Origin of the sequence: Sulfuricurvum sp., assembly GCF_028710345.1 — a bacterium.
Lineage (GTDB): Bacteria > Campylobacterota > Campylobacteria > Campylobacterales > Sulfurimonadaceae > Sulfuricurvum.
Genome location: NZ_JAQTUH010000001.1, coordinates 230,687 through 288,357, shown reverse-complemented (window position 1 = coordinate 288,357; position 57,671 = coordinate 230,687). Strand labels below are relative to the sequence as shown.

Sequence of the window (57,671 nt, the reverse complement as noted above, 5' to 3'; positions counted from 1 at the left end):
TCGTAACACCTTCTTCTATAAACACCATAATTTTTTCCCCTTTTAGCTACCTTTAAAATTCTTCTGTTATAGTTTCCTATATTTATAATTTAGGAGAACCTATGGCAGTAGTTATTAACGACACCTGTATTAACTGTGGCGCTTGTATCGATGAGTGTCCAGTAGAAGCGATCGTAGACGAGGATGATAACCCAACGGGTGAAGAGACTTACTACGTTTATGGTGATAAATGTGTTGAATGTGTTGGTCACCATGATGTTCCTGCGTGTGCAACTGCATGTCCTACAGAGGGTTGTATCACTTGGGATGAAGTGGGTGAAAGTCCAGCTCACCGTGATGATATCAGTGCTGAAATGCGCTCATCCAAAGCAAACGTCGTCGATTAATTTCACAAATTTTTGGAGGATTTCTCCTCCAAATTTCCTCTTATTTACATTTCCTCTTCTCTTTAATATTACTTAAATTATTATTTCGATATAATTCCACTCTATTTTTTACACACAAAACAGGAGCATTGATGGAACAAACATTGTCAATCATCAAGCCTGACGCCGTAGCAAAAGGTGTCATTGGAAAAATTTTGGATCGTTTTGAGACTGCTGGTCTTAAAATCGCCGCTACTAAAAAAGTACAACTCAGCCGTCAAGACGCTGAAGCGTTCTATGCAGTACACGCAGCTCGCCCTTTCTTCAACGATCTTGTTGATTTCATGGTTAGCGGTCCAGTTGTTATCACTGTTCTTGAGGGCGAAAACGCTGTCCTTAAAAACCGTGATTTGATGGGTGCTACTAACCCTAAAGAAGCTGCAGCGGGTACAATTCGTGCAGATTTCGCAGAAAATATCGATGCAAATGCGGTTCATGGAAGCGATTCTGCTGAAAATGCTGCAATTGAAATCGCATTTTTCTTTTCAGGTCGCGAGATCTCTTAAGTGAATCTCATTCCGTTTAAACACTTAAACTCTATCCCCTTAGAGTTTGAAGTTAAAGTAGATAATGCACTTTTTACAGGGACAATTGTTCTCAAAAAGTATAATATTGCCCAATTAAACGGTACAATATCAGGAACCATTATAATTCCTTGTGACATATGTGCTGAAATGGTGGAACGAAACCTTGACGAAGAGGTCTCTTTTTATCTTTCGGATGGTATTATCACAACCAACGAGGAAGAACTTGATATCGTTGAGATAACAAGCGCAATGATTAATATGGAAGAGCTTTTCACTTCTGAAATTGAACTTCTAAAAAGTGACTATTTTTGCTGTAGCCAATGTGAAGGCAAAACATTAGATCAAGAATTTTAAAACACAAAAGAAAGGACTATAACAATGGCAGTACCTAAAAGAAGAGTGAGTCACACTCGCTCCGCAAAACGCAGAACTCACTATAAAGTTTCTCTTGCTCGTCCTGTAAAAGACAAAGACGGCACGTATAAATTGTCTCATTTTGCTAACCCAGTTACCGGTGAGTATAAATAATCGATGATCAAAATTGCAATTGATGCAATGGGAGGGGACTTTGGTCCCGAACCGATTGTTAAAGGAACCATTGAAGCTCTAAAAGAGAGAGAGTTTGAAGCAATTTTGGTTGGCAAAAGAGATGAGATTTTATCTTTGCTACCCAAGGGCTATAAAGATAAGATTTCGATTATTGATGCAGATGACGTCATCGATATGGGTGATGCCGCAACCGACGCGCTGAAGCGCCAAGAGAGTTCTATCTATAAAGCAGTAGAACTAGTCCGTAATGGTGAAGCAGATGGTGTTGTCAGTGCCGGACACAGCGGTGCGACAATGACACTTGCAACGTTGCGTTTAGGACGACTTAAAAACGTTTTACGCCCAGCTCTTGTTACCTCCATGCCTACTAAAAGCGGTAAACGCAGTATATTAATGGATGCGGGTGCAAACGTTGATTGTAAAGCTGAACACCTTTTCCAATTTGGGATTATGGGTTATTATTATGCGCAAGATATGCTCAAAATTCCAGCGCCTCGCGTAGGACTACTTGCCAATGGTGAAGAAGATTCTAAGGGAAATGAAGTGACCAAAGAGACCTTCAAACTACTCGAAGGGCAACGAGGGTTTATCGGTAATGTTGAAGGGAACAATATTTTTGACGGTTCTTGTGATGTCATTATTTGTGATGGATTTATCGGAAATTTGGTGCTCAAAGCCTCTGAAGGTGTAGCATCTACTATTAGCTTTTTTATCAAAGAGTACATCCGTAAATCACCGATTGCTATTACGGGTGCTTTACTGATGCGGAAAGTATTTCATCTTCTCAAAAAAGAGATTGATTATGCTGAAATTGGCGGTGCTCCTTTGGTCGGAATCAAAGGGTGCGCTATCGTCAGTCACGGGAAAAGCAACCCTAAAGCAATTAAAAATGCTATTTTTCAAGCCATTCGCTATGTTGATACCGGTGTAAATATACATATTGAGAATCGTCTCGAAGAACTAAAAAACTAAAAATTCGGCACACAAAGGCGAATCATGTATGCAGCGTTCCGTTCTATAGGCTCTTATGTCCCCTCTAAAATACTCTCTAATGCTGATTTAGAAAAAATGGTCGATACCAGTGATGAGTGGATTTTCAAGCGCACAGGGATAAAAGAGCGCCGTATCGCTGCAATAGATGAAACCACTAGTGATATGGGTGTTAATGCCGCCAAACAAGCAATTGAGCGTTCAGGAATCAACCCGAGTGATATCGATATGGTTGTTTGTGCCACCATTTCACCTGATTACTTTTGTATGCCCTCAACCGCAGCTATCATTGCTACCAAACTTGGACTTGAAAAAGTAACTGCCTTTGATTTATCGGCTGCCTGTACCGGATTTGTCTATGCACTCGGTGTTGCTAAAGCATTTATCGAATCGGGGATGAAAAAAAATGTTCTCATCATTGGTGCTGAAAAGCTTAGCGCCATTACTGATTACACTGATCGCGGAACCTGTATCTTGTTTGGTGATGGTGCCGGTGCTGCACTCATAAGTGCTACTACTGATAAGTCAGAAGCTATTATCGATATTCATACCGGTTCAGATGGTTCCTATGCTGATCTTCTCATGTCACCTAACGGTGGAAGCGGTTCCGTTCACGATGATTTGGAAGCTTCTGCGTGTTTTATGAAAATGAAAGGGAATGAAACCTTTAAAGTTGCGGTTCGTACCCTCACCAGCGATGTTGTTGCTATATTAGAAGAGAATAAAATTGATGCATCAGCCGTTAAACATTTTGTTCCGCATCAAGCAAATTATCGTATTATCAAAGCTGTAGGAGATGCTCTTAACATGAAAGAAGAACAAGTTGTTCTCACCGTTGAGAAATACGGTAACACCTCAGGAGCTTCCATTCCGATGGCAATCAATGATATCTATGAATCAGGTCGCTTGCAAAATGGCGAATTGATGCTTCTCGATGCATTTGGCGGCGGATTAACATGGGGCAGTGCCCTCGTTCCTTTTGCAGGTAAAGGAATTTAGTTCGTCATGCCGTACTTGATACGGTATCCATCTTTTTTAATTAAACTTCTGGATTCCCAATCAAGTTGGGAATGACAAACAAGGTCATCCATGATTTACTCAAACTCTCTTATTTACATCGAACTTCACGAATCACAAATCCCTTGGCTCAAAATCTTTACTCATACACCCCACAAAGAGTTCTCAGAGTGTAGTGCTGAAGAAAAAAAAGCGATATGGGATGCCCTAGACATTATCGAAAAAGAGATGATTGCCTATTTTAATCCTGCTAAAATCAATATCGCTTCCTTTGGTAATATGCTTCCACGTGTCCATTGGCATATTATGGCACGCTTTGAAAACGATGAGTATTTTCCTGAACCGATGTGGGGGATAAAACAAAGAGAGGGATTTAATTTAGAGGTATCAATGGAGCCGTTTATAGAAAAGATTAAAGAAAGTCTAGCGAAGAATTTCGGCTAAGCCGAAATCTTATTAACTACGTGAGCGGTTTTGTCCGCTGAAACTGCGTGAACGATCGCCTCGTTCTCCACCGCCACTGCGCTCTCCACCACCGCTATTACGGTCATTATTTCCACGGTATCCACCGCCTGAAGAACTACGCTCACCACCACCGTTACGGTCGTTATTACCACGGTATCCACCGCCTCCGCCGCTACGATTGTTATTACCACGGTATCCGCCACCGCGACGGTTACCACCGCCACCGTGTCCACCACGGCTCTCAAGATTATGGAGAATTTTTTCCATACGTTCTGCTGAGATACCGATTTGATTTGGTCCTTGGACAGTATTACGTTCCATCAATAAAGAGATCAATTTATAGGCAATTTGATCTTGATCGAAATCTTCTTTCAATGCATCGAGAACTTTATGCGCTTCATCATACACGTGTTGTTTTTCAATTTCAGCCAAAAGACGGTTAACTTGAGAGTTTTTAACGTCCATTTTGCTTGGAATATAAGCGTGCTCCATCGTCGTACCCACTTTTGAGCGGATACGTTGAAGTTCTTTGAACTCCAACGGAGTAACCAAAGTAATCGCAACACCTTTATGACCTGCACGTCCTGTACGTCCGATACGGTGAACATAACTTTCAGGATCAAATGGGATATGGTAGTTAAATACATGGGTAATCCCATCGATATGCAATCCACGAGCGGCAACGTCAGTAGCAATCAATACATCAAATGCATCCGATTTTACCCCTTTGATAACACTTTCACGTTGACGTTGTTCCATATCACCATGAAGACCTTTTGCAGAATATCCAGCAGCCGATAGAACGTTTGAGAGGCGATCTACCTCTTTTTTGGTACGACAAAATACGACCGTTTTTTGAGCATCTTCAGCATCCATCAAACGGATAATTGCATCATCACGCTCAGACTCTTCGATTACGTAATATTGTTGCGTAATATCGGTATTGGTCGTCTCTGATTTGGTAATAGAAGCAAAAAATGGGTTCACCAAAATACGCTCTGCAAGATTTTTAATCGGCTGAGGCATTGTAGCTGAGAACAATAATGTTTGACGCTCAGTCGGAAGATAGGTGAAAATTTCGTTAATATCATCCAAAAAGCCCATATCAAGCATCTCATCTGCTTCATCCAAAATAACGGTTGAAGGGGCAAAACCTTTAAGCATATCACGACTCAACATATCGAGCAAACGTCCTGGAGTAGCGATAATAACCTGTGCACCGCGATCAATAAGATCAAGCTGACGATTGTATGAGCTTCCTCCATAAATGGTTACAGTTCGTGCACCCAAATGTTTTCCGTATTTAAACATCTCATCGCTTACTTGATTAGCAAGTTCACGTGTAGGGGTGATAATAAGGATTTCGATCCCACCCTTCATGTTCATTTTATTCAATGATGGCAAACCGAATGCTGCTGTTTTACCTGTACCGGTATGGGCTTGACCTACAACGTCACGTCCCTCCATAATAACCGGTATAACCATTTGTTGGATTGGACTCGGTGTTTTAAATCCAGCAAAATCAATACTTTGCATAATCTCTTTACGAAGACCGAAATCGGCAAAGGTTGCACTATTTGTGTCGGCTACGACTACTTCTGTTTCTACGTTATTCATATTTCTACCTTTTTTATAAACGCCACCCGCGCAAAATAAGGAATCCGTTTTTCACATAGTTATGTAAAAATATTTCCTAAAAAGCCCATGTTGCTATGCGTGCGAGCGTGACGTGATGTTAAGCCCTCGTGGGCAATAAATTTTCGAAAGAGTAATCTCTCTACCATGGAAGGTACCTTAGTAAAGTTTTAGATTTTTTAAAGCTTTACGAAGGCACCCAAAAATTTCGAGCGAATTATAGCTTAGTAAAGCATAATTACTCCTGATAAGCTAAGAGTAATAAAAGATAAAGTGAATCTTTAGTTTCAAATTGTTTATATTTCGTCACATATTTTTAACTTTCAATGATTATACTTGCAAAATTATTACCAAGGAGTATGAGTTATGTATAATGTAAAAATCGAAAAAGAGTGTGGATGTTTTAAACGCAGCGGAATGGCATCCGTCAAAACATTTGAAAACAAAGATGATGCACTCATCGAAGCAAATGGATGGGCTGAAGAGATGAATGAAACTTTCTGTCGTAAACACAATTTTATTGTAGTCGAAGAGGGGAATGATCTACTGATTAAAGTAGAGATGAATTAAGGGATAAACCCCTTAATTTAAAGTTTGATGGTTACTTTTTGAATCACCATTTTTTTCGACCAAATCGGATCTGTAAGCTCTAGCAATCCTCTCACTTCATCATTAACCAATCGATACGAAACCACAACCACAACTTGATTGCTATTAGGGGCCAATGGAAGGATAAATGATTTAGAACCCTGTGCCGGTATCGATACGCTTTCAACTGTTTTATCCGCTAAATGAGGGACTGTCGGTGTACCACGTTTACTTAAAAATTTAGAGGTTAACGAAAGAACTTCACTTTTAACAAGTTGAGAATTATTCATATAGTTAGCTTCAATCAAAATTTCTCGTGATCCAAAACCATTTGGAAGTGCATGTGGCTGAGAATTATTCAATGTCACTTCCAAACCTTTAGAGGTTTTACGTCCACTTACACTCAATGCGCCCTGCCACATACTCTCAGTGTGTGCGCCCACAAATCCATGGGTTCGAATTTGACGTTTTTTCTGATCACCTTTTGAATCACGTAAGGTTGCGGCTACTCCCTCTTTGCGAGGGCTCATATGGCAATCGACGCACGTTTTAGCACCACTTTTAAAATCAGCTTTCATATTGATAAAACGATGCCCTTCCTCAGAGGTATCGTTTGCATGACAAACAAAACAAAGCTGATTAGGGTTGGTATCCATAAAGTCGCGATGTTCAACTTGATGATACGGCGATTTAGCATCATCAAATGGACCGCTCATTACCCCTGATTTCATCCAAGTTACACGATTCATCCCCCGCTCACTATCTGGTAACCCATCGTGAATTTGATCGATGTTATGACATACTACGCAATTTATCCCTTCAGCAATAGTATCACTGCCTAGTGCTTTATCAACTTTTGTGTTACCGGCCGCATTAATCGAAGCAAGTGCTTCATACTCCGCACTTGTTTTTGTTACTGAGATACGAGGATTATGACACGTTGCACATTCAACTTTGAGAGTACCTACCGATTTATGAGTTTTACGAGACATATAGTCGATTGTTTTTTGAAAGTACTCATCATTACCATAATGAGATTTACTGTGCCACGACGTATCCCATTGATTGACAATATGATTATGACACGCTCGGCATTTATCCGAATTTTTGTATTTATCACCAACTGCCACTACTTCAGCAGCATTTATCCACACACCAAGTAAACTTATTATCAGTAACCAACGCATTTATACCCCTTTTCGATGTTTATCTAGCCAAACCATTAACCCTTTTTGTCCATGAAGACGATTTTCAGCCTCTTGGAAAATAACACTTTGCGCTCCTTCTAAAACACTCTCACTCACCTCTACTTCACGGTATGCCGGCAAACAATGTAAAAATATAGCATACGGATCAGCTATTGCCATCAAAGAATCATCCACGATGTATCCTGAAAAATCACGAAGTCGCTGAGCTTTTTCTTCCTCTTGTCCCATGGATATCCATGTATCGGTAGTCACTACCGTTGCACCTTGTACTGCAATTTTCGGATCATTGGTAAAGATGAGTTTTGCACCGCTCACTTGGGCAAACTGCATTGCCTCTGCCACAATCACAGGATCGCATTCGTACCCTTTCGGGGTTGCGACTCGAAGTTCAAAACCTAGCTTACTCGCTAGCATCAACCATGAATGGGTCATATTATTTCCATCTCCGATATAGGCTACTATCGGATGTATATGACGACCGCACTCTACCATTGTCATATAATCGGCAATTAACTGTACGGGATGATAACTATCACTCAGTCCATTAATAACGGGTACTTGGGAGTAAGTAGAGAACTCTTCGAGTTTTGAGTGCTCATAGGTACGGATCATTACCATATCACACATGGAGGAGATCACACGCGCCGTATCTTTTACAGGCTCACCCCGCCCTAAATGGATATCACGGTTAGAGAGAAATAAGGCATGTCCTCCCAACTGAAACATCCCCGTCTCAAAACTGACACGAGTACGTGTTGAGCTTTTTTCAAAAATCATAGCTAAAGTCTGACCCGCTAAATAAGGGTGAGGGGTCCGAGCTTTTTGCTCTTGCTTAATCGCTAACGCCAAATCGACAATCTCAAGGATCTCTTCTTTGGTGTAATCTTTTAATGTTAAAAAGTGTCTCACATCATTCCTTCGATACAAAAAACAATCATATCATAAAAATATTTTATTAATTTAAAAGTCGCGCTACTTCTTTAGCATGATAACTAATAATGATATCTGCACCTGCACGTTTGAAACCAATCATCGTCTCCATCATAACACGATTGTAATCAATCAAACCTGCCGCACCGGCATGTTTGAGCATCGCATATTCACCACTAACATTGTAAACGGCTAAAGGTAGATTTGATGCTTCTCGAATATCACGGATAATATCAAGATACGCCAATGCCGGCTTCACCATTAATATATCTGCCCCCTGAGCCTCATCGGCCAAACTTTCACGTAAAGCTTCGCGTCGATTTGCAGGATCCATTTGGTAGGTAGAGCGATCACCGAAACTCGGAACCGATTCAGCTACATCACGAAACGGTCCATAGTATCCACTTGCAAACTTGGTCGAATAACTCATAATAGGGAGATTTTCATACCCTCCCCCATCAAGTGCATCACGCAATGTTGTAATAATACCGTCCATCATCCCTGATGGGGCAATCATATCTACACCTGCCCTAGCATGGACAAGAGCTTGCTGTGCTGAAATTCCAAGAGTCAAATCATTATCCACTGTTTCATGAACATGATCTAAAATACCGCAATGACCATGATCGGTATATTCACAAAAACACAAATCCGTCACGACAAACATTTTCGGATACGCATGTTTAATAGCACGAACGGCTGTTGCAATAATTCCGTGGTCACACAATGCATCGCTCCCAACCGAATCTTTAACTTCCGGAATACCAAATAAAATAATCGAATAAAGTCCTAAGGATTGGAGAAGTTCACACTCTTTCAAAATCTCATCGAGAGACATTTGATAGACACCCGGCATCGAAGAGACCTCTGTTTTAATCCCCTCTCCCGGTCTCACAAATAGTGGATAAATAAAATCATTCACACCAACATGGGTTTCACGCACCAAAGAACGTAGATGTGTATTTAAACGTGTACGACGAAAGCGATCCATAAAATGTGCTCCAAAATAAAATGTTATGCAAGTGTAGCGCGTGTTAGATTAAGAAAAGCGAATTATAATTTCCACATGAAGAATCACATAACCTTTGAAAAATCATCCATTGCCAACCTCCCTAGCAAATACGGTCACTTTAAAATACGTGCCTATAAAGAAGGATGTCAAGAACATCTAGCTATCTTTACAGAAAATTTTAACACTGTAGAAGCCCCCCTTGTCCGTATCCATTCACAATGTTTAACAGGAGACACTTTCGGCAGTATTAAATGCGACTGCAATAATCAACTTCATAAAGCACTCAAGCTGATTGCTGATCAAGGAGGATTGATTATTTATCATGCTCAAGAGGGGCGAAATATCGGTTTATTGAACAAGCTCAATGCCTATGCATTGCAAGATCTAGGACGTAATACCATAGAGGCTAATGTAGAACTTGGTTTTGCACCCGATCAACGTACTTACGATGTTGTACGGGAAGTATTTAACGATTTCGGACTCAAAAAAATTCGTCTTCTGACCAATAATCCCGCGAAAGTTCTCGTAGTCGAAGATTTGGATGTCGAGATTGTAGAGCGAATCCCTGTTGTTATTGACCCGAACCCTTATAATGAAGGATATCTTAGAACCAAAAAAGAGTGTATGGGACATATCATCTAGTAATTTATAACATTTCTTTTACTTTTTTAAGGTAGAATCAACACTTGCAAAAAGCAAACTGAGGAAATTATGCGTTTACTATTAATACTTTTTACTTTTTCTTTCTCTCTTTTCGCTCTAAGCGACAACTACAAAGTTGTTTTAGAACGTTTTAATTCTAAACGTGACGCACGACAAGCATATGAAACTTATCAAAATAATCCCACCAGTGCTGTCTCACAATACGCCCATACCAAAGAGTTTATTATTCAATATCGAAAATCTGGTGATGGGTACATTATTGCTGCTGAACCTTTTAACAAACGGGAAGATGCCGAGCTTTTCCTCCAAACAGTTCATAAAAACCATCCCAAAGCAACCGTTAGTCGTGGCGTAGCGGATGACTACCTCTTTTTATTGGCACAGCATAACAAAGAACTTACACAGCAGCCTACTAAAGTTCAACCATCCAACAAAAACCATCCTGCTGCTTTGACTATCGCATCAACCCTTACCCCTGAAAAAATTCCTGCTGTTTCCCACGGACATTCAACAACGATTCCCCTATCTATTTGGATCTTATTGGGAAGTATAGTTAGCCTAGGGGCCGGATGGATTGGTTGGAGAGAAAAAACATTTCGGCATCTTCAGAGTGAATATACACAACTTCGTGAGAAAAAAGAGGCATTACAACAATCAATCCAAGCTAAAAATGATTTTATCGCTATGATGAGTCATGAAGTTCGCGCCCCTATCAATGCAATCACCGGCATAAGTCATCTAGTTTTAGAATCACGTCTTACAGTAACGCAACGAACCCAAATTACCAAACTCAAAGACTCAGCACATGTACTACTTAGTCTTATTAATGATATTTTGGATCACTCTAAAATTGAAGCGGGCAAAGTCAGTATTGAGCAAATACCTTTTGATCTCAATACACTCCTCGATGATATATCTAATATTGTTGCTCATAAAGCGCAAGAAAAAGGGATTGAAGTCATTTTTGATATTGATCAAAGTGTCCCTCATAAACTGATTGGTGATCCATTAAGACTATTACAAGTACTGGTAAATTTACTCAATAATGCCGTTAAATTTACCGAACAAGGCTCAGTCATCTTGCGTGCACGGGGACAACAAATCTCACGTGTCAATCTAAAAATTAATTTTGAGGTTATTGATACCGGTATTGGTATTGATGAGCATGAGGTAAAAAATTTATTTACCCCTTATACCCAAGCCGATGATACAATCTCACGAAAATATGGTGGCAGTGGACTAGGGCTCTCCATTTGTAAAAATCTTGTATCACTCATGGGGGGAAGTATTTACGTTCACAGCATCCTTGGAAAAGGGAGCACTTTCTCATTTGACATCAAACTTCATTCTGATTTTGAGTATGAGAAACGACGCTATCGCCTTCCAAGCACCGATTTGATGAACAAAAATGCCCTGATAGTTGATCCTAATCCTGATAATATTTCTGTTCTTCAGCGTGGGCTGGAATACTACCATTATGAAGTCAAAACACTCCCTGATGCGAGTGAACTATTAGCGTCCATGAAATATTATTCTATTGATATTCTCTTTCTTGATTCTAAAATAACCCTAAATCCAGTCATAAAAAAAGAGCTACAAGAGCAAATTAAAAATGATACCCTTAAACTCGTATGGATCGGAGAAGATACTAAAAAACAGCGCGAATTTGTCCTCCAAAAGCCGTATAATCAACAAGCCTTATTTAAAATTATTTTATCAGTATACGGGTATGCGACCAATGAAGAAAAACATCTTGATAATACCAAAAAACTCAAAGAGGGATTAAAACGTTTCGCAGGTCGTTCCTTACTACTCGCGGAAGACAATGAGATCAACCGTTCTATTATCTCTGGCTTACTCTCAGGTACATCTATCAATATTATCACCGCAAAAACAGGAAAAGAGGCAGTTGAAATTGTGGAAATGAACCCTGATATTTGCGTTATATTAATGGATATTCAAATGCCGATTATGGATGGATATGAAGCGGCGCAAATTATCCGAAAAGAACCTGAAAAAGATTTCATACCCATTATTGCTATTACCGGCAATACACTAGAAGGTGAAATTGAAAAAATTTCGCAAGCCGGTATGAATGGGCACATAGCCAAACCTATTGACGTTAATGTTTTTTATACCACCCTCTATCACGCATTTGAAAAATCAAGAAATCAGATTAAAAAGCCGATTACACCATTCGCCTCCCCTAAAGAAACTTTAGATACAATAACCGTCTAATTTATACAATACGGGACGGTTTTTTTTGAGCACACTTGCTAACATGCTTTCTTCTCAAAATATTTCGGTAGTAGAAACTTTTTTACCGCAAGTTCTCCGCTACAGAGAGCTACTACTGCAATGGAATAAAGTACACAATCTCACCGGTGCTAAAACTTCTGCCCAAATCGATGAATTTATTATCGATGCGGTTCAACCAATCACTTTTTTACCTCCTATTACCAAAGCGATGGATATAGGTTCCGGTGCCGGATTTCCAGGGATGATTTTAGCGCTTGCATTGCCTCAAACCCATTTTACCCTTGTCGAACCCCTTTCAAAACGTGCTAGCTTTCTCCAATTTGTCAAAGCAAATTTGGGGCTTAAAAACGTTGATGTAAAAGCCTTGCGCGTCGAGAACCTCCCTCATGAGCCTTACGATTTTATCACTTCACGTGCCGTAACCGACACCAAAATGCTTTTAAAACTCTCTGAGCCGTTTCGGACTACCGGAACTCTTTTACTTTTTTACAAAGGGGAAAAGGTGTATGATGAAGTGGATGAGTCGTTAAACTATAAAATCATCGAAAAACAGAATCGTCACTATCTTTTAATCGAGTCGTAAATTATGTTGAAATTTTTACTTTTTATTGCCCTTATTACTACCGTCTATTATATGTTTTTTGCAAAAACAAAATCTATATCCTCACCAAAAAATGACGCTTCCACAGATGAAGCGATGATACCCTGTACACAATGTGGGACTTATGTTCAAACCAAGGAGGCATTAATGCGTAGCGGAAAATGTTACTGTTCAGTCGAATGTCTCAAGGATGCTTCATGATATTGTTTGGTCATCCACTCATCCCCTCAGAGCAGTTTTACCATATCAGCTCTATCGATGCAATACTCAAAACCCCTTCAAACTCTATCATTGCCCTTCTCTTTGAAGAGCAAAATATCGATATTATTACCCACCTACGTGATAATAAAATCCGTTTTGCACTCTATATCAGTTCAGAATTAGAAGCAGTATTAGGAGAAAATTTAGGTGCCACCTACCTAATTGTCACCACAAAAAATGGTTCTGAGATTCAGCGTATTGCCGAACACTATCTTTTTGATGCGAAAATACTCGGATATTGTGAAGAGATGGACGATTTAGAAACTCTCATCGAAATGCGCCTCGATGGAGCAATATTTGGGGATGCACTTGTAAAAATAACGACCTAAATCCATTCCCTCTTTAAATCTTTATCCAAACACGCCAATATCTCATACCCGATAGTACCGACCACTTTAGCATAATCGTTGGCATTGTCAAAAATAAGCAATTCATCTTTATCGCTCGAAAAAATTGCATTATCCATCGAAATACGCCCTCGCAACGCAATCCCCTCAGGAGTGCTATATCGATTCGATGCCAAACGATCTAAACCGTTAGCATACCCCAAATCATAGGTCGATACTACCTCATCCTCTAATGCCTCGTAAATACCGTTATAACCAACCCTCTCCCCTTTTTTGAGGATACGTGTAGCTACTCGATTACCCCACAATGAAAGGACGCTCTTAAGATTAGGTTGTGGAAGGGTTCTCTCCATTTCCAAACATCCATAAAGGGCAATACCGGCACGTACCATATCATCACTACAGCTAGAAGAGCGGAATATCCCCCCCGAATTGGAGAGGTGAAAACGGAGTTTCCACCCATATTTTTCTCCCAATTTTAATACTTTATCTTTTACATCATCAAAATTTCGTCGTTGCCAAAACCATTCACTGCTCAGAGTATCCGAAGCTCGTAAATGGCTCATTACACCGATACAGTTTAAACCTCTCTCGCTCATTTGCAAAAAAGCCTCTTCAATCTCCCCAAGTGCCACACCGTTACGGTGCATCCCTGTATCGAGTTTCAGCTCAACTCGACACCCTTTTGGAAAATGCTCTATCTCTTCAAGAGAATTGATAACGTAGCTAAAATTGGCTTTTGGAGTGTGTGGCTGGTCCCCTAAAATAAGGATATTTTCGAAAAATTCACTAATCTCATCTGCTTCACGCTCCAACCGCACTACCGCTTGATTTATGCCGTAATTCGATACCGCTTCAGCAATCATAATTGCCCCATGCCCATAGGCATTATCTTTTAAAACCACCGCAATTTTATCTTTTCCACCGACTTGATGTGCGATAATGTCAATATTATGTTCTAATGCCTCACGGCTCAATTTAATAGTTCCCATAAGGGTATTATATTCCAAGGATAATTAATGCGTTATTTCCCCGCCGAATTTGAACCTCAAAGTTTCGTTCAACTCATCTTCCCCCATCCCCAAAGCGACTGGGTACCCTATCTCGAAGAGGCACGTCACTGTTTTGTTAACATTGCCAATGCGGTAGCGCAATACCAACCGTGTCTTATTATCTGCGATGATGTTGATTTTGTCAAAACATATTTTGAACCCAATGAAAATTTAATCTTTATCCCCTACCAAACCAATGACACATGGGCACGCGATTGCAGTGTTCTCAGTGTTATCGATGAAGAAGAGGGTGAGCCGCTACTGCTCGATTTTACCTTTACCGGATGGGGCGGGAAATTTGATGCCTCGCGTGATAATGCCATGAGCAGTGCAATTGGAAACGTGTATGGCGAATCGATGGAGAAAATCGATCTTATTTTGGAAGGTGGCGGGGTAGAAACCAACGCTAACGGCTCACTCCTCACCACAGCAGAGTGTCTGCTTAATCCAAACCGTAACCCCCATTTATCCAAAACTCAAACCGAAGCCATTCTAAAAAAAGAGTTTGGGGTGGAGCAGATATTGTGGCTCAACCACGGTTATTTAGCCGGTGATGATACTGATAGCCATATCGATACCCTTGCCCGCTTTATCGAGTCCGATACGATTATGTACGTCAAATGTGACAATCAAATAGATGAGCATTACGATGCCCTCAAAAAAATGGAGGAGGAGCTAAAAGCACTTCGTGATGTTGAGGGCGAACCGTTTAACCTCATTGCCCTGCCAATGACTAATCCGATTTTTTATGATGAAGAACGCCTCCCTGCAACCTATGCTAACTTTCTCATTATTAATGATGCTGTCTTGTTACCGATTTATAATGATTCACATGATGCAGAAGCTATCGCCATATGTGAAAAAGCATTTAGGGGACGCGATATCATCCCTATCGATTGTTCAGTCCTCATTCGTCAACACGGTTCACTTCACTGCGTAACGATGCAATTTCCCGAAGAAGTGGGTTTACATCTTCCGTCTTAACACTAATGTAACACTTTTTTTCTATAATAAAATGGTAAATAGTCTTTAAGGAAAAACATGAAAAAAATTACCCTCCTTTCGCTTGCCGCGATTGCTGCACTTGCCAGTGATTCGGTAACGATTCAAAAAATTACGGTTGATGCCGTTGCACCTCAAGCGGATTTGAGTGCTAAAGAGATTTCAACATCCAAATCCACAAAAATGACAGGAGATACAGCCGCAACCTTAGCCGATATTCCTGGTGTCAGTATTTACAATATGGGTAGCAGTGCCTCATTACCAGCTATTCACGGGATGGCAGATGATCGTGTCAAAATCGATATCGACGGTATGACCATCACATCAGCATGTCCAAACCATATGAATCCGGCACTTTCGTATATCGATACCTCAAAAATCGAATCAATCGAAGTAATGGCAGGGATAACTCCTGTTAGTGCAGGCGGTGATAGTATCGGTGGAACCATTATGGTCAAATCCAAAGATCCGATTTTCGCTCAAAATAATGGCGAAGTTCTCATCAGTGGCGATGTATCAGCTTTTTATCGTAGCAATAATCAAGCACGAGGAGCTTCTGTAAGTGCAACTGCCGCAAATAATAAAATCAGTGTAAACTATTCAGGATACGCTGAACAAGCTGATGATTATAAAAATGGAAAGGGTGTACTCGTCAAAGACACTCTTTATAAACAAGAAAACCATTCTGCAACCATCGCCTATAAAATTGACCCAGATGATGTCATAGCATTGAAAATAGCTCAAAGCAATGTTGATTATATTGGTTTTCCAAACGAATACATGGATATGCTTAGCAATAAATCGACTTCAGGTAATCTAAGCTATAAAGGGAAAGTGGGTGCTTTATTAATCGATGCGAATGCATTTCGACAAGATACTGATCACTATATGAATAAAATTCTTTCGGAACACTCTGGAAATATGCCTATGAATACTGAAGCCCAAGAAAGTGGCCTCAATATTAAAGCAACTATGCCTTTAAGCTCTACTCAAACCATTAAATTTGGTGCTGACTATGATCGATACCGCCTTGATGATTATTGGCCAGCGGCTGGTGGTATGATGGCTGGAATGAATCCCAATACCTTTTGGAATATAAATAATGGAAAACGGGATCGATTAGGAGTATTTGCAGAAGCCAATTCTCAATGGAGTGAACAACTCTCTTCTATTCTCGGTGTACGTTTTGATCGAATCAGTATGGATACAGATAATGTAGTGGGATATAATGACGGAACAGGTATGTATGCAATGGGTGCAAACGATCCAGTAAATGCAGCTTACTTTAATGCACTTGAACACAAAAAGACTGATAGCAATTATGATGTAACAGCTACAACAAAATATGAATACAGCACGTCTACCGATATAGAACTCGGCTTTGCGCGAAAAACACGTTCACCCAATATGTATGAACGCTATGCATGGGCAGGAAGTAAACCTGGTATCACACTTACCAATCCAATGCTAATGGATATGCGTATGATCAACTGGTTTGGTGATGGAAATGGATACGTCGGGAATCTTGATTTAAAACCTGAAGTAGCTAATACTATTAGTACAACCATTTCTTTTCATGACAGCGCAGACAAAGAATGGGGGCTAAAACTAACCCCTTACTACACCAAAGTAAGTGATTATGTTGATATTAAACTTCTTACATCGACTGGTTCAGGTGTCACGAAACGTAGTTATTTTCAATTCGTAAATACCGATGCACACTTGTTTGGTACTGATCTTTCAGGATACACAACATTATGGGATAACAGCAACAATGGAAAAGGAACCCTTAAAGGAAACCTTAGCTATACACGAGGTTTTCGTGATAATGGTGGATCACTTTACCACATGATGCCACTCCATGCTAAAGTTTCACTGGATCGTGTTTCCGGTGCATGGAACAATGGAATTGACATCGAAAGCGTAGCAAAAAAAGATTCAGTTGATACCCTTCGCAATGAGCCGATGACCCCAGGATATGCAGTGGTTGATCTCCGTACTGGTTATGCTTGGACTAAAGAGCTAAATATGGATTTATCGGTTACTAACTTATTTAATCAAGCATATGCTCTTCCACTCGGCGGAGTCGATTTAGTTAATAACGGAACAAACTACACCACCCCTTTACAAGGTATTGGACGCTCATTTAATATCGCTATGAGTTACAAATTCTAATCTCTTCCCCCTCTTGGGGAATCCTTATGTTTCGTCAAAATTTCAGGATTCTCTTTCCCGATTTCATCGGGAGTTTCTCCCTTAAAATGCTTTTACCCTAAACGTATCTTTATCGACATAATAGATATTTTGGAAATCAACAAAAGGGACTTTTTTCGGTTTTGTTCTCAATTTTTCATTAAAAACACTATCCAATTTGGAACGAATAGCTGCAAATACCTTTTGCTCTTTACCGCTAAACCCTTCGGTGGTTTTCTTCATAACGCCTAGAGGATTAATAGCTGTACTTCCATCATACATTCCAAAATGGAGATGTGGCCCTGAAGAGAGACCTGAAGAACCTACATAACCGATTACTTCACCTTGTTTAACACTACTGCCATTGTGAATACCACTGCAAAACGATTTTTGATGGGCATACAAACTAACCAAACCATTAGAATGGCGAATTTTAATTGTTTTTCCATATCCGTTATAGGATCCTTCGAAACAAACACGGCCATCTCCCGTTGCCAAAATCGGTGTCCCTGGGCGAGCTCCAAAGTCAACCCCCAAATGGGCACGATAACGATGCAGTATTGGGTGGTAACGACTTTTGGAAAAATTCGAAGTGATTCGGGGATTTTTGATCGGAATTTTAAATAGTAATTTCTCGATTTGTGCCCCTTTAGCATCGTAAAAATGTCCATCATTGTGCTTATACAAAGCATATTTTACCCCACCGATTTCTACCATAGCCCCTGCTACCTCAGGCATCGAAAACGGTTTAGAGAGTCTGTATTTTTGTTCGTATACAATCACTATTGGGTCACCGGGTTTAACATTTTTTTTAAAATCAACCCGCCCTTTAAATATTTTTACAAACTTTGATGCCAATTTTGCCGATCCGGATGCCTTTAAAATCGCATCATAAGGAACCGTACTGATTTCGGTATACAAAATCTCTTTATAGGTTTCACTAATAATCGGAATCACATCCATAGCATAACGTTTCTTGGGGGTTAAATAGATATGAAGTTGCAACTCATCATTAACAGGGATTAAAATTTGATCCATAGTATGTTTTGAGCTGACAAGCATTTGGCAGTTAGCGGTATAGGGGATATCTTCGGTGAGTTTTTTATCATCGTTATCAAGATTATAAAAAAGTGAGAGAGGGAGCTTTTTACGCTCTAAAAACGTAAGAAAACTCTCTCCGTTATTCCATTTAAAAAGTTCTACGTGGGATGCAAAGAGGAAAATGGGGAACAATAAAAGTAAAACTATTCGACCCATTATTATCCTTGAAAACTATTTTTTTGCAAAAAGAGTCTTAAATGATAGCAAAAAATCTGTTTACAAAGAGACTATAAGCTATAATCCACCATATTTTCTCAAATAAAGGTTACCCATATGCGCATTTGGTTTTTATTACTTCTAGCCCTAGTGACGCTTGAAGCTTCCTCGATTTCAACACCGTTACTGGATGTACAAGGAGATCACGGAACTATTGAATCAGCAGAACTAAAAGTAGGTATGAGCGGTTTTGTCGTGCGTCATTTCGATACAACTCATAGTGCTATTATTGCAAATGCACGTGTAACACAAACAACACCTCCTTCCAATCGTGCCCTTATAATATTTTCAGAGTATGACGGGATTCGGCAAAACTCCCTTCCAAATGGTAAATGGAGTCCAAAAGCTCAAGATGAAGTGATTATAGCCTCTGATTATGGGCGCGGCCTTTTGATCGCACCCAATGATGATACTTACAATGCAGTGAGTAAAAGTATCCCCAATATCGAATGGACTCATCCCGATTTATACGCAACGTACCTTTCCCATGAAGGACATCCTACTCCACTTGTCTCCGATTTTCACCGTTTTTGCAGTGCTGGATCAGTAGGGCTACTCTATATTCAAACTACTGAGACCCTCTTTACTCTCGATTGCAAAAACTTTTCTCTCCTTCAAACTCTCTCTTCTAACTCTATCGGCAAAGAATCAAAAACCCCTTTTTATTCACGAGTCCCTACAATACGTTCAGCGTGGTGGGGAGAGGGAAGTTCTAAACTCGAATCGTATGAGCCTTATTATCTCGAACAAATTGCTTTAAATAACCCAAAAAATAAAGAATTATATGAACTCTACAAAGCAAAATTTGGCGAAAAAAGTGCACTATTACGCCATTTTGATTTTAAGGAGTAAACCATGTTTCCGAAAGAAGCACTTGAATATTTTAAAACATTAATCGGAAACGAAAACGTTTACAGTGATAAAGCGCACCTCATCGCGTATAGCTATGATGCTACACGTGAAAAATTTGAACCTGATGCCGTCTTGTTCCCCCGCCATGAACAAGATGTCAGCGACATATTAAAATACTGTAATGAACATCGTATCGTTATTGTTCCTCGTGGTGCAGGAAGCGGATTTACAGGAGGGGCACTCCCCTCATCAGGCGGTATCGTTCTCGCTTTTGAAAAACATATGAACAAAATCTTAGAAATTGATATGCAAAATATGGTGGCTATCGTCCAACCGGGTGTTGTGAATATGGAGTTGCAAAAAGCAGTTGAGGAAGTTGGGCTTTTCTATCCGCCCGATCCTGCGAGTCAAGAGTACTCTACCATCGGTGGTAATGTCAATGAAAATGCGGGTGGAATGCGCGCCGCTAAATACGGTATTACCAAAGATTATGTCATGGCAATCCGTGCAGTCCTCCCTAATGGTGACATTATTAAAGCAGGTAAACGAACCATCAAAGATGTGGCAGGGTATAACATTGCGGGGATTTTAATCGCCTCTGAGGGGACGTTAGCCGTTACTACCGAAGTGACCCTCAAACTCCTCTCAAAACCGAAAATGACCAAAACCGCAATGGGTATTTTCCCAACCGTTCATACTGCAATGAAAGCGGTTTATAAAACGATGGCAAGCGGTGTCACACCTGTTGCTATGGAGTTTTTGGATAATCTCACAATCCGTGCAGTAGAGCAAGTCTATCACAAAGGTCTACCAACGGAAGCTGGTGCTATTTTGGTTACTGATGTAGATGGAAACCTTGAACAAGACCTCGATTTTCAACTCTCACTTATCCAAAAAGTCTTTCATGAAAATGGGTGTAGCGAATTTAAAATAGCTCAGGATAAACAAGAAGCCTCTGATTTATGGTTTGCCCGACGCAATGCCAGCCAATCGCTCTCTGTTTATGGCTCTAAAAAAATCAACGAAGATGTTACCGTCCCCCGCTCAGCACTTCCCGAACTACTCGAAAAGTTTTATGCAATCGCACAAAAATACAATATCAATATCCCCTGCTTCGGTCATACGGGAGATGGTAACGTCCATACCAACGTTATGGTCGATGGAAAAGATCCAGAGCAAGTCAAAATCGGATACGAAGCGATTCGTGAAGTGTTCCAAGCGACGATTGATTTGGGTGGTACCCTCAGCGGCGAACACGGTATTGGTTTAGCCAAAGCACCCTATATGTCGATGGCATTTACCCCTGAAGAGATGGCATTATTCCAATCCATCAAACGGGCATTTGACCCTAACAATATTCTCAATCCAGCAAAAATGGGTCTTGTGTGAACTTAAAAATAAAAGCATCTTTACGTCACATACGCCTTATTTTCTTGATGTTCTTTGATCGGGAAATCACCGTATACGCATCGAGCCTTAGCTTTTATACTATTTTTACCGTTGTTCCATTACTGATTATTTCCCTCAGTCTTATTGCCAATGTACCGGTTTTTCAAGACCAATACGCCAAAATCCAAATCTTTATTTTCGAAAATATGATGCCGGTACAGACCGCTGCTGTTGCAGGCTATCTTGAATCCTTTTTTCAAAATTCGGTACAACTTGGAGTTATCGGTTTTTCGACCATGATTGTCTCTTCACTCCTTTTTTTCCAAAACTTTGAGCACATCGTCAGTAAAATTTTTAAAACTTCAAAAAGAGCCCTTTGGGATGCTATTACTACCTACTGGACCCTCATCACCCTTACCCCTATCGTTCTAATCGCTTCAATGAGCTTAAAAGCCTATTTAGTAGCACATGTTAGCGGTATTGCCCTTCATGCCCTCTCTATTTTCCCTTTTTTACTTCTGTGGGGAATTTTTTTCATTATCTATCATATTGCCGTTAATGCAAATGTAAGCACCAAAGCTGCTACAATCAGTTCGTTTATTGTAGCCATAGTATGGGGATTAGCAAAAAACAGTTTTGTCCAATACGTTTTCTACAACAAAACCTACGCAACCATGTACGGCTCGTTTTCTGCCCTCATTTTTTTCTTTTTATGGATTTACGTCTCATGGATTATTGTCATATACGGAATGAAACTATGCTATCTGATAAACCGCGCTTCCCAACGTAACACTACCAAGAATACCTAACACCCAAAAAGCCTCTTTACGCCACATCGCCCCTATGGCTAATACGATACTCCCTATTCCGATCCACATCGGAATCACTACATTTCGTACTTCTCCTGCTTCAAACATCTTTATCAATGTCGAATCATATAGATCTCCCCACGGCGTTAAATGAAGTACTAAAACACTCGGATAATAGAGATTAAAAATCAGATTAATCGGAATCGAACCCAAATGCGCCCAGCTAAATGTCCCAAATATTGCCAGTGAAATCGGTAATAAAACCAAATAACACCAAATATTGAGAGCTAAAAAAATCTGCCAAGGTTTCCAGTGTTCATAGTAGCGGATAAAAATAAAAATCGAGAGAACACCGAAAGAGGAGAACCAAAACGATAACGAAAAAAAGAGTCTTGGGAAAAAAGCGATTAGCACACCGATGGCTATCAATAACGTTTGAAATGAGATAATCTTTATCCCTCGATCAAAAAGGAGATAGCCCACAACAATCATCCCAAATGAGCGAATCATCGCCGGATTAAACTCCAAAATACTTAGATACGTAAACAATAATCCCGCAACTATCCAAAACAAATCACGATTCCCGTGTCGATAGGGAAAATAACGATTTTGTACCCAACGATATGGAGTTCGAAGAAAAAAATAGGCTACTAAACTCAATATTCCAAAATGGTATCCGCTAATCGAGAGTACGGCACTAAGCCCCATGCCTCCGACCAAGGATTGAAACTCTTGGGACATCGGCGTTGCAACAAACAATGCTCCATAAAGCTCTTTCATACGTTGATCATCATGAGCCGATGCAATACGACGGTACCATTGCTCCTTGAGGCTCAGATCAGGATAGACTTCGACAATCACACCACGTGATCTAAACCCTTTGAGATAATCCAAAAAAGTGACCTTAGCTACCTGAAGTTCAAGCAACACCTCACGTCCACGTAAATCACGCAAATACGGAGAAAGTACACATCGAACACTTGAGCCGTTTTCGAGTCGAAGCTTCATAGAAGTTTTCGGTATATCCGAAATCAAGCGAACCTCTTGATCAATAACAAAACCTCGAACAAGTGGATCATCAAACGTTTTAAATTTAGTAAATTGATAATATTCATACGAGAGGGAGAGGGAAGCGATTATCAGAAGAAAAATAAAAAAAATCGATCCACTTTTAATGTCGAAGAGATCAACACGTTCAAGTTTAGACATCGTTTCCTCCGTCACTGCGAGGACTCTGTCCGTGGCAGTCTATTTTATGGATTGCTTCGTTGCACTCGCAATGACTAAATTATCGGCATCGAAATATTCCCGACGTTCTCATCATCGAGATTCATAACGGCTGATTTCATATCGACCGTCTCATAGACGATCTGTGCCGCCCCAAATGTCGGACGATCGACGAAACGGGTAAATTTCTTCTGGAACATCAATTTCACATGCCCAGTCGGGCCGTTACGCTGTTTACCGATGATGATTTCGGCCTCCTCTTCCTCTTTTTCGACGTATTTAGAGATAAACTCTTTACCCGAATTTATCGCCTCTTTCTCCCGCTCTTTCTCCTCTTTGTAGAGGTAAACATCATTACGGTAGACAAAAAGGATGATGTCGGCATCCTGCTCGATCGAACCCGATTCACGAATATCACTGAGCATCGGACGTTTGTCGGCACGTGATTCGAGCCCACGGTTGAGCTGAGAGAGGGCAACAATAGGGATTTCAAGCTCACGCGCGAGCATTTTTAACCCTCGTGAGATTTCACTCACCTCTAAGTGACGATCCTTTCCCCCCGTCCCGTTCATGATTTGGAGATAATCGATAACGGCAACTTCGATTTCAGGATGACGACTTTTGAGTTTACGGAGTTTGGAACGGAGCTGATGGATATTGACCGAACCGTGATCATCGACAAAAAGTTTAGAGCGACGCATCTTATCCACCGCATCGTTTAGCTGCTTATACTCCTGCGGATTCATATCCCCTACACGTAGACGCTGTAGCTGAATAGAAGTTTGGACACTCAGCAATCTCAGCATCAGCTGTTCTGCCGGCATCTCTAGGGAGAAAAAGGCTACCCCTTTCCCTTTATCGAGGAGATTTTGAACCATATTGAGAGCAAACGAGGTTTTCCCCATCGCAGGACGTGCCGCCACGATTACCAAATCCCCTTTGCCGTATCCCGTTGTCATTTTATTGAGTTCGGCATACCCTGTATCGACCCCAACCAATACCGAATCTCCGCGCGCTTTCATCTCTTCGATATAGGCTAACGTTGCATCGGCAATCAACGGTGCATCTTTAAAATCGATTGATTGAGCATTTTGAGTGATTTCATAGAGCTTTTTCTCCACCAAATCGACCACATCACTTCCACACAGATTCTCTTCGAGAGTCACCCGCTTAATCTCTGTCGTCAGGGTCAATAGATGGCGTTTAATCGCTTTATCTTTAATCTCTTGGACGTATGCCGTGGTATTGGAGATAGGATTAGCAGTGAGAATCTCGACCAAAACCCGCTCATCAAACTTTTGATTGGCACTGAGTTCTTTTTTGATAAACTCTTCATCGATAGGGAGATCACGATGAGCTAAACTCAACATCGCCCGAAAAATCTCTTGATGGGCAGCCAAATAAAAATCTTCAGCATTCAAAACTGCTTCAAACTCATCAAACTGGGCAGGATCAAAAATGATAGAACTTAATATCGAACGCTCAAACGCTAAATTGTATAAAGACTCTTCCATATCTTAATCCTCTTCTCCAGCCATTTTTTCGACCTCTTCGACAAATCTATCGACCAGCTTGTCTTCATCCAACCGTGCAACCACTTCACCGCGTACCATGACAAGACCCGAACCCTTGCCGTATGCGATGGCAACATCGGCATGTTTCGCCTCTCCGATAGCATTGACGACACACCCCATTACGGAGAGGTCGAGCGGTTTTTTGATATGCTTCACCCGCTCTTCGATGACACTTACCGCACTCACCAAATCAGCTTCAATCCGTCCGCACGTCGGACAGGAGATGATATTAGGTCCCTCACGGGCTACCCCGCTGTCTTTTAGAATCGCACGACCGACTTTAATCTCCTCTTCGAGTTCCCCCGTGATGGAGACGCGCATCGTATCACCTATCCCCTCTAAGAGCAGTGTCCCCAACCCGATAGCACTTTTAATCGTCGCATGAAAAATCGTCCCCGCTTCGGTGACACCCAAATGAAAGGGATAGTTATTTTTGGGACGTAACATCCGATACGCTTCGACGGTGCGCTGTACATCACTCGCTTTGAGAGAGACTTTGATATCGGTAAATCCCAAATCTTCTAAATATTTGATGTTATACTCAGCTGAAGCGACCATCCCCTCAGCCGTGGCACCGTAGCGTTGGTCAAACTCTTTTTCCAAACTTCCCGCATTGACACCGATACGGACAGGGATATTGCGCTCAGAACACGCTTTGATTATCTCACGAATACGCGATTTTTCACCAATATTTCCGGGATTAAATCGGATACAATCCACACTCTCTGCCGCAATAAGGGCGAGTTTATAGTTAAAATGGATATCGGCGACAAGGGGGAGAGAAATCTGCTCTTTAATCGCTTTGAGAGCATACGCATCCTCTTCATCGGGGACAGCAACACGGACAATGTCACATCCGGCAAAATGGAGACGATTAATCTGCTCGACCGTCGCGGCGATATCGGCAGTACGCGAATAGGTCATCGACTGTACCGAGATAGGGGCATCACCGCCGATAGCGATATTTCCGACAAAAATTTGTTTGGTTGGGTATCGTGTTATCATGGGGTGATTGTAACGATTTTGATGTTAAAAGAAAGTTACGTAAACTCTATCGGATCCATATCGATTTCACATAACGGCGATTTGATATGTTTAATAGCGCGGATTAAAGAGGTCACTTTATCACTGCGGAGCAAAATCTGAAACCGATATTTATCCGCTATTTTCTCGATAGGAGAAGCACCGAATCCGACAATATCGATTAAGCCAACCGTTTGCAATACACCCACGGCCCTCTCCATCTCCGTTTTTGCTTTTACACCGTTTTTATGGGCGAAAAGTAGACGGGCTAGTTTTTTATGGGGAGGATACCGCCCCTCACGAAGCTTGAGCTCCTCTTTTAAAAAGAGTTCATAATCCTCTAAAAACGGTCTAAAAAATGATTCATTACAACTTTGGACGATAACGATAGAATCATTTTTTCGTCCACTCCGCCCTGCGATTTGGATGAGGAGTGAGAGTGCACGTTCACGTGAACGATAATCGCTTTGTGCTAACAGATTATCAATCCCCATCACCACTGCTAATGCTATGTCGTGATAATCATGCCCTTTTGAGAGCATTTGTGTCCCCACCAACAAATCGATCTCTCTAGCATTAAACGCTTCGAGCACTTTGATAAGTTTGTTTTGGGTCGTAATCACATCTCGATCAAACTGCTGGATTTTCATATCCGAAAAATGGTGTGTAAAATGTTCCACCGCTTCGGCTGTCCCTAAACGGGTTGTAGTGAGCGATTTGCTTTGACATTTCGGACAGAGGTTTGGAAGCACTTCGGTATAGTTACAGTAGTGACATTTCAGTGCGCGCGCATTACGGTGCAAACTCATCCCCACACTGCAAAACGGGCACTCGATGATGGTTCCGCAACTCTCACATACCATCGTCTTAAAATTAGCTCGTGTCGGGATAAAAACGATTCCTTGATGCCCCGCATCGTAGTTGGATTTGATTTTTGCATCCAAAAATGGGCTTAACGTCTCGATGGAGGGTTCAAAAATAAATTCTCTTTTTGAAGAGAAGTACCCCCCGCGTAATCTGAAAAAGGGGTATTTGGCATAACTTGACAGTGAGGGTGTTGCACTCCCCAACACAACCGGAATTTTTAAAAGCGTCCCCATATAAATCGCCATATCCCGCGCATGGTAGCGGGGTCTGGAAGAGGATTTATAACTCTCATCGTGCTCTTCGTCCACCACAATAAGCCCCAAATCTTTTATCGGTAAAAAGAGTGCCGAACGGGGACCCACGATAATATGAGCAGATCCATTGTGGATTTTTTCCAGTGTCACCTTTTTTTGCTTCGGAGTCATCTTGGAGTGCCATAATACTACCGCATCACCAAAATGGCTCGAAAACCGTTTTTCCATTTGCGGTGTAAGAGAAATTTCTGGGAGCAATAACAAGCACCGTTTTTGTTCTGATAAACTTTCATCCATACGTCGCATATAGATTTCACTTTTTCCCGCACCCGTATCCCCGAAAAGTAGTGAGACAGAGTGAGAGCGGATAAAATCGAGGGCTTGAGTTTGGGTGGGAGAGAGAGTAATATTGATGGATGCCCGCCCCTCTCGTTCCCAAGCTCCAGCTTGGGAATGTGTACGGTTGGTCTGCATTCCCAAGCTGGAGCTTGGGAACGAGGGCGGGTCTACAAACGGCACAAATAGACCTAACGCCTCACCAACTGAACATCCATAATACTCCGCCATAAACTGAGCTATCTTGATTTGAGATTCAGAATAAACAAACGAAAAAATATTTAAAATAGAATTGGTTTTAAAGTCAGGCTTTTCCACTTCTGCGAGGACAACGCCTTCTGTTTCTCGATTACTCAGAGTAAGAGAAACCTTTAGACCAATTGTGAGAGAAACATCGAAATGATAAGTAAGAGATTCAAGTGGAGAGCCCAAAAGGGCTAGTTGATAATAAGTCAATTGTGAAAAAACGGTTATTGTACCAACAGTGCACAATTTGAATCAGTATGATCACAATCAAATAAACCTGTTGCAGGAGTATAAGTAAAAGCTACACCGCTTCCTAATATTTGATAAGTGTAAGAGTTATTGCTTCCGCTCCATTTTCCATCTTTTCCACTCTCTGGTGTAATGCCGTACTGTAATAAAGAGTGTGTTGAATCGTTACCATCAAAAATCACACCAGTTGTTTTACCATCTAGCTTTGAAATATAATTACTTTCACCTTTTAAAAGTCTCGATTGGCGTTCACTTACAATAGCAGCTCGGATAGCAGAGACATCACTTTTACCTTTTGCTATCATGGCATCATCACGTGTAGCAGCAAGTCGTGGAACAGCAATAGCCGCTAAAATACCCAACACTACGATAACAAATACTAACTCGATCATCGTAAAAGCGGTTCTTCTTATCATAAATTGTCCTAATGCACTGAGTTTTACGATTGCTTTGCAATCTCAAAAATCAATCCAATAATAACGGTTTATTCCCACTCCGGAGAGTGGAAACGAGTTAAGAATAACTTAGAAAGTTACCCCTGAACCACCGAAGTTTTTATCCCCAATATTCCCTGCTTTTGACGCCATAGAGATAGCTGCTTGACATCCTGGCTCAGAGGCACTAGCACCGCCTGATGTAACTGTAATACCTGTTGTTCCAGATGCACTTGCTGCAAAACAAGCATCTTGACCAAGATCCACATTGGTAGCCGCTGATGTCAAATCTAATGAACCTTTTGAGGTATAGTATGAACCAACGTCTGCGATATAGGTTGCCAAGTTTTGTGCCGCTTTTGCTGCTTTTGCATCATCACGAGTTGCTGCTAGTTTTGGGATAGCCACTGCTGCCAAAATACCTAAGATAACGATAACGAAGATTAACTCGATCATAGTAAAACCTGAACGTTTCATGGTTTACTCCTTTGGATTGTTTAAAGTAGTTACACTTGTAACTCTGATGGTATTATTTAATACTTTAGATTAATTATTGCTGAGCCAACCTAATTAATACGACACATTCGATCCGCCAAAATCTTTTAACCCGAGATTCCCTGCTTTTGACGCGATGGAATGGGCTGTCGTACACGCTAATGTCGTCCCCGATGAGGCGATAGAGACCGCCGTTGAGCCCACTGCGGTTGCTGTAAAACACCCATCTTGAGCAAGATCCACATTAGTAGCCGCTGATGTCAAATCCAACGAACCTCTTGAAGTATAGTATGTACCGATATCACTGATAAAAGCCGCTAAATTCATCGATGCTTTCGTTGCTGCCGCATCATCCCGTGTTGCCGCAAGACGTGGAATAGCAACGGCTGCCAAAATACCCAAAATAACAATAACGAAGATCAGCTCGATCATCGTAAACCCTGAACGCTTCATAATCACCTCCTATCTAAATAATCCTTTGGTTACACTTGCAACCTCAATTGTATTATTATGTTTTATTAATTAGTACTTGCTTATATTATCTAGTTTATAAAGATAAATATTCCAATACCCATGTTGAGAGATAAATACTTTTTGAAATATTAAGTGATTTTCGGCACTGTTTCGGATCTTATACCCTGAGAGGAGATAGCGCCCACCCAAATGATAAAAAAGCTGTGAGTTAAATTGGAAATTATCTATGATTGACCCCTTTTGGTACTCGTCATAATCATAATTTCCGGCGATGAGATAACACTTGCTCCCCCAATTATGGATAAAATGGTATCCATTTGGGTAATAGGGAAAACTTTTCTCGACCAATTTTTCAAACTGATGTTTATAGGAGAGGGGATAATTTGCCACATATCCATCGAGCGTATAAAAATCGTTATAGAGCGAGACAGCAGGAGGAATACCGACACTCGCTACACGATAACTCGACGTGGGATAGCCGATGTACTCTTTTATCTCACCCATCATTCTTTCATCGTAAAATTTTTGATAGTTTAAGCCGGTAGGGTTATTATAAAATTGTGCCGATTCAAATGCATAGTTGAGCTGTAACAGCGATACTAACGCTACAATCACAATCCCATATCGTATTTTTTTTAGCACTATAATAGAGGAAAGGGCAAACAGTAGATACCATATCGGTGTCAACAGTAGAACAAAACGGGAAAAATCGAACATGTTCAGTAGAGCTATCCCATGTGAAAACTCAATCCACCCCTTATAATACCAAAATCCATACCAGAGTGAGCTCCATAAAATAAATGCCAAAAGTCCTAAAAAAAGTCGAGATTGTTTCAAATAGAGGAATGATATAATCACGAATCCCACCATGCTTATCAGATAATATTGCGACATCAGCACCGTCTCCCACACACCACTAAACAACGTAAGGGAAAAAAAGGCTATCGCGACCCAAGAGCTCCTTACAGATAACTCATTTTTGAGTAGCATCAGGATAATTGCTACATGAAGAAGGGGTAATAGATACAAAAATTGGAGATTGATCGAATGGATTTGACCGTGTAAAAATGCATTTTGCCCCCCGCTATAAGCACCCCATAAATCAACCGCTTTTCGGATAAACTCACTCCGATGGGAAATAAATCCATGATTAACAAACATCTCAACCACTAAACGGGTTTCAATCGCTAAAAATAGCACTACCATCATGCCGATAGCACCCAAAAGTTTTCGATTCAACTCTTTTTTTATTACCATTTGAATGGAAAAAAACAGTGTCACTGTTACTAAGAAAAAGAGATAAATCAGTACAAAATTACTAAAAAAAGGGATAACTCCCAAACCAATCCAATGAAACCATCGATCTTTATCTAATCGAATGACCAAAAGAAAATAGAGGGTAAAAGGGAGCAGTGCAACCCCCAATCCCGTAGTGGTAAAAAATGGGGTCAATGCAAAGAGTAGAGATGCACCGTGAATAGCGATAGTTTTATACTCAACCGTTTCGTTACGCAATAGGTGAGATAACAATACCATCATACTTACATAGGCCACAATATGAATCATTATCTCATTAATAATCAACGCTGTAAACGGTTTAAAAAAGAAAAACAACCAAAGGAGATAATTAAACTCACTCCCATAGACCAGTCGTGGTAATCCCCCCATCATATTGGGGATAATCTCCATCGAACCACTAAAAATTTTTCCACTATGAGCTAAAATATTTAACATAGGGACAGTAATATCAAGATTATCGTGGATGCGGATATAGTTGCTCTCACCATACAGTATCAAAGGTAATAGATAGAGCGTTAGTGTAATACTACTAATAAAAAACCAAAAACGTTTTCGCTCTACTAAATCTTTCATTGCTTGGTTACATCAACCCGATACAGATAAAATTTCCAAAACGTATCATTGCCACTAAATTGCTCTAAAAAAACTAAATTTTTCATTTGTGACTCTTCGATTCGGTGCGTAGAGAGGAGATAATCTCCCCCTATTGCTTTATACGCTTCAAAATTGAGCGATAGTTTTTTTACGGTGGCATCGGGTCGGAAATACAAACTCGATTCTCCACCATCAAAGAGATAACATTTACTCCCCCACCCTAAAAAAAGCTCACGATTACCTTTGTCCATAGAGAGCGTTTTTTCTGTAATCTCATAAAAACGGTGTTTATATTCTAATGGATAACTCGTAATATACCCATCAATGGTATACAGTCCATTATAAATGCTAATAGCCGGTTCGAAACCGATACTTCCTACTCGATATGTTGAGGGGTCTTTATCAATATACCTTTTAATTTTAGTAAATACATCCTCAGCAAAATAGGCTCGATAGGTAAATGGAGAATTTGATGCTTTAAAGGGTCGGATATTAAACATAACATAGGAGTGAAACAATACTACGCCCATAATCAACACAGGAGCAAAACGAATTTTACGGCTAATAATCACAAAACCAAGCGCTGCTGCTATTACCCAAACCACCATCTGAAGTAATGCCATACGAGCAAAATTAAACTCCCGTAAAATATGTACAGTTTGGGCAAGTTTACCCGTCCCCTCATAGAACCAAAAGCCATGCCAAAATGCTGAAATCAATAATATTAGAACTGTAGCTGCAAATGTACGATACTGTCGCTTAAATACCATAGCACCCAAAATGAGTATTAAAAGCGTGGGAATCACATAACGATTTCCAGTAATCACTTCAACATATCTAGGAATAAAGATCCAAGCTAAAAAAGAAACAATAATAACCGATGAAAGATACCATGAGAACCTATTGTTTATAAACATTGATACTAAAACTAGTACTACAAAAGGGAAGATAGCGGCAGATGCTCGTGTATCCATATCGATTGTACCGTTAAGAAACGTCAGATGCGCACTACGATATGTTTCAAAAAGAGTATTTACCTGAAACATTGCAAATTCTGTTCGATGGGAGATAAAAAGATGCTGAAAAAAGGTATCGTAAAAAAGACGATATTCGACCAATACAAACATAAGCGACATTAGTGCTAATGCTCCGAAATAATACCAATTAATAGAACGGTTGCGAATAATATCGTATACCCATACCCAACTCGCCAACAAAAGAACGAAAAAATAGGCTAGTACCAAGCTACTATAAAAGGGTATAAGAACAATAAAAAGCCAATCATACCAGCGCTGAATATTATTGCGTATATTTAAAAATACAAAAAGGGCTAACGGTATCGAAGGGACACTTAATCCTGCTCCTGTGTAAAAAGGTGCCAATGCAAACATAATGGATGCACCATAAATAATCAACAATCGGTAATGATGATGTTGGGGAACGAAATAACGGTTTAATAGTATCCACATGCTCGCAAACGCACTAAAATGAATTAGAGTTTCATTAATCGTATAGGCAATAAAAGGGGGAAAGAAGTAAAAAAGCCAAAGATAAACATTAAATTCTGTCCCATACACAAGACGTGGTAATCCCCCCATCATATTAGGGACAATTGTATCTGATGGGGCAAAAATCAACCCACTCGAAACCAATGTTTTTAAAACTGGAAAAACAATATCAAGATTATCAAAACTTTTTATTTGACAATCCTGTCCGAAAAAATAGAGGGGGAAAAGATAAATTTCCAACATCAAAAATGTTATGATAAGATAAAAACTATGGCTATTTAAGAAATTTTTATAGACATAATCACTAATGTTTTTGATCAAATTAATCCTTCTGTAGAAAATTTTCTTTTTTATAAAAGAATCAGATAGTACCTTGTATACAATATATAATTCATATAATGGATTTTAACACAGTGTAGCTATCAATCGACTAATAATGATAATATTTGTATTATTAATACTACTGTATGAATATATTGTTTACTCTTTTACCAATAATTGCTCACTTTAATTCTCATTTATAATTTAAAGGCGTATAATTCGCCTCACAATGTTGAAGAGCTTTAAAGGTGAAGAGAGAATGAATACTACAGAAATTAGTGCATTAGGGATAAAAAACACTCAAACTATTTTTCATAATTTGAGTTTTGATGAGTTGATAGAGCATGAACTCCGTAATGGTGAGTGCGTCATGACCAGTAGCGGTGCGACTACTGTTGATACCGGTATCTTTACCGGACGTAGCCCGAAAGATAAATATTTTGTTAACACTGACCCCTCTAATAAATACATCGCATGGGGTGATGTTAACCATAAAATCGATGGCGCAATTTTCGATGAGCTTCTCATCCTAGCACAAGAGCAACTCTCCAATAAAGATCTTTATGTTACCGATGTATTTTGCGGCTCATCTCCTGCGAGTAAAAGAGCTGTCCGTTTTGTCTCCGAAATCGCATGGCAATCCCATTTTGTCACTAATATGTTTATCCGTCCTACCGTAAATGAACTCGAAACCTTTAAACCTACTTTTACCGTCCTCAATGCATGTAAAGCAGTGAATGACAAATACAAAGAACACGGTTTGAATTCAGAAGTATTCGTCCTCTTTAACGTCGAAGCCAACATCGCAATTATCGGTGGTACGTGGTATGGCGGAGAGATGAAAAAAGGAATTTTTTCGATGATGAACTACTGGCTGCCGTTGGAAGGGAAACTTCCAATGCACTGTTCTGCCAATGTCGGAGCTGATGGAGATACCTGTCTTTTCTTCGGTCTGAGCGGAACGGGAAAAACTACCCTCTCTACAGATCCCTTACGTGCACTCATCGGTGATGATGAGCACGGATGGGATGATGATGGTGTATTTAACTTCGAGGGAGGGTGTTACGCAAAAGTAATCAACCTCGATCCTTCCAGTGAGCCTGAGATTTATGGAGCTATTCGTCGCGGTGCGCTTCTCGAAAACGTTGTTGTTGATAGCGAGGGGAATGTTGACTACAGCAACGGTTCAAAAACAGAAAATACCCGTGTCTCTTATCCAATCGAATTTATCGATAACCATCAGCCATCACTTATGGCGGATCATCCGAAAAATATTATTTTCCTCTCTGCCGATGCATTTGGGGTATTACCTCCGGTGAGTAAACTCTCTAAAGAGCAGGCAATGTACTATTTCCTTAGTGGTTATACCGCGAAAGTTGCAGGGACTGAGCGTGGAATCACCGAACCTGTTGCAACCTTTAGTGCATGTTTTGGAGAAGCTTTCTTGCCACTTCATCCAACCGTATACGCAAAATTGCTCGGAGAGAAAATCGATAAATACAATGTCAACGTTTATCTCGTCAACACGGGATGGACGGGTGGCGGATACGGTGTCGGTAGACGTATGTCTATCAAAGATACCCGTGGATGTATCCATGCTATTTTAGATGGCTCCATCCATGAGAGTGAGTTTGAAGCGACCAATACTTTCCGTTTTAATATCCCAAAAACACTCAAAGGTGTCGATTCAGCGATTCTCAATCCACGCAATGCGTGGGCAGATCGTGACGCTTATCTCGTACAACGCGATCACCTCGCCTCTCTTTTTATCAAAAATTTCCATAAATATACCGATGGTCAAAGCGGATTTGATTACTCTGCTGCAGGCCCACAGCTTCCTACAGAATAATCTTTACCCCTATATTCATCTCTCCGTCATTCACCCTTACGGGCACTTCGCCCGCACAGGCGGGTAAATCTTACCACTTAGAAGTGCGAGAATAAGTAATTGCACGCCAATTAAAGAATAAAGAGTAGAACTAGAAAATATAAAAGTTATTTGGATTTAATATTGTTTTGTAATAGAAAGAGGCTGGATTCCCGCCTACGCGGGAATGACAGATGGAGTTATTAGCAAGAATAGGTAGTTTTAAACTCGTAAGCTGTTGGACGACCTTCATCTGGCCATACATCACGCTCAAAGCGGTAATGTCGGTATGCTTCCAAGAACTCATCGGTAAATACCGGTTTCAAGAAATCATTATCACGGATAAGTGCTTCGAGTGAACCACGAAGCGTGTGAGGCATTTGAGGAATACCTTTTTCACGGATTTCGTCCAAAGAGAGTTCATATAAATCTTCATCCATTGGACCGATTGGAATCTCTTTATTGATGATACCATCAAGTCCCGCCATCATCATCGTTGCAAATGCAAGGTATGGACAAGCAGTAGAGTCAGGGAAACGCATCTCAATACGAGTCGCTTTTTCGCCTGCACCGTATGGAATACGGCAGCTAGCTGAGCGGTTTTGAGAAGAGTATGTTAGAACGCTTGGTGCTTCAAATCCTGGGAGCAAACGTTTGTATGAGTTCGTTGTTGGATTTGTAAATGCAGCAACCGCGCGAGCATGTTTAAAGATACCGCCAACATAGTTAAGACCCATTTCAGAGATATTAGCGTAGTTACCCTCTTTATAGAAAAGGTTCTTACCCTCTTTCCATAGTGATTGGTGAACGTGCATACCGTTACCGTTGTCACCAAACATTGGTTTAGGCATAAATGTAGCAGTTTTACCATTAAGGTGAGCAACCATTTTTACAACGTATTTGTATTTTTGAACGTTATCCGCTGCACCGATGATGTCTGAGAATACAACACCGATTTCATGTTGACCTTGAGCAACTTCGTGGTGACCAAGAACTACTTCAAGACCAACTTGCTCCATCACTTGCATCATTTCAGCACGGATATCTACTCCAGAATCGGTTGGTGCTGCTGGAAAGTAACCACCTTTTGTCCCAGGTCTGTGACCTGAGTTGAAACCATCAGGATATGGGTTATTTGAATTCCAGCCACCCTCTTCCGTATCAACTTTATAACCTGCTTCATTGATATTATCAATGAAAGTGACGGAATCGAACATAAAGAATTCATTTTCAGGACCGAAGTAAGCAGCATCGGCAATACCTAAAGATTCAGCGTGTTTAAGTGCTGCTTTTGCAATTGAACGTGGACATCTCTCATATGGTTGTTTTTTATAAATATCATAAACGTCACAGAAAACAATAACGGTTGGATCAGCAGTAAAAGGATCCATAAACGCCGAACCAGCATCAGGGATAAGCAACATATCTGATTTATTAATTGGTTGCCATGCATCGATGGAAGAACCGTCAAATGGTAAACCACCCTCAAAATGACCCGCATTAACCGCACTCATTCTGTATGAAACATGATGCCATGCACCTTTAATGTCTGTAAATCTAAAATCTACAAATTGAACATCATTTTCTTTACAAAATGTAAAGAACTCTTCTACGTTATTTACAAATTTACCCATACATTTCACCTCAAAAAATAAAATTGTAAACAGTATAGCAAATTAATATTAATTGTAAAAATGTAAATTGCCTAAAATTTAATCATTTGCCGTTCTCTGTTGCGATACGTGGCACATTCTCGGTATCCAAATTTTTTTGCAAGTGTTTCGATTTCTCCACTGAACATCCCAACTTGATCAGGTCTGTGTGCATCGGAACCAAAAGTAATGGGTATTTCGAGTTCGGCAATCGCTTCAAGTAGATAGGAAGAGGGGTAGGCTTCTGCTACCGGTTTACGAAGACCCGCAACATTAAGCTCTATTGCCATATCGGCTTTTTTAATCACTTTGAGGGCTTTTTGTGCCAACAACCGTATATCGCTTTTCGGGAAAAAATTAAAGACTTTCAGTAAATCAAAATGTCCGACAATATCAAACTGACCACTCAAAGCCATCTGTTCTACCAAATCAAAATAGCGGATATAGATCGCGTCCATATCCATCCCCTGATAGCGGTGAATGTACTCTGGATTATCAAACCCCCATTCATCGATAAAATGGACACTCCCTATAAGATAATCGCAAGGTCGATTTAATACTCTCTCGTCTACGTAACCTGGAATATAATCTACCTCATACCCTAAGAGAACTGTAATTTTCTCTTGATATTTTTCGCTCGCATTACGAACCCACGATTCATACAAATCCATCTGATCGAAATTCATCCGATACTCTAAATCATACCTCATCGGAGCATGATCGGAAAATCCGAAATACTCTGTACCCGATTCAATCGCCGCTTCTACATACTCATCTACACTCCCTGTAGCATGGTTGCACAGTGTCGTATGGTTATGCAAATCAACTTTCATGATTTCCCTTCTTGAAAATAATCATTTTAATGATATTATAGTGCAATTTTTTGACGAGGTTACCACTTATGACACAAGAAGAGCTTGATGCGTTAATGAATGAAGATTTAGATCTTAATGAGGTTAATGAGACCGAAGAGATGTTGGATGATTCTGAAGATTTTGATACACAATCTGAAGAGACTAATAATGTGGAAGAAGAAAATAATGATGAAGCTGCGGCTTACCGTGTTTCAGCACTTCACAGCTGGCCACCACCGCCACCGACTGATGATAATAAAATGGTTCATCAACTCGATGACGTTACCAAAGAGAGTGAGCAAAAAGCCTCTGAAATTTTTGATCTTATCGAAGGAATTAGTAACGATTTAGGGGATGGTGAAAAGTCTATTAAAAAAACAAAAGCTATTATTGATTCTAATATTGCCCTCTTTACAACTCTTCATGCAAAATTTCCTCACGTAGAAGCATTTGGTGAGCAACTCACCCAAAACAAAGAGGCAAAAGAGCATCTCGATGCCATTATGCAAATTCTCCAAGATGGTGGTGATACGATTATGAATATTATGGATATTATGCAATACCAAGATATTCATCGCCAAAAAATTGAGAGGGTTATTAACGTTATGCGCGCACTCTCTACCTATATGAATCACCTCTTCTCCGGTAAAATTGATGATGCTAAGCGGGTAAGTTCTGCCGTTCATATTCATGGAGACACTACTACTGAAAATGTTGTAAGCAGTGATGATATCGAAGCATTGCTGGCTTCTTTTGGGCAAAAATAAGAGATTTTCGCTAAAATTCCCCAAAACTAAGAAGAATCGAGACATAGGCTTTTGAAAAAAGTGGAACTCCTCTCCCCTGCGGGGAATTTAGAAAAACTCAAAATTGCTATTGATTACGGTGCAGATGCCGTCTATGGCGGAGTAAGCCACTTTTCGCTCCGTATCCGCTCCGGCAAAGAGTTCGATTTGGAAAGCTTCAAAGAGGGGATTGATTATGCCCATGAGCGTGGACGAAAGGTCTATGTCACCATCAACGGATTCCCTTTTAATTCTCAACTCAAACTGCTAAAAGAACATATTGCGACCATGGCATCACTAGAACCCGATGCGTTTATCGTTGCAACTCCCGGTGTGCTCAAACTCGCTCACCAAATCGCACCGCAGATTCCACTCCATCTCTCGACTCAAGCCAATGTCATGAATGTCCTCGATGCACAAGTGTACTACGATATGGGAGCGCGTCGTATTATCGCGGCACGAGAGATTTCACTTAAAGATTTAAAAGAGATTAAAAAAGAGCTCCCCGATTTGGAAATCGAAGTGTTCATCCATGGTTCAATGTGTTTTGCCTACAGTGGACGGTGTTTGATCTCTACACTCCAAAGCGGTCGTGTCCCCAACCGTGGAAGCTGTGCCAATGATTGCAGGTTCCCCTATGAGATGTATGCGGCAAATCCTGAAACAGGAACCCTTTTCAAACTCGTCGAAGATGAGGGTGTCGGAACCTATATCATGAACTCCAAAGATCTCAATCTCGCTTCACACATGAAAGAGATTTTAGAGAGCGGTGCAGTCGATTCGGTTAAAATCGAGGGACGGACAAAAGCTCCGTATTATGCGGCGATTACTGCCAAAACCTATCGAAAAGCAATCGATGATTATTATAGCAATCATTTTGATGGAGATGTTTATCAACGTGAGCTAAATACGATGCAAAATCGGGGTTTTACCGATGCCTATCTCATCAATCGCCCGTTTGAGAAGCACGATACCCAAAATCTCGATTTTACGATGATGATGGGAACCCATCAGGTAAGTGGTATGGTCGATGAGTCGGGTGAGTTTTTTGAGTGTAAATACAAAACGTTTCCTGATGACGTAATGGAACTCGTCGTACCCGATGAGTCACTCTTATACCCATGTGATAATGAGATTGGAACGGTAGAGAAATGTGAGGGTCAATGGGTTATTATTTTTAAACAACTTCTCGCTGAGGGTGGAAAAGTATGGGATCAGGTGCACAGTGGGAATTTGAACCGTTTTAGATTGCCATGCGCTCTGCCTCACTTTACCTTTTTTCGTATCCCTGCTACGGAGGATATGGGGATGGTCACGAAATGTTAACACACCATCGTCATCCTCGGGCTTGACCCGGGGATCCATCCCAAAAAAAGCTGGATTCCCGCCTACGCGGGAATGACGGGTATTAATTACAAAACCAAAGGAGCAAAAAATGAAATTCGTATCAATTATTATGGGAAGCAAAAGTGATTATGAGATTATGAAAGCATGTTCGGATACGTTTGAAGAGTTTGGGGTTCAGTACGAACTTATCATCTCATCAGCACATCGAAGCCCTGAACGTACCAAAGAGTACATCATAACAGCAGAAGCCAAAGGGGCGCAAGTGTTTATCGCAGCAGCGGGAATGGCAGCCCATTTAGCGGGGGTACTCGCTTCTAAAACAGTCAAACCGATTATCGGTGTTCCCATGAAAGGTGGTGCTATGGATGGTATGGATGCAATGCTCTCAACTGTTCAAATGCCATCGGGTATGCCGGTTGCTACCGTTGCTTTGGGTAAAGCGGGAGCGGTGAATGCGGCCTATCTTGCAATGCAAATCTTGGCATTGGAAAATAGTGAACTTCGTATGAAACTCGAAGAGGATCGCATCGCTAAAGCGAAAAAAGTGGAGATGGATTCACTGGAAATCGAGACGATTTTATAATTTAGGTATACTTATTGCTATCAATCCATAATTAATCAAAGGGTAACCTATGCAAGGACAATGGATGAGCATCAACGAATACGCCCGTTTGGCAGAAGTGGATAAAGAAGAGGTTGAAGCATTAATCATGAGAGGGAAACTCTCGACGACTATCGACGATGGAGAAGTTCTCGTCGATGCTTCCAATATAATGGCTGGGATTGTCCCTGCAACCCTCCAAGAGCTTAATGCTTCTGGAAGCGATATTATCGTGGGTGCTAATTTTGTCGAAAAAACAATCGGCACTATCATCAATCTCCATGAAAAAGTTCTTACCGCTAAAGAAGAGACGATAGAGTCGATTAAAAACGAAAATATGTTTCTCAAAGAGGCACTGGGTTCACTTCAAGAGCTCTACGATGAAGACCGCCGCACCATCGCAACACTCACCGAACAACTCAAACTCTCTCAACAAGAAGTTGAATTTATGCGCCGTAAATACAAACTCATGTGGGGTAAAGTGATCGATGACCATACAACCTGAGTGTATCCAGTGCATCGCAGGTCAAAGTCGCCGTGTTTGTGAAGCTATTAGGGCAAATGAAGTATTAACCAAAACGATTACCCAGTACGTGGAGAGTGAACTTTTTAGTGCTGATTTTACCCTCTCACCCCCTGTAATCGCTGCACCGCTATATGAGCAAATGGCACTATTTGCCCAAAAAGATGATCTCTATGATGAGCAAAAAGCCCATGCATCTGAACAAGCCTCGCACTATCTCCCTTTTTGTACCGAATCAATCCAAAACTCCTATGATCCGTTTATCGCACTCCTCAAAACCGCTGTAGTGGGAAATGTAATCGATCTCGCCGCCGAAGTGAGTTTTGATTTGCACGATGCCATCACCTCTGTTTATAAAACACCTTTTGCTCACGATGATTCTCCAAAACTTTCTCATCAGTTGCATAATGCTCAAACATTACTCTACATCGGCGATAATACAGGGGAACATCTGTTCGATAAACTCGCTATAGAACATCTCTCAAAACTCTTTCCAAACCTCGACATCACCTATATGGTGCGAGGCAATGTCATCATTAATGATGTCACAATGAAAGAGGCATTGGAAGCCAAAATAGACGACGTCTGTACTCTAATCGATAGCGGTGTCCCTACTCCCGGATTTGTCTATGAGTTGGCTTCACCCGAGTCCCAAGAACTCTTTGACAGTGCTGATGTGATTATCGCTAAAGGGATGGGAAATTATGAGTGTATGACTCCGCTACGTCGTAAAAATATCTGTTTTTTACTCAAAGTTAAATGCTCTGTCGTCGCTTCTTCACTGGGCAGAGAAATTGGTGATATTGTTTGTAAGATGGATTAAAACTGCCCTTACACATCTATTTTATTTTGTAAAATTTGCATGTAAAATGCTATTTTTGGAAGTGAGGCTTTAGCCTCGCATAGTTGCTTGTAGAACAAAAGAAGCTTTTTGCGGGGCTAAAGCCCCACTTTCGATAAAGTGCATAACATCAGTAAATAAAAAGATAAAATATTAGCTATAATGGTTAATATCATTGCAAAAGGGCTAATATGTTATCCTTTTTACCAAAAGAACCTCACCATATTATCGAAGAACTCAGAACCAAATTTAAAGATCGACGACGCACCTTAGGCTACACCCAAAAAGAACTCTCACTCCGTTCAGGGGTGAGCTTAGGCTCACTCAAACGGTTCGAACACAGCGGAGATATTTCCCTAGATTCACTTCTCAAACTGGCATTTATTTTGGAATGTTTGGGGGATTTTGAGGGGGTTTGTACACCAAAAGAGAAGGTTTATGGGAGCTTGGAAGAGGTATTAGGATGAGTGTATTTACCCCCAAACTCACCGTCCACCTAAATACCACTCAAAAACAAAAAGTAGGAACCCTCGCCTACAAAGATCGGAAAATCTATTTCGAGTATGACCAAGCGTTTCTCCAAACAGGTATCGAAATATCTCCCTATAAACTATCCCTCAAAGCAGGGGTTATGCGTTGCGATGACAATACGTTTGAGGGGCTGTGGGGGGTGTTTAATGACTCATTGCCTGATGGTTGGGGACGGTTACTCATGGATAGGCATTTGATGCGGTTGGGTGTTCATGCACGCGATTTGACACCGCTGGATCGGCTGGGGTATGTCGGAAACTACGGAATGGGGGCACTCGGCTACGAACCTTTTCACGAGATCGAAAATCCCTCTGTGGATACCATCGTACTCGATCATTTGGCACTTCATTCCCAAGAGATTTTAGCAGGAAGCAGTGAGGATTTAGTGGATGAACTTTTGATTCTCAACGGCTCATCCGCAGGGGCGCGTCCCAAAGCGATGATACAACTCAACGATGATCACAAAGAGATTATCCACGGGTCGCAACCGCTCAGAGAGGGGTATAGCCATTGGATGGTTAAATTTGCCTCCGGGACAGATCATCCTGAAATCGGAGCTATCGAGTATGCCTATTCGCTGATGGCGAAAGAGGCGGGGTTGGAGATGCCAAAAACGGCTCTTTTGGAAGGGAAAAAGGGGAACTATTTCGCTTGTGAACGATTTGATCGGATCGGTGATGCACGTGTTCATGTCCACTCGGTGGCAGGATTAGTCCATAGTGATTTCAGGTTTCCCTCTCTGGATTATGATGATTTGCTCTCGTTAAGTCTGCATCTCACCAAAAATATCCAAGAGCAAGAGAAAGTTTTTCGCCTCGCGTGCTTCAACCTCTTTGCCCACAATCGTGATGATCATGCCAAGAATTTCTCGTTTCTCATGGATGAGAGAGGAGCGTGGAAGTTTTCACCGATCTATGATGTCACCCTCTCCAGTGGACCAGGCGGTGAGCATAGTACGATGGTTGCGGGTGAGGGAAAAAATCCTACCAAAGAACATCTTTTAGCACTCGCAAAAAAACATCGACTCAAAAACGGAGTTAGTATCTGTAATGAAGTTCATACATCGGTAGCGCAATGGTCGAAATTTGCACAACAAGTTGGGGTGAGTCAGAAGATGATACACTTTGTTGAATCAAAACTGTTCGTGTAGTGATTCCCATATGACAAAGTTGGATTCCGCCTTCGCGGGAATGACGAAAGGCATAAGAAGTTTTTGGCTATAATACACCACTTTTTTTACGGGAAATTTTCATGATTACTTTCGGCGATATGCTTTTAAAACTTCAACAATTTTGGAACGACCAAGGGTGTGCCATAGTACAACCTTATGACATTGCTGCGGGTGCAGGGACATTTCATCCGGCAACCTTTTTGCGTTCACTCGATTCACAACCGTGGTCGGTTGCCTACGTTGCTCCTAGTCGTCGCCCGACTGATGGACGTTACGGTGAGAATCCAAACCGTCTAGGGAGCTACTATCAGTTTCAGGTTCTCATCAAGCCAAGCCCTGAAAATATCCAAGAACTCTATCTCAAAAGTTTAGAATACCTCGGTTTAAACCTCAAAGACCATGATATCCGCTTCGTCGAAGACAACTGGGAATCTCCAACCCTCGGAGCATGGGGTCTGGGCTGGGAAGTGTGGCTGAATGGTATGGAAGTGACACAGTTCACCTATTTTCAGCAAGTGGGCGGAGTGACGTGTGATCCGGTCGCTGTTGAAATCACCTACGGTACAGAGCGTCTGGCAATGTATCTCCAAGGAGTTGATACGGTGTTTGATATCGTCTGGAGTGAAAACAAATTCGGAAAAACCCTCTACCGTGATATCCATAAAGAGGGTGAAATCGAGTTTAGTAAATACAATTTCGAAATCGCCGATACCGCAATGCTCTTTGCCGAGTTTGAAGCTAAAGCCGCCGAGTGTAAACGGTGTCTTGAAGCAGAGCTTCCCCTCCCCGCGTATGATCTGTGTATGATGGCGTCCCATACGTTTAATACTCTCGATGCGCGCAAAGCGATTTCAGTCACTGAACGGGCAAATTACATCCTCAAAATCCGTGAACTCGCCAAAGGGTGTGCGGAGTTGTATAAATCACAAGAAGAGGCACGGATTCAACGGGTTCGAGGATAACTCACAAAAATATGTCAATTTGTAATAAAAATAGCACCTCATTTGTCATAACGTTACACTTCTAGGATGCAAACACTTATCGGGCAAATCGACAAAATCATTTATGAAAACGGCGGTTTTTTTATCGCTTCCCTTAAAAGCGGAGAAAAAATCAGTGCTCATTATCATGAGAGTGACGTAGAGCATCTCAAAGACGCCGCTATCACCCTCAAAGGATCATGGGAAATTCATAAAAACTACGGCAAAACCTTCAAAGCAGAATCTCTCAATGTCAATCAAAATCCCCTCTTCTTTTTTCTTAATCGCGTCGTCAAAGGGTTTACGAAAAAACTCACCGCCGATCTGATCGAAAAATATTCCCAAGAGGGGTTGATAGAGATTTTAGAGAACGATGTTGAAAAACTTCTCGATGTCAAAGGGATGAATGAAAAACGGCTGGAGCGTCTCAAAAACGGGTGGAAACAATTTCGCTCCATGAGAGCATTGGGGGAATTTTTAGCCCCTTATGGCGTCACCCCTGCACTGCTTCGTCTCATCGCCACGGCACTCAAAGAGGTGAATGACCCCATCGAAGCGATTAAACGAAATCCTTATGGGCTCATGCGGATTAATGGAATCGGATTTAAAAAAGCCGATGAGATCGCCCTCAACATGAAACTCTCCCCCACCGATCCACGACGTATCGGCGCAGCGATGGAGTTTGTACTAGCAGAATATTGCGACTCAGAGGGGAACAGCTGTATCGAGAAAGAGACCCTATTTTCCAAACTCGAAATCCTCGTCAATCTGGGTGATCAACGCTCCTACGAAGAGGCACTGGATGATCGTATACATGAGGGGAGTATCGTTATCCTCACCAGTGGCAAACTCGCGCTGGATAGAATCTATGAGGCTGAAAAGTTTTTACTCGATACCCTCAAAAAACGCTCTAAAAACAACGATGGAGTAATACTAAGTGATCTTGAGCCGTTTCTCAAAGAGCATGAGTTACATCTCGGAGAACAACAACGTGAAGCGTTGGAACTTATCAATAGCGGGATAAAAGTGCTCCTCCTCGTCGGATATGCGGGGACGGGGAAAAGTACAACAGCCAAAGCCCTTTTGGAGCTTCTCTCTACTAAAACCCCTAGAGAAAGCATCATCACCTGCGCCCTCAGCGGTATCGCGTCACAACGGATACGTGAGCGAAGCGGTTATGAGAGCGCAACCATCCAAAGCCTGTTGGTCAAATACGAATCCCAAGATGCGATGCCCTACAACGTAGTCCTCATCGATGAAGCCTCTATGATTAACTCTACCCTCTTTGCACGCCTCCTCTCGAAAATCGATTCTCAAGCCACCATCATTATCGTCGGCGATGATGCCCAACTCCCCCCTATCGGTGCGGGGAGTCCATTAAGCGATTTCATCTCCCTCAATATCGCCCCAAAAGTAACCCTCACCCATATCTACCGTCAACGCTCCGATCAAGCCATCGCGATTATTGCCAATGACATCCGCCAAGGGCTCATCCCGCAATACCGCGAAGTGTATGAAGATTTTACCTTTGAAGCGGTCGATATCCCCAACCGCTATGCTCTCAAACAAAGTATGAGTAATGATGATTTTAGTGACGTTGTACACTCCAATGCTCACAATATCCTCGCCCAAATCGCTACCTATACGCTACAATTTTTATCCACCTCACGAGAGTATTTGGAGTCCAAACGGACCAAAGAGTATCTCAACCATTTTCAAGTCATCACCCCGATGAGAGGTCATGCACTGGGTGTCGATAATCTCAATATCCTTCTCCAAGAGTATTTCAACCCCAACCCCAAAAAAAAGATAAAAACCCACCGTGGGGAGTTCCGCCTTTTTGATAAAGTAGTCCATATCCGAAACGAGAACATGCCCACCCATACTACCGATGAGTTTAAAGAGGGAGCCGATTCGCATGAGCGACGTGTCTTCAACGGTATGTGCGGACTCCTTTTTAAAATCGATGAAGAAGAGGAAAGCTTAAGTGTCTTTTATCCTAATGAAGAGCTTATTGTCCACTATACGACCGAGGGGATACGGGATTTGCTCGACCTCTCGTATGCACTCAGCATTCATAAAGTACAGGGGATGGAGTATGAGAATGTGGTGGTGGTGATGAGTTTTTCCCATCTCATCATGCTCAATACCAAACTCCTCTATACCGCTATCACACGGGCAAAAAAACAGTGTATTTTGATAGGGGAATCGGGTGCGTTCGAGATGGGATGCCGACGATTAGAAACGACTAAACGTCAAACCGTATTACAGGAGTTGGTAATTAATTAAAGGATAAAAATTTTCCTTTAGGTTATTGTGCTACAATTTTCATTCCAATCCAATTACCGCAAGGATTCACCTATGAAAACATTCATTTTATCAGCAATAGTTGCCACATCACTTATGGGAGCATCCCTCATCGATGACGCTAAAACAGCCGGTTTAAAACCGATTCCATCGAACATAAAAGCTCTCGAAAAACTCACCTCTAACCCTAAAAACCCAACCACTGCCGCAAAAGTAGAATTGGGAAAAATGCTTTATTTTGAACCGCGTCTCTCTAAAAGCGGCTTGATTAGCTGTAACAGCTGTCACAATCTTGCCATTGGCGGAACAGACGGCATGGCTGCTGCTATCGGGCATAAATGGACTGCTAATCCACACCATTTGAGTTCACCGACGGTTTATAATGCTGTATTTTATAGCCAACAATTTTGGGACGGACGCTCTCCGCATCTCGAAGACCAAGCCCAAGGGCCGATTCAAGCAGGACCTGAGATGGCAGCACCGAAAGATTTCGTAGTCGGCGTGGTTACCTCTATGCCTGAGTACGTTACACTGTTCCAAAAAGCGTACGGCAAAGATGTCAAAATTACGTTTGAAAAAATCGCTGATACCATCGCCGTGTTTGAACGTACATTAGTAACTCCATCACGCTACGATGATTTCTTGAACGGAAAGAAAAACGCACTTACAGCTACAGAGCAAAAAGGGCTTAAAACCTTTATTACCAAAGGGTGTGCTACCTGTCATAACGACATCGCACTTGGCGGAACAATGCAAGCTTTCGGTGTGGTCGCTCCGTATAAACACATGAACGTAGGCGATTTCAAAGGGGATAAAAACGGGATGGTACGTGTACCGACATTACGTAATGTGACACAAACCGCACCTTATTTCCACAACGGTCAAATGACAACACTCACAGATGCAATCAAAGAGATGGGTCGTATCCAACTCGGTGTTGATATCAATGATAACGAAACAGTAGAAATCGAAACATTTTTAAAAGCGTTAGAGGGTAAAAAACCGACGGTTGTTTATCCAATGTTGCCGGCTTCTACCGCTAAAACTCCTAAAGTGGATGTTGTTAATAATTAATACACCTCGTCATTCCTGCGAAGACGGGAATGACAAACCATCAATCACCTCCACAATGACGTTTATTCACACTCTATCCCCACAAACTCTTTTTGATATTTCCCGCATTCACTCAGCGGTATTTGTAATAGATGCGGTTGTTTTAACGGGTCAAACCAACGTAGCATCTCCAACAACGAAGCTTCATCCATCGCACTGCAACCGGAAGTGGGTTTATGGGCTTTGTTATTGAGATGGAAAAAAATGCATGAGCCTCTCCCTCGTACCCCTTTGGTGTTATAGTTTATCACCGCTCCGTGGGTATACACCTCATCAGTTCGATGCATCATTTCAAAACTTTTCGGAGGTTTAACAGGGTCTAAAAGAGCCATTTTATTGTATTTTTTATCCTCAATATCATCCACGCAGATAAGTGACTCATCCGCATAATAATAAGGTAGATGGGAATTTGGTTCACTAGAGTATCCGAAACTCGCATCAACCGAAAAGAGTCCTAAGGGAGAACGACCATCCCCTTCGTGTTTTTGAGGTTCACCCTCATCGGCATATCCCAAACCACTACGCCCTAACGTTACCTCTACCGAAGAGCCTATTTTTTCCCACGACCCATTTTTTTCATACCGTTGCAACGTTGCACGCGTCGAATTCATCTCTGGAGCAATAATAACCACAAGCTGTTCAAACCCCCATACAACGGAGAATGATGATAAAAATAGAAAAAGAGAAGAAAATTTAATCATATTTGAAACCATAACTTATGAAATTTTAAAGATAGGTAGTATAGCATAATGAAAATCATGGGGGTAGGGAATGAGTATTACCATTCGTAAAGCAACAGAGGCAGACGCACCGTTTATCGCGGAAGCTCTTTTGGAAAGCTCTCGTGCCGGAAAAAAGGTAGGAATATTTGACTATATCTTTAATACCTCCGACACCCCCAAACTATTAGAACAGTTACAAAAGTTTTGTCTTACCGCTACCAAAAGCTATTGCCATTTTTCTAATTTCACCATTGCTCTCTCTGATGGAGTAATTGCCGGAATAATCTGCGGATATGAACCCCGTATTGCTACTCACGATATCTTTGCCCGTGCACTCGAAGAGGTAGGAATCGATGAGAGCTACCATGAACGTATCGCGGGATATTTGTTGTGTGAACCTGAAATCGATAACAAAACATGGGTATGTGATTTTATGATGGTTAAACCTGAATTTAAAAGTTTTGAGCTATACAAAGAGATTGTAGGAAAGAGTATGCTCACCGCAAGACTCAAAGGGTACCGAAAAGTACAAGCAATGGTTGAAATCGGTTCCATTGAAACTGAGATGATTTATAAAAAACTCGGTTTTAGCGTTATCGATGAAAAACGGAGTGAGTATTACGAAGAGCAATTTGACCGCCCTGGTATCATGCGCCTTCAAATGACACTATAAGGATACCCCATAGAATACGGAATCTTAGGGTTAATCCCTCCACTTATCGCTATTTTTCTCGCTTTTTTTAGCCGTTCTGTCTTTATTGCATTAGCGATAGCCGTTCTCATTGGGGAATTCATAATCGCCGATTTTAATCTTCTCAGTACCTTTCTACTAACTTTTGAGCGTTTTTTTGCCCTTCTTAGTGAAGCATGGGTTCTCAAAACCCTCGCGTTTGCAATCATGGTAGGTTCTGTCATGATGCTGATAGAGCGTAGCGGTGGGGTGAATGGCTTAGTTCACGAATTGAGTATCAAACGCTCCATTGTCAAAACCAAAAGGGGAGCGCTGATGCCCAGCTTTATCGCCGGGATTATCGTATTTATCGAGTCATCCATCACTTCGCTCGTTGCAGGTGCCATCGGACGCCCTTTTTGTGATCGTCACGGAATTAGCCGTGCCAAGCTCGCTTTTGTTTGTGATTCAACCTCCGCTCCCGTATGTTCCCTTATCCCCTTAAATGGTTGGGGAGCATTGTTACTCGGGCTTATCGGAGGACAGATCTCCGCTGGTCTTATCGCGGGAGAGAGTGCCACATGGCTGATGCAATCCATTGCCTTTAATTTTTATGCCTTTATGGCTCTTATCGTCACTTTTATCGCTATATGGTATGAGATTGATATAGGTCCCATGCGCCATGCCACCATTAGTACCCCCGAAATTGAGTGTGAAGATGATAGAGGAGACATAGGGCTTTTTCTATGGCCGATGGTATGGATGATTGGTGGGGTCATTCTTTTTATGTTTATCACAGGAAACGGAGATATTTTCAAAGGTTCGGGTTCAACGTCTATCTTTTATACCTTACTGATTACATTACTTATGATGCTAGGATACTATCGTTTTAAAAATGCCCTCACATTATCAGAGTTTTGGGAAGCATCGTTGAGCGGTGCTCGCACCATGACCCCTATCGCAATGATTCTCCTATTTGCCTTTGCTATCGGCGGAGTGAGTTCGGATATGCACGTAGGTCAATACCTCGCCTCATTTATCGGTGACTATCTCCCCTCAGAATATCTCGCAGGAGCTATTTTTGTGCTCGCGGCGATTATCGCTTTTGCAACGGGAACCAGTTGGGGGACGTTTAGTATCATGCTCCCCATCGCGATTCCTCTCGCTGTCGGTCTCGATGCACCGATAGCACTAGCAATGGGAGCGGCGATATCGGGCGGTGTATTTGGCGACCACTGCTCCCCAATCTCTGATACCACCATTATCTCTGCCATGGCGAGCGGATGCAGCGTCCAAGAGCATACGCGAACGCAACTCCCCTATGCTCTGATTGCAGCCGGACTCTCACTCATATTATTTATTCTATTTGGAATCGCACTAACATGACCAAAGCCTCTCTCCTCCTCCTCGAAGATGACCCGAACCTCTCGGAAAGTGTCAGCGAATATCTCGAAGAACAAGGCTTTAATGTCGTGTGCGTCTATGATGCACCTTCTGCTGAAGATGCTTTATACGAACACAAATTTGATTTATTGCTCCTCGATGTGAATGTCCCTGCGGGTGATGGTTTCTCCCTGCTAAAAGCAAATCGAAAAGGGGGAAACACCACCCCTGCGATTTTTATCACCTCACGCAATGCGATGAGTGATGTCGAAGAGGGTTTTGAGAGCGGAGGGGATGATTATATCCGCAAACCATTCGCACTCAAAGAGCTGTTGCTACGGATTCAAACCATTCTCAAACGCAATTTTTATCACAACCCTACCGATGCCATCACATTAGCCGATGGGATTACCTACGATAGTGATAATCAGGTGCTAACCATCAATGGAAATCTCCAGAATCTACAACTCAAAGAGCACAAGCTCCTCAAACTCTTTATCCAACATCGCAATGAACTACTATCTCATGAGATGATTATGGAGCATCTGTGGGATTATGATGAGACCCCAAGTGATGGAAGTCTGCGCACCTACATCAAAACGCTCCGCAAACTCCTCGGAAAGGATTCCATTGTCAGCCACAAGCGCCTCGGGTATCAATTTCGCTAAATACCGTACCCTCAAAAGCTTCCTAATCCTCTATGGAATCATGTCGGTTTTGATTCTCGCCCTTCTCGGTCTCCTCTATTATCAGTACGCTAAAGCGGTTATGCTCTCCTCTCAACGCCTCGCGATGCAGTTGGAATCGGAAAGTTATGTCCCTAAACTCAAACAGTGGCTCGAGAACGATCGCAATCTTTCTACTTTCCCAAAAGATTTAGCCTATACCACTGCCCTCTACGGATATGACCGAAAACCAATAATCTCCCGTTTAAATGGCTCCGATATTAATTTCAAAGAAAATATTTACGTCGCATCGGGACATATCTATCTGATTGTCCCCCTCTTACCCTATGGAATGGGGGAATATTATCTGATTTTTGAAACCGAAGACGACGGCTTATGGCGACAACAAACACTCGAAATAACCCTTACTTTCGGAATTATTTTGTTTTTGATGCTCGTCGGAGTAGGTTTCTTGCTCTCCCGTTTGATTCTCCGCCCCATGAACGAAGCGATAGCCCTCCTCGATGATTTTATCAAAGACACCACCCACGAGCTTAACACCCCCGTGAGTGCCATCCTCACCAATTTGGAATCATTAGATAGAACTCAACTCTCCGAATCGGTTCAAAAAAAATTAGGACGTATCGAAATCGCTTCGCGCACCATCTCCACCCTCTACGATGATCTCACCTATCTCATCCTCAACCACGATCTCATCATCCACAATGAACCGCTCGATATTTCCCACCTCTTAGGGGAACGTATCGAGTATTTTCGCCACCGTATCGAGCAAAAAAAGATTACCCTAAAACTCTCTATCACAGGTAACGTCACCCTCTCCAGTGATCGAACCAAAATGACCCGTGTTATCGATAATCTCCTCTCCAATGCGATTAAATACAACAAAATGGGCGGCGAGATACTCATCTCCCTCACCCCATCCACCCTCTGCATCCAAGACAACGGCATCGGTATCCCCAAAGATATGATTGATCGGGTGTTTGAACGTTACACCCGCGCCGATAAAAGTGTTGGGGGATTTGGGATAGGATTACACATCGTCGCGATGATTGCCAAAGAGTACGGGATGAACATCACCATCGAATCGGAACAAAATCAAGGGACGAAGATTTGTGTGGAGTGGAGATAAAAGAGGAGAATTTGATATAATGACACACAATAGGATGGAAAAACGATGAAAGAATTAGATTACAATTTATAATACAATTTTAGGAACTCTTATGAGCAAAATCACTTTACGTTTCCTTGTAGTCATTTTTATTACTAATGTTTTTACATTTAATGCATTTGCTAATATACCAAAAGGACAAAAAGCGTATATTAAAAATTGCAAAGTTTGTCATGGCAATGGAATTAAAGGTGCTGCAATGCATACCCAAGTAGAGTGGGAGGAACTATTTTCCAATAACGGTACCAAAATCAAACAAGCCCATCAAAAGGATGAAAAAGCTGACGCTTTTTTCAAAACAGAGTTATTTTCAATTCACTACAAAGATATAAGAGACTTTTTATTATATAGTGCATCTGACTCAGACCAATAAAATCAACCTGCACCACTTGGTCTTGTCCATCCTTCAATAAAGGCTTGATTTTTTACATCTTCCAATGGTCGCGGTGGTGATACTTTTCTAACTACAAACGTTGTTCCATCTGCACTTAAATGTCCAAAAATATAAACACCGTTTCTAAATCCGATTGCCTTTAAATCTTTTTTATCGATTGCTGAGACATCTAATACATAGAGTTTACTTTCATTTTCTTGATAAATCATGAGAGGATTTTGAGGAGTAATTTTATCCAATTGCTTCATTGGACAGTCCATCCGTTCTTTTAATGCTAAACATTGCTGTGTCGTCAATAGCCCTGCATACACATCCCCAGCCATCATAGGGGCAACAAATAAAATACTACTCAGTGAAATCATCAGTGTCTTTTGCATATCAGCTCCATCTCTCTATAAAATAGCTGTTTTCACTCAGCTGAGAATATACATAATCCGCAATCGATATTGAAAGCTTTTCATTAAAACACAAAATCGGTGTCGGAAGATTAATCTCTCCGCTGAGGCTATAGTTGGTACAACCGCAACTGTTTTGACACCGTGTTTGTATTTCGCACGTTTCACATTCACTATAAGCACATCCGCGTGCACGCAAGATTTCTTGACGTTTTGGGATGTCAAATCCACCATGGACATTACCCAGTAATACGGCACCCGAATCATCCCCAATCAACCGTTCGCATGGGTAGATATTGCCCGATGGGGCAACGGCAATCTCCATCTCTCCAAAACTGCAAACACGACAATGCTCATTAAGGGTCGCTTCGATTTTTCGGTCGATAAAACTCACCGAGATAGGAGTCCCTTTTTCATAAGAGGAAATCACATATTCTCCGATACGCGCATACTGCTCTTGCCAAAGAGTTTCTCCCTCATCCCAAGTAGTATAAAGATTCGGACTAAGGGTAAAATGGTTCACCCCGTGTTGCTCTACTAATTCTACCACCGATTCATAAAGATGATGTACATTTTGAGGGGTAACCACTGTGATAATCGTGAAATGGTTAGAATCAAAATATTTTTTGATGATATTGAGAGCTGAGAATGTGTGCTCAAATGAAGAGGCTTGGTTAGCAAACACTCTGTGGGTGCTGTGCATTTTTTCGTTCCCATCGAGAGAAAGGGCGATATGAAAACCATGTTGAGATAACCATAAAGCTTTTGCCTCATCCAACAATAATCCATTCGTTGTGAGGGTTTTGGTAAGATAGGTATTGGTATTTTTGGCTTTTTCTTCGACTCTCTCTACCGATTTTTGAAGTAAATCCCACTCCAACAACGGTTCACCCCCGAAAAATCCGAGTATCATCTCCTGCGATGGGTACTCAAACGCAAAATCGATAGCACGCATCGCGGTCTCTTCATTCATCCGTTTATCGATTTTCTCCCCTGCATAACAGTAATTGCATCGGAGTTGACAAGCGTGAGTGAGGGAGAGAGTGAGGTTCATATTACTCCACTTCTTCGAATTTCTTTATAAATTGGTTTTTGGACAATATTACTAACTTTTAAAGTTACATTATCACTTTGCAATGTCCCTGTAACGATGATATTATTTTTAAAAGCAACTTTATCCAGCTTTGATTTATCGATTCCACTAATATCCAATATGTATGTTTTAGCTTCCGTTCCCTGAAACAACATAATTGGATTCGTCCCTGATATTTTCTTTAGCTGTTCTAGTGGACATTCAGTAAATTCCCCTTTCTGCAAACACTCCTTAGTTAGTAAAAAGCCTTCTTTTTCTGTGGATGTGACATCTGCCAATAGAGGTAATGTAAAGAAAATACTACTTAGCGAAATGACCAATGTTTTTTGCATTGTTAGCTCCATCTATCAAATTTTTTGATACGCATTCAAAAGTATTGTAGCAAATTTTGCTATAAAATTGTGACACGTCATAATAAAATCACATTATTATCACAAATAATTAATAATTATGTAAGCTAAAAAGGAATATTGTACTTTTAACGATTTCAAATAAAGCGTCTTTGGATCATGATCCGAAGTTCCTGACATCTCGTCAGAGGAGACTGATTATTCGACATAATAAAGGATGAATAAGATGAAAAAAGCTCTCACGATTATTTCTCTCTGCGCTCTTAGTTTAATGGCAACGGAAATAGAAGAAACTACTTATGTAGGTACTCTTCTCAGTAAAAACTGTACCAATGGTTGCACCTATGCAAATTACACTAAAAATGATCCACTAATTGCTGTTATTGATGGAAAACAATACACCATTGTAAATCCAAAAATTTCAGAACCTCAACTCGAAGTAGCTTTAGGACACGATGATGTATCATTCAAAGGTGTCATCGAAGGCAATCGTATTATTGCTTCTGAAATTGAACGTGTACCTGATATGAAAGGATTTTTAGGTATTCAGTCATGCGCTGATAAAGGTGAATTTTCTGATTGTGATCTCAAAAAATACTCTGATGGAGATAAAGTAGTAGCCGTTATTGGTGGTAAAACATATCAATTAGATAAACAAACTGTGAGTAAAACAAAAATTGACCATGCGATTATGCAAAACGGTGTCGGCTTTTTCGGTAAAATCGATGGAGATACACTAAAGCTCGAAAACATGATTTATGAAGGTGGCAAAAAAGAGTTCTTCAAAGGATGTGTGTGATGTCTAAAACAACTTCATCTCTTTTAGCGATTCTACTCGCTGTTGGAACAATGGTATCAACTGCCTCAGCTGATATTAAAAAAGGGCAAAAGGCCTATCTCAAAACGTGTAAGAATTGCCACGGCAACGGAACAAAAGGTGCCGCTATGCATACACAAGATGAATGGGAAGAACTTTTCGCAAACGGCGGAGCAAAAATCGTCAAAGCTCATGCAAAAGATAAATCATCTGCATTTTTTAACGGTGATGGTTTCAAAAGTCAAGCGCAAGATTTACGCGATTTCTTGTTTGAATACGGTTCTGATTCAGGCAACGTACCGACCTGTTAAACATAGAGTTTAATGATCTTTCCCCCTTTGTATCCTCGTATGCAACCGAATCAATGTTTTTTGTTTCGGGCGCGGATATTGTGAATAACTTCTCTCCACTGTCTCCATCGTGAGTTCATCCAATGCCGCATTAGCTCTCTCATTAATCAGCGTTATGTCTGATACTGTCCCATCGGGATAAAGAAACATCTCTACATAGTTACTATCACCGTCTTTAAAAAGATTGGGTGCTTTTTCTGCAAGCAATGCATTTCCAACACGTCGGTCAATACGGTGGATGGTAACAATATTTTCTACAATATAGGCTTGCTCTTCAGGGGTTAAATCGGCAAAAACATCTCCATAATGGCGTTTAATCAACCCAGCAACCCTCCCCATCGGCACAATGGGAGGAGTGGATACTTCACTCTGAACTTCAGGTTCGGTTTTTATCTCTGAGGAGGTACTTTTGTCTTCAACTATCGGAATTTTTTTCGATTTATCGGGTACAGATTTACGTTCTTGATGGGGAATCGATTGTGGAGGTGAACTGATAACATCAGCAGGTAAAGCTTGGAGATACGGATTTTTGAGAGAGATTAAAAGTTTTGGCGGTTCTTTGTAATCTCTATTTTTTATTGCCGTATCAAATTGGCTAATCACAATAATGATAATAATCGATAGATGAATTCCAAGTGCCCATAAAAAAGCGCGAAAAGAGGATGAATCGTATTGCATAAAATATTATACGTTTCTACGTCATTTATCGAGCTTAGAAAGTAAAATTATTGTTGTTTTCCCGAAAAATAATTTTTATTTGCTATAATTTAACAATAGAGCTACTATAAAAGGCTAATCGATGGAACATAAACCCCTCGCACTCTTACGCCGTTTATATGGCTCATCCCTTTTTCGTTACATAATACTCGTATACTGCGCAATCGTTTTATTGATTTCATGGGCTATTTATGAGCGTGAACATACCCTGAAACTGGCACAAATCGATTTTCAATTACTCGAAATGGTCTACAAAACGAACCAAAAATTTGGAAACCATTTTGTTGATCGCTATACCAAATCAACACCCCCCACACCTCAAGAGTTCACTCGTTTTGTTAGTGATGCAAATCATTTAGCACACACCCTAAACGCCTCTTATCTCTATATCGTTGTTCGCGATCAAAATGATTATTATTTTATCATCTCCAATGAACAAACTAACGATCCTGAAAAAGGGTTGAAAGTGACCTTTTGGGAACATTATGAAAATCCTCCGATGGAACTCAAAAAGGCCTACGCAACTAAGCAGTTAATTTTTAGCCCTGTATACACCGATAAGTGGGGGACATTTCACTCTGTTTTTGTCCCGATGGTCTCTCCACAAGGAAAGCACTATGTTATCGGTGCCGATATCGCCGTCGATGAGATTCACACCCTTTTAATCAATGTTGCCCTTCAGACACTTGGGATTGCTATCTTATTTTTATTACTCATCATCCCGTTGTTTATCTTATTTCAACGTTATATTCGAATCAAAGAGCGTGAGAGCATTAGCCATAACAACATGATTATGCAACACAAATTGCAACAGCATCTGAATCACCAAATCGCCTTTGAACAAGCCCTAATCGATACGATTCCCTATCCTCTGTTTTACAAAGGGAAAGATTACCGTTTTATCGGGGTCAACAAAGCGTATGAGGAGACGTTTGGAATCTCCAGAGAGAGCCTCATCGGCAAACAAGTATTGGATTTAGAGTATCTCCCCTATGAAGATCGGCTACTCTACCAAGCCGAAGATGAAGAGATAATCAATACAATCGGAACCTCTCGTAAAGAGATGCTCATCCCTTTTAGTGACGGTAAAAATCATCAAACCCTCTATTGGGTAAGCGGATTTGCAGATCCTGATGGGAATCCTGCCGGATTAATCGGTGCTATCGTCGATATTAGTGAACTTATCGAAGCCAAAGAGGCTGCCCATGCCGCAACGCAAGCAAAGAGTGAATTTTTAGCCAATATGTCCCATGAGATACGAACACCGATGAACGCGATTATCGGGATGACCGAACTCGCACTCAAAGGGAAATTGCCCGAAAAAGAGCGTCACTTTATCACCAAAGCGTCTGAAGCTTCCCA

General features: G+C 41.1%; 59 protein-coding genes (1 of these 59 cut by a window edge). 37 read left to right on the top strand and 22 right to left on the bottom strand.

Going from position 1 to position 57,671, the window contains the following annotated elements:
* The first annotated feature begins 101 nt into the window (after positions 1 to 101).
* From PHC76_RS01510 to PHC76_RS01480, 7 genes are all read left to right on the top strand, one after another.
* A complete protein-coding gene (locus PHC76_RS01510; RefSeq protein ID WP_299970696.1) occupies positions 102 to 386 on the top strand; it encodes a 4Fe-4S dicluster domain-containing protein in 285 nt (94 codons plus the stop codon).
* Positions 387 to 517: 131 nt separating this feature from the next.
* The gene (gene ndk, locus PHC76_RS01505; protein ID WP_299970693.1) at positions 518 to 931 is read left to right on the top strand and encodes a nucleoside-diphosphate kinase; all 414 of its coding nucleotides are present in this window, start codon (positions 518 to 520) and stop codon (positions 929 to 931) included.
* Positions 932 to 1,306, top strand: coding sequence for a hypothetical protein (locus PHC76_RS01500; protein WP_299970690.1), 375 nt, complete (start codon positions 932 to 934; stop codon positions 1,304 to 1,306).
* A gap of 24 nt (positions 1,307 to 1,330) precedes the next feature.
* A complete protein-coding gene (gene rpmF, locus PHC76_RS01495) occupies positions 1,331 to 1,480 on the top strand; it encodes a 50S ribosomal protein L32 (RefSeq protein ID WP_299970687.1) in 150 nt (49 codons plus the stop codon).
* Positions 1,481 to 1,483: 3 nt separating this feature from the next.
* Positions 1,484 to 2,473 carry a phosphate acyltransferase PlsX gene (gene plsX / locus PHC76_RS01490; protein WP_299970684.1) on the top strand — a complete coding sequence of 330 codons (990 nt, stop codon included), beginning with the start codon at positions 1,484 to 1,486 and terminating at the stop codon, positions 2,471 to 2,473.
* Positions 2,474 to 2,497: 24 nt separating this feature from the next.
* Complete coding sequence (locus PHC76_RS01485; protein ID WP_299970681.1) at positions 2,498 to 3,490, top strand: beta-ketoacyl-ACP synthase III; 993 nt, start codon at positions 2,498 to 2,500, stop codon at positions 3,488 to 3,490.
* A gap of 90 nt (positions 3,491 to 3,580) precedes the next feature.
* A complete protein-coding gene (locus PHC76_RS01480; RefSeq protein WP_299970678.1) occupies positions 3,581 to 3,952 on the top strand; it encodes an HIT family protein in 372 nt (123 codons plus the stop codon).
* Positions 3,953 to 3,964: 12 nt separating this feature from the next.
* Here PHC76_RS01480 and PHC76_RS01475 read toward each other — a convergent pair whose 3' ends face one another.
* Positions 3,965 to 5,590 carry a DEAD/DEAH box helicase gene (locus PHC76_RS01475; RefSeq protein WP_299970675.1) on the bottom strand — a complete coding sequence of 542 codons (1,626 nt, stop codon included), beginning with the start codon at positions 5,588 to 5,590 and terminating at the stop codon, positions 3,965 to 3,967.
* 384 nt (positions 5,591 to 5,974) lie between these two features.
* Here PHC76_RS01475 and PHC76_RS01470 point away from each other — a divergent pair, with 384 nt between their 5' ends.
* Positions 5,975 to 6,178 (top strand): hypothetical protein, encoded by a 204-nt coding sequence (locus PHC76_RS01470; RefSeq protein WP_299970672.1) that lies wholly within the window; start codon positions 5,975 to 5,977, stop codon positions 6,176 to 6,178.
* A 17-nt stretch (positions 6,179 to 6,195) separates the two neighbouring features.
* Here PHC76_RS01470 and PHC76_RS01465 read toward each other — a convergent pair whose 3' ends face one another.
* The 3 genes from PHC76_RS01465 to hemB are packed head-to-tail and all read right to left on the bottom strand — an operon-like array spanning position 6,196 to position 9,325.
* Entirely contained in the window at positions 6,196 to 7,383 is a 1,188-nt protein-coding gene (locus tag PHC76_RS01465; RefSeq protein WP_299970669.1) for a multiheme c-type cytochrome, read from the bottom strand.
* Positions 7,384 to 8,313 carry an ornithine carbamoyltransferase gene (gene argF / locus PHC76_RS01460; protein ID WP_299970666.1) on the bottom strand — a complete coding sequence of 310 codons (930 nt, stop codon included), beginning with the start codon at positions 8,311 to 8,313 and terminating at the stop codon, positions 7,384 to 7,386.
* Between the two features lie 46 nt (positions 8,314 to 8,359).
* Entirely contained in the window at positions 8,360 to 9,325 is a 966-nt protein-coding gene (gene hemB, locus PHC76_RS01455) for a porphobilinogen synthase (RefSeq protein ID WP_299970663.1), read from the bottom strand.
* 75 nt (positions 9,326 to 9,400) lie between these two features.
* Between hemB and ribA the strand changes: the two genes are divergently transcribed.
* From ribA to PHC76_RS01430, 5 genes are all read left to right on the top strand, one after another.
* Positions 9,401 to 9,988: a GTP cyclohydrolase II gene (gene ribA, locus PHC76_RS01450; RefSeq protein ID WP_299970660.1), complete on the top strand. Its 588-nt coding sequence runs from the start codon at positions 9,401 to 9,403 to the stop codon at positions 9,986 to 9,988.
* 69 nt (positions 9,989 to 10,057) lie between these two features.
* Positions 10,058 to 12,247 carry an ATP-binding protein gene (locus PHC76_RS01445; protein WP_299970658.1) on the top strand — a complete coding sequence of 730 codons (2,190 nt, stop codon included), beginning with the start codon at positions 10,058 to 10,060 and terminating at the stop codon, positions 12,245 to 12,247.
* 43 nt (positions 12,248 to 12,290) lie between these two features.
* Positions 12,291 to 12,851 carry a 16S rRNA (guanine(527)-N(7))-methyltransferase RsmG gene (gene rsmG, locus PHC76_RS01440; protein ID WP_299970655.1) on the top strand — a complete coding sequence of 187 codons (561 nt, stop codon included), beginning with the start codon at positions 12,291 to 12,293 and terminating at the stop codon, positions 12,849 to 12,851.
* Positions 12,852 to 12,854: 3 nt separating this feature from the next.
* Complete coding sequence (locus PHC76_RS01435) at positions 12,855 to 13,070, top strand: PP0621 family protein (RefSeq protein WP_299970652.1); 216 nt, start codon at positions 12,855 to 12,857, stop codon at positions 13,068 to 13,070.
* Positions 13,067 to 13,459, top strand: coding sequence for a hypothetical protein (locus PHC76_RS01430; protein ID WP_299970649.1), 393 nt, complete (start codon positions 13,067 to 13,069; stop codon positions 13,457 to 13,459). The genes PHC76_RS01435 and PHC76_RS01430 overlap by 4 nt, the downstream gene beginning before the upstream one ends.
* On the opposite strand, the gene PHC76_RS01425 is transcribed toward PHC76_RS01430, so the two are convergent.
* Positions 13,456 to 14,469, bottom strand: a complete 1,014-nt coding sequence (locus tag PHC76_RS01425; protein WP_299970646.1) for an alanine racemase — start codon at positions 14,467 to 14,469, stop codon at positions 13,456 to 13,458. The genes PHC76_RS01430 and PHC76_RS01425 overlap by 4 nt on opposite strands.
* A 27-nt stretch (positions 14,470 to 14,496) precedes the next feature.
* Between PHC76_RS01425 and PHC76_RS01420 the strand changes: the two genes are divergently transcribed.
* Positions 14,497 to 15,513 carry an agmatine/peptidylarginine deiminase gene (locus tag PHC76_RS01420; RefSeq protein ID WP_299970643.1) on the top strand — a complete coding sequence of 339 codons (1,017 nt, stop codon included), beginning with the start codon at positions 14,497 to 14,499 and terminating at the stop codon, positions 15,511 to 15,513.
* 57 nt (positions 15,514 to 15,570) lie between these two features.
* Entirely contained in the window at positions 15,571 to 17,706 is a 2,136-nt protein-coding gene (locus PHC76_RS01415; RefSeq protein ID WP_299970641.1) for a TonB-dependent receptor, read from the top strand.
* 81 nt (positions 17,707 to 17,787) lie between these two features.
* On the opposite strand, the gene PHC76_RS01410 is transcribed toward PHC76_RS01415, so the two are convergent.
* Positions 17,788 to 18,981, bottom strand: a complete 1,194-nt coding sequence (locus PHC76_RS01410) for a peptidoglycan DD-metalloendopeptidase family protein (protein ID WP_299970638.1) — start codon at positions 18,979 to 18,981, stop codon at positions 17,788 to 17,790.
* 117 nt (positions 18,982 to 19,098) lie between these two features.
* Between PHC76_RS01410 and PHC76_RS01405 the strand changes: the two genes are divergently transcribed.
* The 3 genes from PHC76_RS01405 to PHC76_RS01395 are packed head-to-tail and all read left to right on the top strand — an operon-like array spanning position 19,099 to position 22,091.
* Positions 19,099 to 19,893 (top strand): plasminogen-binding N-terminal domain-containing protein, encoded by a 795-nt coding sequence (locus tag PHC76_RS01405; RefSeq protein ID WP_299970635.1) that lies wholly within the window; start codon positions 19,099 to 19,101, stop codon positions 19,891 to 19,893.
* A 3-nt stretch (positions 19,894 to 19,896) separates the two neighbouring features.
* Positions 19,897 to 21,282 carry an FAD-linked oxidase C-terminal domain-containing protein gene (locus tag PHC76_RS01400; protein WP_299970633.1) on the top strand — a complete coding sequence of 462 codons (1,386 nt, stop codon included), beginning with the start codon at positions 19,897 to 19,899 and terminating at the stop codon, positions 21,280 to 21,282.
* Positions 21,279 to 22,091 (top strand): YihY family inner membrane protein, encoded by an 813-nt coding sequence (locus PHC76_RS01395; RefSeq protein ID WP_299970630.1) that lies wholly within the window; start codon positions 21,279 to 21,281, stop codon positions 22,089 to 22,091. The genes PHC76_RS01400 and PHC76_RS01395 overlap by 4 nt, the downstream gene beginning before the upstream one ends.
* On the opposite strand, the gene PHC76_RS01390 is transcribed toward PHC76_RS01395, so the two are convergent.
* The 9 genes from PHC76_RS01390 to PHC76_RS01350 form a co-directional block, all read right to left on the bottom strand.
* Positions 22,038 to 23,300 (bottom strand): ComEC/Rec2 family competence protein, encoded by a 1,263-nt coding sequence (locus tag PHC76_RS01390; protein ID WP_299970627.1) that lies wholly within the window; start codon positions 23,298 to 23,300, stop codon positions 22,038 to 22,040. The genes PHC76_RS01395 and PHC76_RS01390 overlap by 54 nt on opposite strands.
* Before the next feature lie 74 nt (positions 23,301 to 23,374).
* Complete coding sequence (locus PHC76_RS01385) at positions 23,375 to 24,832, bottom strand: replicative DNA helicase (RefSeq protein ID WP_299970624.1); 1,458 nt, start codon at positions 24,830 to 24,832, stop codon at positions 23,375 to 23,377.
* A gap of 3 nt (positions 24,833 to 24,835) precedes the next feature.
* Positions 24,836 to 25,897 (bottom strand): flavodoxin-dependent (E)-4-hydroxy-3-methylbut-2-enyl-diphosphate synthase, encoded by a 1,062-nt coding sequence (ispG, locus tag PHC76_RS01380; RefSeq protein ID WP_299970620.1) that lies wholly within the window; start codon positions 25,895 to 25,897, stop codon positions 24,836 to 24,838.
* Positions 25,898 to 25,932: 35 nt separating this feature from the next.
* A complete protein-coding gene (locus PHC76_RS01375; RefSeq protein WP_299970883.1) occupies positions 25,933 to 27,828 on the bottom strand; it encodes a primosomal protein N' in 1,896 nt (631 codons plus the stop codon).
* Between the two features lie 14 nt (positions 27,829 to 27,842).
* On the bottom strand, positions 27,843 to 28,283 hold the full coding sequence (locus PHC76_RS01370) for a type II secretion system protein (protein WP_299970617.1): 441 nt from the start codon (positions 28,281 to 28,283) through the stop codon (positions 27,843 to 27,845).
* Between the two features lie 108 nt (positions 28,284 to 28,391).
* Positions 28,392 to 28,778, bottom strand: a complete 387-nt coding sequence (locus PHC76_RS01365; protein WP_299970614.1) for a type II secretion system protein — start codon at positions 28,776 to 28,778, stop codon at positions 28,392 to 28,394.
* Between the two features lie 93 nt (positions 28,779 to 28,871).
* On the bottom strand, positions 28,872 to 29,249 hold the full coding sequence (locus PHC76_RS14895; RefSeq protein ID WP_366519964.1) for a type II secretion system protein: 378 nt from the start codon (positions 29,247 to 29,249) through the stop codon (positions 28,872 to 28,874).
* A 69-nt stretch (positions 29,250 to 29,318) separates the two neighbouring features.
* Entirely contained in the window at positions 29,319 to 31,142 is a 1,824-nt protein-coding gene (locus tag PHC76_RS01355) for a DUF6044 family protein (RefSeq protein WP_299970611.1), read from the bottom strand.
* Complete coding sequence (locus tag PHC76_RS01350; RefSeq protein ID WP_300209744.1) at positions 31,139 to 32,992, bottom strand: DUF6044 family protein; 1,854 nt, start codon at positions 32,990 to 32,992, stop codon at positions 31,139 to 31,141. Before PHC76_RS01350 ends, PHC76_RS01355 begins: the two co-directional genes overlap by 4 nt.
* A 259-nt stretch (positions 32,993 to 33,251) precedes the next feature.
* Here PHC76_RS01350 and pckA point away from each other — a divergent pair, with 259 nt between their 5' ends.
* Positions 33,252 to 34,841 (top strand): phosphoenolpyruvate carboxykinase (ATP), encoded by a 1,590-nt coding sequence (gene pckA / locus PHC76_RS01345; protein ID WP_299972473.1) that lies wholly within the window; start codon positions 33,252 to 33,254, stop codon positions 34,839 to 34,841.
* Between the two features lie 221 nt (positions 34,842 to 35,062).
* Here pckA and glnA read toward each other — a convergent pair whose 3' ends face one another.
* Together glnA and PHC76_RS01335 are read right to left on the bottom strand one after the other, a co-directional pair.
* Entirely contained in the window at positions 35,063 to 36,493 is a 1,431-nt protein-coding gene (glnA, locus tag PHC76_RS01340; protein ID WP_299972474.1) for a type I glutamate--ammonia ligase, read from the bottom strand.
* A gap of 71 nt (positions 36,494 to 36,564) precedes the next feature.
* The gene (locus PHC76_RS01335; protein WP_299972476.1) at positions 36,565 to 37,344 is read right to left on the bottom strand and encodes a histidinol-phosphatase HisJ family protein; all 780 of its coding nucleotides are present in this window, start codon (positions 37,342 to 37,344) and stop codon (positions 36,565 to 36,567) included.
* A 68-nt stretch (positions 37,345 to 37,412) separates the two neighbouring features.
* Here PHC76_RS01335 and PHC76_RS01330 point away from each other — a divergent pair, with 68 nt between their 5' ends.
* The 10 genes from PHC76_RS01330 (at position 37,413) to PHC76_RS01285 (ending at position 47,525) form a co-directional block, all read left to right on the top strand.
* Entirely contained in the window at positions 37,413 to 38,132 is a 720-nt protein-coding gene (locus tag PHC76_RS01330; RefSeq protein ID WP_299972477.1) for a chemotaxis protein, read from the top strand.
* A gap of 51 nt (positions 38,133 to 38,183) precedes the next feature.
* Positions 38,184 to 39,476 carry a peptidase U32 family protein gene (locus PHC76_RS01325; protein WP_299972479.1) on the top strand — a complete coding sequence of 431 codons (1,293 nt, stop codon included), beginning with the start codon at positions 38,184 to 38,186 and terminating at the stop codon, positions 39,474 to 39,476.
* Between the two features lie 109 nt (positions 39,477 to 39,585).
* Positions 39,586 to 40,080, top strand: coding sequence for a 5-(carboxyamino)imidazole ribonucleotide mutase (gene purE, locus PHC76_RS01320; protein WP_299972480.1), 495 nt, complete (start codon positions 39,586 to 39,588; stop codon positions 40,078 to 40,080).
* 49 nt (positions 40,081 to 40,129) lie between these two features.
* Entirely contained in the window at positions 40,130 to 40,603 is a 474-nt protein-coding gene (locus PHC76_RS01315) for a DUF3972 domain-containing protein (protein WP_299972482.1), read from the top strand.
* Entirely contained in the window at positions 40,587 to 41,444 is an 858-nt protein-coding gene (locus tag PHC76_RS01310; protein ID WP_299972484.1) for an ARMT1-like domain-containing protein, read from the top strand. The genes PHC76_RS01315 and PHC76_RS01310 overlap by 17 nt, the downstream gene beginning before the upstream one ends.
* Positions 41,445 to 41,653: 209 nt before the next feature.
* Entirely contained in the window at positions 41,654 to 41,929 is a 276-nt protein-coding gene (locus PHC76_RS01305; RefSeq protein WP_299972486.1) for a helix-turn-helix transcriptional regulator, read from the top strand.
* Positions 41,926 to 43,143, top strand: coding sequence for a type II toxin-antitoxin system HipA family toxin (locus PHC76_RS01300; RefSeq protein ID WP_299972487.1), 1,218 nt, complete (start codon positions 41,926 to 41,928; stop codon positions 43,141 to 43,143). Before PHC76_RS01305 ends, PHC76_RS01300 begins: the two co-directional genes overlap by 4 nt.
* Positions 43,144 to 43,244: 101 nt before the next feature.
* Positions 43,245 to 44,126 (top strand): glycine--tRNA ligase subunit alpha, encoded by an 882-nt coding sequence (gene glyQ / locus PHC76_RS01295; RefSeq protein ID WP_299972489.1) that lies wholly within the window; start codon positions 43,245 to 43,247, stop codon positions 44,124 to 44,126.
* 66 nt (positions 44,127 to 44,192) lie between these two features.
* Positions 44,193 to 46,433 (top strand): AAA family ATPase, encoded by a 2,241-nt coding sequence (locus tag PHC76_RS01290; RefSeq protein WP_299972491.1) that lies wholly within the window; start codon positions 44,193 to 44,195, stop codon positions 46,431 to 46,433.
* Between the two features lie 72 nt (positions 46,434 to 46,505).
* Entirely contained in the window at positions 46,506 to 47,525 is a 1,020-nt protein-coding gene (locus PHC76_RS01285; RefSeq protein ID WP_299972492.1) for a cytochrome-c peroxidase, read from the top strand.
* 62 nt (positions 47,526 to 47,587) lie between these two features.
* Here PHC76_RS01285 and PHC76_RS01280 read toward each other — a convergent pair whose 3' ends face one another.
* Positions 47,588 to 48,265 (bottom strand): L,D-transpeptidase family protein, encoded by a 678-nt coding sequence (locus tag PHC76_RS01280; RefSeq protein WP_299972494.1) that lies wholly within the window; start codon positions 48,263 to 48,265, stop codon positions 47,588 to 47,590.
* 70 nt (positions 48,266 to 48,335) lie between these two features.
* On the opposite strand from PHC76_RS01280, the gene PHC76_RS01275 reads away from it, so the two are divergent.
* From PHC76_RS01275 to PHC76_RS01255, 5 genes are all read left to right on the top strand, one after another.
* Positions 48,336 to 48,959, top strand: coding sequence for an acyl-CoA acyltransferase (locus PHC76_RS01275; RefSeq protein ID WP_299972496.1), 624 nt, complete (start codon positions 48,336 to 48,338; stop codon positions 48,957 to 48,959).
* A 240-nt stretch (positions 48,960 to 49,199) separates the two neighbouring features.
* Entirely contained in the window at positions 49,200 to 50,342 is a 1,143-nt protein-coding gene (locus PHC76_RS01270) for a Na+/H+ antiporter NhaC family protein (RefSeq protein ID WP_299972497.1), read from the top strand.
* Positions 50,339 to 51,007: a response regulator transcription factor gene (locus PHC76_RS01265; RefSeq protein WP_299972499.1), complete on the top strand. Its 669-nt coding sequence runs from the start codon at positions 50,339 to 50,341 to the stop codon at positions 51,005 to 51,007. Before PHC76_RS01270 ends, PHC76_RS01265 begins: the two co-directional genes overlap by 4 nt.
* Positions 50,970 to 52,154 (top strand): HAMP domain-containing sensor histidine kinase, encoded by a 1,185-nt coding sequence (locus tag PHC76_RS01260; RefSeq protein ID WP_299972500.1) that lies wholly within the window; start codon positions 50,970 to 50,972, stop codon positions 52,152 to 52,154. Before PHC76_RS01265 ends, PHC76_RS01260 begins: the two co-directional genes overlap by 38 nt.
* 91 nt (positions 52,155 to 52,245) lie before the next feature.
* Positions 52,246 to 52,566, top strand: a complete 321-nt coding sequence (locus tag PHC76_RS01255) for a cytochrome c (RefSeq protein WP_299972501.1) — start codon at positions 52,246 to 52,248, stop codon at positions 52,564 to 52,566.
* A gap of 2 nt (positions 52,567 to 52,568) precedes the next feature.
* On the opposite strand, the gene PHC76_RS01250 is transcribed toward PHC76_RS01255, so the two are convergent.
* From PHC76_RS01250 to PHC76_RS01240, 3 genes are read right to left on the bottom strand one after another with little or no spacing between them, the layout of a single operon-like run.
* Entirely contained in the window at positions 52,569 to 52,964 is a 396-nt protein-coding gene (locus PHC76_RS01250; RefSeq protein ID WP_299972503.1) for a hypothetical protein, read from the bottom strand.
* A 1-nt stretch (position 52,965) separates the two neighbouring features.
* Positions 52,966 to 54,036, bottom strand: coding sequence for a radical SAM protein (locus PHC76_RS01245; RefSeq protein WP_299972504.1), 1,071 nt, complete (start codon positions 54,034 to 54,036; stop codon positions 52,966 to 52,968).
* Entirely contained in the window at positions 54,033 to 54,407 is a 375-nt protein-coding gene (locus tag PHC76_RS01240; RefSeq protein WP_299972506.1) for a hypothetical protein, read from the bottom strand. The genes PHC76_RS01245 and PHC76_RS01240 overlap by 4 nt, the downstream gene beginning before the upstream one ends.
* A 244-nt stretch (positions 54,408 to 54,651) precedes the next feature.
* Between PHC76_RS01240 and PHC76_RS01235 the strand changes: the two genes are divergently transcribed.
* Both PHC76_RS01235 and PHC76_RS01230 read left to right on the top strand, forming a co-directional pair.
* Positions 54,652 to 55,224, top strand: coding sequence for a hypothetical protein (locus PHC76_RS01235; RefSeq protein ID WP_299972508.1), 573 nt, complete (start codon positions 54,652 to 54,654; stop codon positions 55,222 to 55,224).
* On the top strand, positions 55,224 to 55,553 hold the full coding sequence (locus PHC76_RS01230; protein ID WP_299972510.1) for a c-type cytochrome: 330 nt from the start codon (positions 55,224 to 55,226) through the stop codon (positions 55,551 to 55,553). The genes PHC76_RS01235 and PHC76_RS01230 overlap by 1 nt, the downstream gene beginning before the upstream one ends.
* Positions 55,554 to 55,562: 9 nt before the next feature.
* On the opposite strand, the gene PHC76_RS01225 is transcribed toward PHC76_RS01230, so the two are convergent.
* A complete protein-coding gene (locus PHC76_RS01225; RefSeq protein ID WP_299972512.1) occupies positions 55,563 to 56,270 on the bottom strand; it encodes a hypothetical protein in 708 nt (235 codons plus the stop codon).
* A 121-nt stretch (positions 56,271 to 56,391) separates the two neighbouring features.
* Between PHC76_RS01225 and PHC76_RS01220 the strand changes: the two genes are divergently transcribed.
* Positions 56,392 to 57,671 carry the start of a response regulator gene (locus PHC76_RS01220; protein WP_299972515.1) on the top strand. 1,966 nt of this gene lie beyond the right edge of the window, so 1,280 of the gene's 3,246 nt are visible here — the first part of the coding sequence; it begins with the start codon at positions 56,392 to 56,394; the stop codon falls past the right edge of the window.

Bases quoted from the DNA above. Each gene is read 5' to 3' on its own strand.
- PHC76_RS01510 (WP_299970696.1), top strand. From the start codon at position 102: ATGGCAGTAGTTATTAACGACACCTGTATTAACTGTGGCGCTTGTATC.
- ndk (WP_299970693.1), top strand. From the start codon at position 518: ATGGAACAAACATTGTCAATCATCAAGCCTGACGCCGTAGCAAAAGGT.
- rpmF (WP_299970687.1), top strand. From the start codon at position 1,331: ATGGCAGTACCTAAAAGAAGAGTGAGTCACACTCGCTCCGCAAAACGC.
- plsX (WP_299970684.1), top strand. From the start codon at position 1,484: ATGATCAAAATTGCAATTGATGCAATGGGAGGGGACTTTGGTCCCGAA.
- PHC76_RS01485 (WP_299970681.1), top strand. From the start codon at position 2,498: ATGTATGCAGCGTTCCGTTCTATAGGCTCTTATGTCCCCTCTAAAATA.
- PHC76_RS01480 (WP_299970678.1), top strand. From the start codon at position 3,581: ATGATTTACTCAAACTCTCTTATTTACATCGAACTTCACGAATCACAA.
- PHC76_RS01475 (WP_299970675.1), bottom strand. From the start codon at position 5,590: ATGAATAACGTAGAAACAGAAGTAGTCGTAGCCGACACAAATAGTGCA.
- PHC76_RS01470 (WP_299970672.1), top strand. From the start codon at position 5,975: ATGTATAATGTAAAAATCGAAAAAGAGTGTGGATGTTTTAAACGCAGC.
- PHC76_RS01465 (WP_299970669.1), bottom strand. From the start codon at position 7,383: ATGCGTTGGTTACTGATAATAAGTTTACTTGGTGTGTGGATAAATGCT.
- hemB (WP_299970663.1), bottom strand. From the start codon at position 9,325: ATGGATCGCTTTCGTCGTACACGTTTAAATACACATCTACGTTCTTTG.
- ribA (WP_299970660.1), top strand. From the start codon at position 9,401: ATGAAGAATCACATAACCTTTGAAAAATCATCCATTGCCAACCTCCCT.
- PHC76_RS01445 (WP_299970658.1), top strand. From the start codon at position 10,058: ATGCGTTTACTATTAATACTTTTTACTTTTTCTTTCTCTCTTTTCGCT.
- rsmG (WP_299970655.1), top strand. From the start codon at position 12,291: ATGCTTTCTTCTCAAAATATTTCGGTAGTAGAAACTTTTTTACCGCAA.
- PHC76_RS01435 (WP_299970652.1), top strand. From the start codon at position 12,855: ATGTTGAAATTTTTACTTTTTATTGCCCTTATTACTACCGTCTATTAT.
- PHC76_RS01430 (WP_299970649.1), top strand. From the start codon at position 13,067: ATGATATTGTTTGGTCATCCACTCATCCCCTCAGAGCAGTTTTACCAT.
- PHC76_RS01425 (WP_299970646.1), bottom strand. From the start codon at position 14,469: ATGGGAACTATTAAATTGAGCCGTGAGGCATTAGAACATAATATTGAC.
- PHC76_RS01420 (WP_299970643.1), top strand. From the start codon at position 14,497: ATGCGTTATTTCCCCGCCGAATTTGAACCTCAAAGTTTCGTTCAACTC.
- PHC76_RS01415 (WP_299970641.1), top strand. From the start codon at position 15,571: ATGAAAAAAATTACCCTCCTTTCGCTTGCCGCGATTGCTGCACTTGCC.
- PHC76_RS01410 (WP_299970638.1), bottom strand. From the start codon at position 18,981: ATGGGTCGAATAGTTTTACTTTTATTGTTCCCCATTTTCCTCTTTGCA.
- PHC76_RS01405 (WP_299970635.1), top strand. From the start codon at position 19,099: ATGCGCATTTGGTTTTTATTACTTCTAGCCCTAGTGACGCTTGAAGCT.
- PHC76_RS01400 (WP_299970633.1), top strand. From the start codon at position 19,897: ATGTTTCCGAAAGAAGCACTTGAATATTTTAAAACATTAATCGGAAAC.
- PHC76_RS01390 (WP_299970627.1), bottom strand. From the start codon at position 23,300: ATGTCTAAACTTGAACGTGTTGATCTCTTCGACATTAAAAGTGGATCG.
- PHC76_RS01385 (WP_299970624.1), bottom strand. From the start codon at position 24,832: ATGGAAGAGTCTTTATACAATTTAGCGTTTGAGCGTTCGATATTAAGT.
- ispG (WP_299970620.1), bottom strand. From the start codon at position 25,897: ATGATAACACGATACCCAACCAAACAAATTTTTGTCGGAAATATCGCT.
- PHC76_RS01370 (WP_299970617.1), bottom strand. From the start codon at position 28,283: ATGATAAGAAGAACCGCTTTTACGATGATCGAGTTAGTATTTGTTATC.
- PHC76_RS01365 (WP_299970614.1), bottom strand. From the start codon at position 28,778: ATGAAACGTTCAGGTTTTACTATGATCGAGTTAATCTTCGTTATCGTT.
- PHC76_RS14895 (WP_366519964.1), bottom strand. From the start codon at position 29,249: ATGAAGCGTTCAGGGTTTACGATGATCGAGCTGATCTTCGTTATTGTT.
- PHC76_RS01355 (WP_299970611.1), bottom strand. From the start codon at position 31,142: ATGAAAGATTTAGTAGAGCGAAAACGTTTTTGGTTTTTTATTAGTAGT.
- pckA (WP_299972473.1), top strand. From the start codon at position 33,252: ATGAATACTACAGAAATTAGTGCATTAGGGATAAAAAACACTCAAACT.
- glnA (WP_299972474.1), bottom strand. From the start codon at position 36,493: ATGGGTAAATTTGTAAATAACGTAGAAGAGTTCTTTACATTTTGTAAA.
- PHC76_RS01335 (WP_299972476.1), bottom strand. From the start codon at position 37,344: ATGAAAGTTGATTTGCATAACCATACGACACTGTGCAACCATGCTACA.
- PHC76_RS01330 (WP_299972477.1), top strand. From the start codon at position 37,413: ATGACACAAGAAGAGCTTGATGCGTTAATGAATGAAGATTTAGATCTT.
- purE (WP_299972480.1), top strand. From the start codon at position 39,586: ATGAAATTCGTATCAATTATTATGGGAAGCAAAAGTGATTATGAGATT.
- PHC76_RS01315 (WP_299972482.1), top strand. From the start codon at position 40,130: ATGCAAGGACAATGGATGAGCATCAACGAATACGCCCGTTTGGCAGAA.
- PHC76_RS01310 (WP_299972484.1), top strand. From the start codon at position 40,587: ATGACCATACAACCTGAGTGTATCCAGTGCATCGCAGGTCAAAGTCGC.
- PHC76_RS01305 (WP_299972486.1), top strand. From the start codon at position 41,654: ATGTTATCCTTTTTACCAAAAGAACCTCACCATATTATCGAAGAACTC.
- PHC76_RS01300 (WP_299972487.1), top strand. From the start codon at position 41,926: ATGAGTGTATTTACCCCCAAACTCACCGTCCACCTAAATACCACTCAA.
- glyQ (WP_299972489.1), top strand. From the start codon at position 43,245: ATGATTACTTTCGGCGATATGCTTTTAAAACTTCAACAATTTTGGAAC.
- PHC76_RS01290 (WP_299972491.1), top strand. From the start codon at position 44,193: ATGCAAACACTTATCGGGCAAATCGACAAAATCATTTATGAAAACGGC.
- PHC76_RS01285 (WP_299972492.1), top strand. From the start codon at position 46,506: ATGAAAACATTCATTTTATCAGCAATAGTTGCCACATCACTTATGGGA.
- PHC76_RS01280 (WP_299972494.1), bottom strand. From the start codon at position 48,265: ATGATTAAATTTTCTTCTCTTTTTCTATTTTTATCATCATTCTCCGTT.
- PHC76_RS01275 (WP_299972496.1), top strand. From the start codon at position 48,336: ATGAGTATTACCATTCGTAAAGCAACAGAGGCAGACGCACCGTTTATC.
- PHC76_RS01270 (WP_299972497.1), top strand. From the start codon at position 49,200: ATGATGCTGATAGAGCGTAGCGGTGGGGTGAATGGCTTAGTTCACGAA.
- PHC76_RS01265 (WP_299972499.1), top strand. From the start codon at position 50,339: ATGACCAAAGCCTCTCTCCTCCTCCTCGAAGATGACCCGAACCTCTCG.
- PHC76_RS01255 (WP_299972501.1), top strand. From the start codon at position 52,246: ATGAGCAAAATCACTTTACGTTTCCTTGTAGTCATTTTTATTACTAAT.
- PHC76_RS01250 (WP_299972503.1), bottom strand. From the start codon at position 52,964: ATGCAAAAGACACTGATGATTTCACTGAGTAGTATTTTATTTGTTGCC.
- PHC76_RS01245 (WP_299972504.1), bottom strand. From the start codon at position 54,036: ATGAACCTCACTCTCTCCCTCACTCACGCTTGTCAACTCCGATGCAAT.
- PHC76_RS01240 (WP_299972506.1), bottom strand. From the start codon at position 54,407: ATGCAAAAAACATTGGTCATTTCGCTAAGTAGTATTTTCTTTACATTA.
- PHC76_RS01235 (WP_299972508.1), top strand. From the start codon at position 54,652: ATGAAAAAAGCTCTCACGATTATTTCTCTCTGCGCTCTTAGTTTAATG.
- PHC76_RS01230 (WP_299972510.1), top strand. From the start codon at position 55,224: ATGTCTAAAACAACTTCATCTCTTTTAGCGATTCTACTCGCTGTTGGA.
- PHC76_RS01225 (WP_299972512.1), bottom strand. From the start codon at position 56,270: ATGCAATACGATTCATCCTCTTTTCGCGCTTTTTTATGGGCACTTGGA.